Source organism: Lederbergia galactosidilytica (genome assembly GCF_017873565.1).
GTDB classification, from domain to species: domain Bacteria; phylum Bacillota; class Bacilli; order Bacillales; family Bacillaceae_C; genus Lederbergia; species Lederbergia galactosidilytica.
This window is the reverse complement of sequence record NZ_JAGGKH010000015.1, coordinates 57,672-115,342: the sequence shown is the minus strand read 5'-3', so window position 1 is coordinate 115,342 and position 57,671 is coordinate 57,672. Positions and strand designations below refer to the sequence as shown.

Genomic DNA, 57,671 nt, shown 5'->3' with positions numbered 1-57,671 from the left:
AGATCAGCTGCTAAAGTGTCCCCAATCTCTCTAAATTTTGGTTGAATTCGCTCTTGAATGGCCTCCATTCGTTCATCTAGACCATGAATTAAAAAAGTATCAAAGTCTTGCTGTTCAAACCCTTTAAATACCATGTATATGCTCCTTTCAGTGATTTCACGCTAGAAGCGTGATGGCAATATGTAACTTAGCATTTACACTATTACTAGTATACATGAACGATCTTTTATAGGAAAAGATTTCAATTGATTGTAGAACAACCTTAAGAAAGGTAAAATAAGTATTTAGAACATCGAAAGTGAGCGGAAGGCAAAATGAGAAAACTTGGATTTGATTCGGAGAAATATTTGCAAGAACAATCTTCTTACATCTTAGAACGGGTACAGCATTTTGATAAGCTGTACATGGAGTTCGGTGGAAAATTAATTGGGGACAAACATGCGAAACGTGTTTTGCCCGGATTTGATGAAGACGCAAAAATGAAATTGCTGGCTACACTAAAAGAAAAAGCGGAAATTATCATCTGTGTGTACGCTGGTGACATCGAAAGAAATAAAGTTCGCGAAGACTATGGTATTACATATGACCAAGACGTTCTGCGTTTAATCGATGAATATCGGGGGTACGGCATTTCTGTAAACAGTGTCTTAGTCACTCGTTATCGGGAACAACCGAATGCCCAAATGTTTATGGCAAAGCTCGAACGAAGTGGTATCAAAGTATACACTCACCGCGCTATTGAAGGTTATCCAACGAATGTAGAAGCGGTTATAGGTGCGGAAGGATTTGCTAAAAACCCTTATATAGAAACGACGAAGCCGATTGTAGTTGTAACCGCACCTGGTCCGGCAAGCGGAAAGCTCGCGACCTGCCTAAACCAAATGTACCATGAACATGAACGGGGAAATAAAACAGGCTATGCAAAGTTCGAAACTTTCCCTGTTTGGAATTTGCCATTAAAGCACCCTGTGAATATCGCCTATGAAGCTGCTACAGTGGATTTGAAAGACGTCAATATGATTGATAATTACCATTATGAAGCGTATGGAAAAGTAGCGGTTAATTACAATCGTGATATTGAGACATTCCCTGTTATTAAACGAATTATAGAGAAAATTACTGATAAAGAATCCATCTACAAGTCGCCAACCGATATGGGTGTCAATCGACTTAAGTCAGGAATCATCGATGATCAAGTTATCCAAGAAGCTGCTAAGCAAGAAATCATCCGGCGAATTTTCGCTGTAGAAAACGACTATAAAAAAGGACTGGCTGACAAGGAAACCTTGCGTCGTATTCAAGTGATTTTAGAGGAAAGTGATTTAAAAAAAGAGGATCGAGCTCCTGTATTACCGGCTCGCGACTACGCAAAAACGATACAAAAGAAGATTGGCAATACTAATCCGCAAGCGGTGATTGCAATCGAACTATTGAACGGCGAGATTATCACTGGACGAACTACACCTTTGATGGATGCTTCAGCAGCTGCGATTCTAAATGGTTTGAAGTCCCTAGCCAATATTGCAGATGAAATTGACCTATTAGCACCAATGATATTGAAAACTATTCAAGGTTTAAAGACAGATGGTCTAAACAGTAGAGTGCCAACATTAAGTGCCAATGAATTGCTCATTGCATTGGCAATCAGTGCTGTCACCAATCCTACTGCCCAACTGGCTTATCATCAATTGTCGAATCTAAAAGCTGCACAAGCTCATTCGACAGTTATTTTAAATAGAGAAAACGAACAGACTTTGAAAAAACTCGGTATCGATATTACGAGTGACCCGGTATATCTGACTGAGAACCTGTATTACAATTAAATAAAACCTATGTTCCAATCAAGTATTTCCTAGAGGACGGAACTAAATTGTTTTAGCAAAGAAAAGATCGAATTACCTAAGGGGGCAATAATTCGCTTTTACAACTTAACATTTTAGTTATTCCGACCTCTGGAGATAGAAGCAAGAAGAGTCTGCTAACCTAGATAATATAGTCTTGATCATTCAAGAGGTAGAACTTGCCATTTCCTTTACTGAGAGGTTGGGTTTGTGCTAATCACAGATCTTCACAGGATGCTAGGGATGGCAAGTTATTTTATATATCCCGAGTCGATTTCATAATTGCTTATTAATAATCAATGTTATTGTTAAAGGAGATTGAATTGTTAGTCAATGTATTTCCTTAACTAGTTGATTGGGGCGTAAATCAACGTTGTTCGGATTTGAATGCTAAAATCTCTACCATGAAATTGATTCATCCCATCTAATTTTTGACAAATAATGAAAGTTTAGGAGGCTAAAGATGAAACCAAAAATATTTATAAGTCAACCTGTACCAGAAAAAGTGGAGCAATACTTAAGAGAACATTGTGAAGTGAAAGAATGGCGGGGAGAGGATCGTATTCCACGGGAAACACTTTTACAGGAAATCGCAAATGTAGAAGGATTATTAACTGCCTGGCATAAAATTGATGAAGAATTATTGGCAGCTGCCCCTAATTTAAAAGTTGTAAGTAATGTTTCCGTCGGCTATAACAATTTTGATGTAGAAGCTTTACGTGGAAGAAATGTAATCGGAACCAACACTCCTTATGTATTAGACGATACGGTGGCAGATCTAACGATTGCTCTTATGCTTGCGACAGCAAGAAGAATCGCTGAACTTGACCAATATGTGAAAGCTAAGAAATGGGAACCTGTGAAAGATGAAGCTCTCTTCTTTGGAGTAGATGTCCATCATGCGACAATTGGTATTATTGGAATGGGGCGTATTGGTGAAGCGGTTGCCCAAAGAGCAAAGTTCGGCTTTAATATGGATGTTCTTTATCATAATCGCAGTCAGAAGCCTGAGGCAGAGAAAAAGTATGAAGCAGAGTATTGTGAGTTACCTGATCTTTTACGTCGAGCCGATTTTGTTGTGATGCTAACACCATTAACCGAAGAAACGCACCATTTACTCGGTGAGCAGGAGTTTAAACAAATGAAAAAGTCCGCTATTTTTGTGAACGTGTCACGGGGACAAACGGTGGATGAACTAGCACTAATAACAGCTTTACAAAATGGTGATATTTATGGGGCTGGGCTAGATGTTTTCCAAAAAGAGCCGATAGAAAAAGATAATCCGTTGTTAGAGATGAGTAATGTTGTAACTGTTCCTCATATTGGTTCGGCTACTGCACAAACACGAGAGGCGATGGCGATGCGGGCTGCCCAAAATATTGTATCCGTTTTACAAGGGAAAGGAGCTATCGATCCTGTTTATAAATAAGGGAGAGAGACGATGGAAAAACAGCCAAATATTATATGTATTTTAAGTGATGACCAAGGAGCATGGGCGTTAGGAAGCGCGGGAAATCCGGAAATTCGCACCCCTCACTTAGACCGTCTAGCAGAAGAAGGAATGCGGTTTTCCAATTTCTTTTGCACATCACCAGTCTGTTCGCCAGCGCGAGCTTCCTTATTGACTGGAAGAATCCCTTCACAACACGGCGTCCAGGACTGGATTCGAGAAGGAAATCTAGGGGAGAATGCGATTGAATATTTAGAAGGACAGACAGCTTATACTGAAATATTAGCGGAAAACGATTATGTTTGTGGAGTGAGTGGAAAATGGCATCTCGGAGATAGTATCCGACCGCAGAAAGGTTTTCATCATTGGTATGTACATCAATTTGGTGGGGGACCTTATTACGGAGCCCCGATGATTCGCGATGGAAAATTAGTTGTAGAAGATAAATATATAACGGAAGCAATTACAGACGATGCTATTGCATTTTTAGATGAGCAGGCAGGTAAGCAACCTTTCTATTTAAGTGTGCATTATACAGCACCTCATGATCCTTGGATTAATAGTCATCCCCAGGAAATCGTTGATTCATATGAGGATTGTCCGTTCTCATCCATTCCCAACGAACCAAAGCATCCTTGGCAAATTGATACGGCTCCTTGGGGAGATAATCGTAAGGAAAACTTAAAAGGTTATTTTGCCGCTGTCACTGCGATGGACCAGCAGATTGGTAGAATTATAGAAAAAATTGAAGCAATGGGTATTCGCGAAAATACGCTTATTTGTTTTCTAAGTGATAATGGCTTTAATTGTGGTCACCATGGCATCTGGGGGAAAGGCAATGGGACTTTCCCGCAAAATATGTATGATACTTCAGTAAAGGTACCAGCTATATTTTCTCAACCAGGGCATATACCTATAGGGACAGTATGTGAGGAACTAGTAAGTGGGTATGACTTTATGCCAACTTTATTAGATTATGTCGGCTTGGAAAATGATGAAGCAGACCAACTTCCAGGACAAAGCTTTTACTCCTTATTAAAGGGTAAGCAAGCGAAGCCTCATGATCATGTAGTGATTTATGATGAATATGGTCCAGTCCGAATGATTCGGACGAAGGAATGGAAATATATTCATCGCTATCCATATGGCCCGCATGAACTATACCATTTGGCAAAAGATCCAGACGAAAAGGCAAATCTAATCGAAAATCAAACTTATCAAGATATTTTAATAGAAATGAAGAGAAAGCTAGAAGATTGGTTTTTTCAATATGTAAACCCAGCAATGGATGGAACACATGAAGCTGTCAAAGGATATGGCCAACTCAATATTGTTGGACCAGCTGGAAAAGGAAAATCAGCATTTCGAGAAGAGCCATAAGCAAATCAATTTTGTAGCACGAACGATTTTGTCAAATCATTGTCATGTCAATTCATTAAAGGGTGGTGCTTGATATGAAAATCACTAATGTTGAGACGTATTTATTGGATATCCCTTTAAAACAGCGAGCCATTACTGATTCACAAACAAGATTAGAATCTGTGGAATTTGTTGCTGTACGGTTGGATACAGATGAAGGGATTAACGGTTGGGGATTTAACTGGAATTACACAAAGGGTACACGCGCTGTACAAGCGATTATCGATGATACGTATGCACCGAAACTTATTGGAAAAGATCCGCTTATGTATAAAACAGTTTTACGTGAATTGCATTATACGAATCATTTTATTGGGCAAGTAGGGATTACGCGTGTCGCTTTATGTGCAGTAGAATTAGCCTTCTGGGATATTAAGTTAAAAGTAGCTAACCTTCCTTTATGGAAGTATCTAGGTCCTATGAAAGATAAAGTGAAAGCGTATAACACAGATGGTGGTTGGCTACAAGTGACGACAGACGAACTGATCAAAGATATGACGGCATTAGTGGAGCGAGGCTATGATGCGGTGAAGATGAAGCTAGGATTACCTGATCCAAGAGAAGATTTCAAACGGGTAAAAGCCGTTCGTAAAGCTATTGGGGATGATATAAAACTAATGGTCGATGTCAATACAGTTTGGGATTTAAAAACGTCGAAGGTATGGGGCCGCAAGCTAGAAGAATTAGATGTTTATTGGTTAGAAGAGCCGATGAACCCCTTTGATAAAAAAGCTCATGCCGAATTAGCGCAATCACTAGATCTGCCGATTGCAATTGGAGAAACAATTTACACAAAATATGATTTTCGTGATTATATCGAAATGGGTGCCGTTGATATTGTGCAAGCAGATGCAACAAAACTATCAGGTATTGACGAATGGTTGGATGTGGCGGCACTGGCTCGTTGCTATAACTTAGAAGTGATCCCCCATACAAATGTACAACAGAAATTACATGCCCAATTGGCAGCCGCAACGCCGAATGTACCAATGGTCGAGCATTGCTATGAGTCGATTGCCGATATCTGGGAAGATCCGATCAAAGTTGTGAACGGCTATTACACCCTACCAGATGAACCAGGATTAGGCTGTAAACTAACAGATAAAGTTTTGACAGAATATAGAATCGGTTAAAATAAAAAACTCAGGTCAACGCCTGAGTTTTTTATTGATGAAAGTTCCTTCCGAGAATTGCAGGCAAACTAGAATGAAAAGTAGAAAGAACGAAGGGAAAGACAGCTACGATCCTATAACTCGACCGTATGGCCTCCAGTCTATACGCCTAAAACTCTCCCGTTTGAATTTTTATGTTAATCCACTGCTTTGTCCCGAGTTTTAATTAAATAATGTGCATTTAGCCAAGAGGCAATAGGAATAATTAAGGCAATGCCAATGCCAGCGCAAAAGATCGTGAGCATTTCGGCGCTAAATACTTTGGAGTTGATCATTTCTCCTATAGAGTAGGATAGATCTTTAAACCATAAAAGTAAGGCAAGATAACCACCAAAAAAGGCAAAAAATAATGTATTCGTATTGGTTCCCAAAATATCTTTCCCAATGCTTAGCCCGGAGAGAAATAGCTCTTTCCTGCTAATGGATGGATGATGAAGAAAGATTTCGCGCATTGGCGAAGTAATCGAGATCGCGACATCTGTAATCGCCCCAATCGTGCTCATAATGATGACGGAGGCTCCTATTTTGACAAAATCCACACCGATATAAAGGGAGAACATGCCCATTTCTTCCATTTCTTCTTCACTGAACCCTTGAATCATAGCTTTTTCAGCTATAATTGCAATAAAAATTAACAAAATCACGATGCTGATAACGGTGGAAATAAAGGCTGTTGTGGTCTTACTGTTCACTTCATTGATAAAAAACAAATTAATACAACTGATCACAGTACAGCCGATTAAAGTTAAAATAATTGGATTAGCATTTGGATCTGTCATAAATAAGACAATGAGAATCATTACCGCAAAGTTTAAAAATAAAGACAGAAAAGATCGTACACCTTTTGTTCCACCGATCATGATCATCAAAATACCTAAAATAATCGCTAAACAAAAAAATACATTCATAAGCTTCTCCTCTTTCGCTGAACGAAATAAATGGAAATATATAAACCGATTGGGATCGCTAATACAATGCCAATCCCCCCTGCTAAGGCGCGCGCTAGCTCCAATGAAAGGTTCATAGAAACAGAAAAGCCCAAAGGTGAAGCATTCTTTAAATATAAAATTAGCATTGGGATCGAGCCACTAATATAAGCGAAAAATAAAATATTGGTCATCGTTCCCATAATATCTTTCCCGATATCTAATCCCGAAGCTTTCAAAGCTTTTACGGAAATAGCATTATTTGTTTCATATAAAGCAAATATCGAAGCTGACATTGTAATGGCGACATCCATCACAGCGCCTAAAGAGCCTACAAACAACCCAGCCATAAAAATCATTTGGTAAGGACGGGTTAGAAATTGCATTTCTTCATAGCGTAAACCATTTTCATTCGTCAACCACAGTACTAAATAGGTGATCAGGAGAGATAGAAGTGTAGCGAATAAGGTTGCTAGAATGGCGGCATACGTTTTTTCATTAAAACCATTCACAAGTAGTAACGAAATCGCTGTAAATAAAATGGCGGCAATTCCACAGATCCATAGTAAACTGATATTAGGGTGTTGCACATATATATCCAATGCATAGGAAAGTAAAAGGGCATTAATGACTAAACTGATGATCGAAAAAAAGCCTTGTTTCTTCCCAACAATTAGTAAAATAAATATAAACACCCAAGCGACAAATAGAACGTATTGATCACGCTTTACATCTTTAATATCGCCAGTTAATGGTTTTTTATTGTCCGGATCATGGTCAACGGAAACAAACAATTCATTACCAACACGATAAGATTGATCAAAGGCACCAGAAATCGAATATTCATTGGTTAAATGAATGGACTGTCCTTTTTCCTTGCCATTTTTTAGTTCAGCGATGATATGTTGTGTGGTAAGTTTATCATGATTATTATACATATCTACCATGTCCGTGCTCTCAACCTGTTTGACTTTGATCACCTTGGCAATAGACCGTTCATACAAGAAGTGATTATGTTGGACAAATATAATGGAGGTAATAAAGCAAAGAAATAAAAGTGCATAAAACACCATTTTTTTTCGTGGAATGGCTCTCCACTTATGTACAAAGGTTCTCAAAGCATAGCCCCCAATAATTCTTCTGGAATAGTGTATAAGAAGAGCAGGATTCAACTGATACTCCAACGAAGTAATGGAGCTAGGATAACAGGGATATTTCTATTGGTCAAGTAGTGTTGAAGAAGGGAAAAATAAAGTACTTTACGGGGGATGTTCAAAAAGTCCGGTAAAAATGACACTGCGAATTTCTTCGTTGGCTTGCTTTTCCGCTGCTCATGTATCAGGAGAATGATCTTCTACTAAAACCGCCCACGTCCTGTGGGCAACGTAGAAGTCAGCACATCCTGTGCAAGTCCGCTGCTCAAAGCTGCGCCGCCTCGAACTTTCGACGTACAGGATGTACTAGTGTCGGCGTTGCTGACAGGACGTCAGCGCTTTTAGCCGACTTGGTCCTTTTTATCCTCCTTTTTGAACAAGTACTTTAAGGGGGATGGATATATGCGGAAGTTGTAGTAGAATGATTATAATATATCAAGTGTTTGACGCTATATGGAGGTAATAAAATGAGATTAGATGCCCACCAACATTATTGGCAATTAGAGAACGGGTGGACGAACTGGCCTACAAAGGATTTGAAAGCGATTTACCGAGATTTTTTACCCAATCAATTAGAGCCACATTTGCAGAGACATCAGATAGAACAAACAATTGCTGTTCAAGCAGCCCCAAAGGAAGCGGAGACACGGTTTTTGCTAGAATTAGCGGCGCAACATCCTACAATTGCAGGAGTGGTCGGTTGGCTTGATTTAGCAGATCCGTCATTCCCGGAACGATTCGAATATTATCGGCAGTACCCGAAATTTGTTGGGATCCGGCCAATGTTACAGGATCTTTCTGATGATCGCTGGATTCTTCGGCCAGATGTAAAAAGCAATTTGCAGATTTTAATGGAACATGATTTTCCAATCGATCTTCTGATTTATCCTAAACATTTGCCACATATCGTTGAACTATTATCAGAATTTCCGAGATTACGAGCCGTCATTGACCATTGTGCTAAACCGAATATTAAAGATCAATCGTGGAATGACTGGGCAGAAGGAATCGCGAGGGTGGCACAGCAGCAAGCAACTATGTGTAAAATCTCCGGTTTAATAACGGAAGCGGATCTGCAATCTTGGAAACTCACTGATATTCAGCCATATATCGAGCATGTTTGGCAGCTATTTGGTCCGGAAAGAGTGATGTTTGGGAGCGATTGGCCTGTATGTTTATTAGCTGGAACATATGATGAAGTCATAGAGATTATCGAAGAGACCATACCTAAAGATTACCAATCATTATTATTTGGAGAGAATGGAAGAGTTTTTTACAAAATACATTAGAACAGAGGCGTGACAATTGTTGTCGCGCTTCTATGCAATAAAAATCATTTTTCCTTTCAATTAAGTGAAACGGTGAACATATGCTATAATAATGACAAAATACATAAATAGGTCCTGTTATTTAACATTTCTAGTTAGAGAGGATGGACACATGTGAAAAAGAGCTTAGCTATTGTGATGCTGTTTTTATTAATAACTGCAGCATGTTCCCATCCGGCAGAAGAATCTCCAGCCGATCAAGATGTCGAAATCACAATTTCTGCTGCAGCCAGTTTGAAAGAGGCAATGGATGTAATTCAGCAATCTTATATGAAGGAACATCCTCACGTGAAATTAAGAGTGAATTATGGTGGCTCAGGTTCCTTACAACAACAAATTTCGAATGGTGCTCCTGTGGATTTATTTTTCTCAGCAGCTGAGGATAAATATAATCGATTGGTTGAAGAAGGAAAAATTGCTGAGGAAGATGGAATCGATCTTTTAAAAAATGAACTTGTTTTGGTTGTGCCGAAAGAAGGAGAAATTGCGATCCAGCAACTCGAAGATTTAGCGACAGATAAGATTCAACAACTTACTATTGGAACACCAGAATCAGTACCTGCAGGAAAATATGCGCGGGAGTCATTAGAAACGATCGGGTTGTGGGGAGAAATTGAAGCGAAAATCGTTTATGCAAAAGATGTACGACAAGTTTTATCTTACGTAGAAACAGGAAATGTGGAGGCTGGATTAGTATACAAAACAGATGCCATGATCTCCGATAAGGTAAAAATAGTGGCAACAGCCTCTTCAAATACTCATAGCCCGATTGTTTATCCAGTAGGAGTTATAAAAGATTCAAAACATTATGAAGCAGCCAAACAGTTTTATCGATATTTGCAAAGTGAAGCTGCATTAAAGGTATTTGAGGATTATGGATTCATTATGGAGTAACATAGGAGCAGACGAATTTTGGACACCCATTTGGCTATCAATAAAAATTGCTTTTATTGCAACTTGTATTGTAATTGGAACAGGTCTTTTTGTTGGACGTTGGATGGCAAGAAGGAAGTTTAAAGGAAAAACGCTGTTAGAGACAATCTTCATTCTACCCATGGTGTTACCACCGACGGTCGTAGGTTTCTTGCTTATCGTATTCTTTGGGAAGAATAGTTACCTAGGACAATGGATCGAATGGCTTTTTAAACAGCCAATTATCTTCACATGGTGGGCAGCAGTTATTGCTTCAGCGGTCGTTTCTTTCCCATTGATGTATCAAACAGCGAAGTCTGGCTTTCAAGATGTTGATTTAGATATTGAGAATGCTGCTAAGGTCGATGGAGCAAACGAATGGAAAACACTTGTCTTCATTTCCATTCCATTAGCCTTTAGGTCTCTTTTAACTGGAAGTATTCTTAGTTTTGCAAGGGCAATAGGAGAATTTGGCGCGACATTAATGTTTGCGGGTAATATTCCTGGGGAAACACAGACTATTCCAACCGCGATTTATTTGGCAATTGATTCTGGTCAGATGGAAATGGCATGGTTATGGGTAGCGACAATCATCATAATCTCTTTCTTAATGCTTTTGCTTGTTCAGCGTAAGCGGACTTAAACGATCTCTATTTTGTTTGGAGAGGCTAGAACATAATTAAAATGTTAAGCAACTAAGACGAATGCTGCATTGACATAGCGTAAGAAATACGTAGACTCTTGTAGGAGATTGGCAGTAACGGTCATGTCCTGTGATCAACGATGACACTAGAAATTCGTCGAAAAGGCATCGATGAAATCCAAGCGTGGGACTTAAGGATGTAAGGCTAAAACCGCGCCATCCCGCCGGCAGCTTCAAAGCGCAACTTCCTGTTGCTTCACCTACACTCGTACGCTTTTGTATGTCGCAACGCCTTCATGACCCACTTCCTGCTGGCCCGAAGCTCACTAGCCCCCCGCAGAAAATGAAGTATATTTCTGGAGCAGATTATATGCATTTAGTATTTCAGTTTATCTTTGGTGAAAACACTTTTGTCCCAGCCTCTTTTCATTTTAAACACCAGAATAAAGTTACTTAATCTAAGCAAATCGCCAAAAACACCGGAATAGCATTAGTTGAAGACCCATTGGCTTAAGAAGGAGAAAAGGTTAGTCGCGCCCATCTAGCAGTAGTTCATAACGCAATATCCTATTTGTTTCGTTTACAATAGTGTCGCAATACCTTATCACTTCTAAGCCTACGCTAGAAGCCTTTTTAACATTTTTGACTTTTGTGATAGCTTTAAAAAACTTGTTTAAATGGACCCTCAGTGCTTCATCTCTTAAAAACAATGCCTTATTATTTTCTTTTAAAAAGGGAGGAGGCACCTAGATGAAGTTCTGAAGGTAGAACAATCTTCCGAGGTGTAGCAGGAGCTGTGTTTTCAACCCGCTCAATTAATAATTGGGCACCGAAATAACCGAAGTTATAAGATGGTTGCTCTGCAGAGGTTAAAAAAGGTTCATTTCCAAAATAGTTAGGAATACTATCATAACAAACAACAGCGATATCTTCTGGTACTTTAACTTCATTTTCTTTTAAATACTTCACCGCATTCATGCCGATAAAGTTACTAGTTGCGAAAATGGCTGTCGGACGTTCTGTTTCAGGTAAAGCAAGCATCTTTTTGATGGTATCAGAAATATCGCTGTCTTGTAAAAAGTGACTTTGATAGATCCAATTTTCATTCATCGGTAATTCATGGAGGGCCAATGTATCAAGATAGGCATGATGCCGCTCTTTTGCTGTCGCAATATCTAAAGGGGCATTCACAATCGCTATTTTTTTGTGTCCTTGTTTAATTAAATGCTCCAACAATCTCTTTGTAGTCATCTCATTATCACTTAAAACTTGGTCACAGGCTAAATCCTCAATATATCGGTCGATCAAGACATAGGGGATTTTATATTTCGCCAGTTTTTGTAAGTTTTTCTTCGAAGAGTCATTCGCAGGAGCTGCTAAAACTCCATCAGTCCCCGTTGAGATTAACATATCGATGTATTTGGATTCCTTTTCTACATTTTCATCACTATTACAAAGCATAAGCTGGTAGCCCATTTGCATGGCTTTATCCTCTGCACCTCTGGCAATATTCGTAAAGAATGGATTGGTTATATCTGTCACCATTAAGGAGAGTATTTTACTCTTTTTAGAGGTTAAACTTCTTGCGGAGCTATTCGGAATATAGCCCAACTCCTCTATAACAGCCTCCACTTTTTTCCGCGTTTTTTGGCTAATGCTCCCAGAATTGTTTATCACACGAGAAACGGTCATTGCTGAGACATTGGCTTTTTTTGCTATATCATAAATTGTGACCAAATGATCTGATCCCCCTTTGAGCCTTTAAAAGCATGTATTATTTTTATTATACGGTAAATCTTTACCTTTTTCAGTATGGATTCTTTTTAAAAGCTCTATTTTTCAAAAATGCAAGAAAATTAACGTACAAGAATAAATTGACAAAATAAACAGAATGTTATATATTGTTACCGAAAAACCAATTTTTACCATTTTTTTAGAAGGGAGGTCCGTACTTCAAAGCGTGCTAAAGGGAATGTAAGCGTTTTACTAAACTTTAGGGGGAATCCGATGAATTTACAAAGATATCTTATTTTCACCATCATATTTTGGGGCCTATTATCCTTATTGGTAGCCTGCTCGCAGGCAGAAACGAATGAGAAAGCTGAAACATCCAATGTATCAGAGAAAGATAAAAATATAAGTGTAAAGGAATTTTCTAATGAGGAGGTCACCTTAAAAATTGCTACTCCTTGGGGACAAGATTACTTTATGACACGTGTCGGAGATTATGTGGAAGAACATCTTCCTCATATGACATTAGAACATATTGATTGGGATGGTTCGGTAGAGGGATTAGAGGAATTGTATGCATCTAACACAGTACCGGACGTTTTATTAGCTTTTACCGGGCAACAGCCGCTTGAAGAACTGGATTCGGTTTTTCCGTTGGAGGATATTTTAGAAGAATATGGTGTTGATTTAAGTTATCTTGACCCATTAACATTAGATGAAATTCGTTCAAGGGACAAAGAGAGAAGACTTGTAGGAATTCCACAAGAGGTCGGGGCGATCGGTCTTTATTATAATAAAGAGGTGTTCGATCTTTTTGGACACGAATATCCTAATCCTGATGAAAGCATGACATGGGATGAAGCATTGGAGCTTGCGACTAATTTGACGGGAAGTCGAAATGGAACTGATTTTTGTGGTCTTGAGATGCTAGATATGGAACAAACTCCTTTATGGGAGCTATCAGCCAATATGACAGATCCGGAAACAGGAGAAGTATTATTAGTAACAGATAGTAAATTCACAAAGTATATGGAATTGATGGAACGTTATTATCATAATCAAGAAAATCAGAGTGAAGAGTGTAGCTTCGCCAATAAAACAACGGCAATGAAAGTTGGCTGGCATGGTTTTCTCGCTCAATGGGGCGGAGAGGATGCGGAAAAGGAGAAAGAGTACTTGAAAAATATTGATATCGCTCCTGTTCCAACATGGTCAGAGATGCCTGGAATTGGCCCATCACCGCGAGGAATTCAACCATGGGTCATTAATCAGCATAGTGAACAAAAGGAGGCAGCCCTTCAATTTATTTTGGAAGGGGTATCGAAAGAGTATCAATTAACTCTATCTCGAATTGGCACACCTTCAGCAGTAAAGGCAGATGAGATTGTCGACCAATTTGGTGCTGAAAACGAGCTGTTGGTTGATAAAAATACGAAAGCGTTATTTCAGAATATACCAGCAGACCCACCTGAAATAAAAAGTACTTGGGACCAATATGTGCTTTTTGATCTTGAGGAATACAGCGAAAGTGGAATAGATATTCAAGAGTTTTTAAGAGTGACGGCTGAAGAAGCGGAGATTCGTATTGAAGAAGCTAAAGGAAAGTAAAGCGATTAAAAAGTAGAAAATACAGTTTATCTTTGAGTTAGCAAAAGAATCGTCTTGCTAGCTCTTTTTGGTGGAAAAGGCGTGGAGCTACACTAGAGAGTTTCTATTCGTAATATAATGAGTAAAAAGAATGGAATGTCCACTACAGTCATGAAAGTGAATGGCTCGCTCAACACCTCTTATTACAAGGAACATTGCTTCATACTTTTCCTTACTTAGTTGTGAGATTCTTCTCACAATTTTTTTGTTCTATTTTAGAGATGAATAGAAACTTGTCGAACGGAAACTTCGGAAATAGATTGACAGTTATAATCAGTGGTGTTAGTTTAATATTATCGGTAACAAAATCAACAGTGACCCGTTGTAAGCCCTTTCTAAAATAATACCAGAAGAGGTGACTAATTTGAACGATCGGGATCAAAGAACAAAATGGTTTTTAGAGGACCGCTTTGGTTTATTTATTCATTGGGGTCTGTATGCGATTCCAGCTCGAGGAGAGTGGGTGCGCAGTTTTGAAAAGATAAGTAACCAAGAATATCAACCATATTTTGAAGAATTCAATCCCACGCATTACAACCCAAAAGACTGGGCAAAGGTGGCGAAAGCAGCTGGCCAGAAATATGCAGTTTTAACAACGAAGCATCATGATGGCTTTTGCTTGTTTGATAGTCAACTTACAGACTACAAAGCTACCAATACATTGGCGAAAAGAGACTTAGTGAAAGAGTATGTGGAGGCATTTCGGGAAGAGGGGCTAAAGGTTGGATTCTACTTTTCCATCATTGATTGGTATCACAATGATTATCCAGCATTTGGTGACCGCCAACATCCCATGAGAGACCAAAGCGATTTTAAGGATAAAGAGATTGATTTTGATAAGTATCTTGACTATATGCATGGACAGGTTAAGGAATTATTAACACGCTATGGGAAAATCGATATTATGTGGTTTGATTTTTCTTATGATGATATGACAGGGGAAAAGTGGAAAGCAACGGAATTAGTGAAAATGGTCCGTGAATTACAACCCGACATTATCATTGATAATCGTCTAGGGGGGAATATAAAATCAGCCCAACCTGAAATATATGCTGGCGATTTTTATTCACCTGAGCAAATCATCCCACCACAAGGTATTCTTAATGAAGTGGGGGAGCAGGTTCCTTGGGAAGCCTGTATTACATTAAATGATCATTGGGGTTATCATGCAAAAGATCAAAATTATAAATCGGCGAAACAAGTTATCCGTACACTTGTCGAATGTGTCAGCAAAAATGGAAATTTACTTTTGAATGTAGGTCCAGATGCGAAAGGGATTATTCCGGAAGAATCGATTGAGATTTTAGCAGAAGTAGGAAAATGGATGGATCGAAATGGCGAGAGCATCTATGGGTGTAAAGCAGCTGATTTACCGAAACCAGAATGGGGACGCTATACGCAAAAGGGAAATACATTATATGCTCATGTTTATGATCGAGGAATCGGACCGATTTATTTTGCCGGTCTAAAAGATAGAATTAAAAAAGCGAGATTACTAGCTGATGGATCGGAATTACATGTATTTACTCCTTGGATGGCAGCGGATTATTCTGATGCGGAAAGTGGAGCTTTTATTACACTTTCAGGGGCTAGATTACCAGATGAAAAAGATACTGTCATTGAGCTAGAACTATTTAATTAGTAAGGGAGAGAGAAAAAGATGAAAATCGGTTTAAGTACATACAGCTTATTAAAAGCGATTAAAGCGGGAGAAATGGATGTGCTCGATGTTGTTCAATGGATTGCAGATAATGGTGGCAAGCATATGGAGATTGTTCCTTATGGATTTACACTTGTCGATAATCTTGAATTAGCGGATGCCGTCCGAGATAAAGCAAAGGAAGTTGGAATTGAATTATCCAATTACTCGATGCCAGCTAATTTTGTCCAAGAAACGGAAGAAGAGTTTGAACAAGAAGTAGCAAGAATCAAGGAGCATGTGGATTTGCTACATCGGATGGGCATTAAGCATATGCGTCATGACGTCACAGCCTTTACTTTACCACCAGAAAAAATTACGATTGAATGGTTTGAGAAGAATTTACATCTTATGGTAGAAGGTAGTAGGCAAATTGCCGATTATGCAGCACAATATGGGATTACAACGACAATTGAGAACCATGGCCAATGTGTACAACATAGTGATCGCGTGCAACGAGTATTATTAGAAGTCGATCGCCCTAATTTCAAAACAACGCTTGATATCGGAAACTTTCTCTGTGTTGATGAAGATCCAATTGTAGGAGTAAAGAAAAATTTACCTTTTGCTTCACTTGTCCATTTTAAGGACTTCTATATCCGTCCTTTTGATGAACATCCAGGTGGTGGCGAGTGGTTTACTTCGGCAAATGGCAATTATTTAAGAGGCTCGATTGTTGGGCAAGGTGATGTCAACATCCGTCAAATCGTGAAGCTTATTAAGGATTCTGGCTACGATGGGAATATCACCCTTGAATTTGAAGGTATGGAAGAATGTAGAGAAGCTTCCAAAATTGGTATGGAGAATATCCGCAGACTTTGGGATGAGGCTTAAGCAATCTGAGAAACTATTTTATGGCAGAAATAAATTGCATTCAAGGCTGGGACATAATTAAATTGTTTAGCTCTATAAACGAACAATATATTACTTTAGCGTAGGAAATATAGGTAGACCCCTGCGAAAGGTAAGACATCGGTGAGATCTCGGAGTGCGACTTAAGGATGGAAAGCTAAAACCGCGGCACCCTGACGGCAGGCTCAAAGCGCAACTTCCTGTTGGCCCGAAGCTCACTAGCCGCCAGCGGAAAGCGAAGTATATTTCCGATGCGGATTAGTTGCACCTTGGTAGTTCGTTTTTTCTATAGTGAAAACACTTTTGTTCCAGCCTTCTTTTTTTATGTTTGAATGCGCTTTCTTAAATAAGTAAGATATTTTGCAGGTAAATCCCATTTGGGATTAAAAGGAGGAGATACACTGTGAAAAATTCCCTACTGTTGGAAAAAACAAAGGGGCAAATCACTCCTAAGATACGGCAAAAGACATCCCCCATTCGAAAAATGAAAAATAGTTGGCAATTGTATGTTCTATTTTCTCTCCCACTCCTTTACATCATCGTCTTTCATTATGTTCCAATGTACGGCGCAACCATTGCTTTTAAAAATTTTAATCCGGTCCAAGGTATTTTAGGAAGCGATTGGATTGGTTTGGATCATTTTGAGCGATTTTTTAAATCACATGAATTTTTACGGGTGATAAAAAACACGCTTATCTTGAGTTTTTATCAATTAATTGCCGGCTTTCCTTTCCCGATCTTACTCGCACTGAGTTTAAATTATGTAAGCAAGAAACGATTTAAAAAGACCGTTCAAATGGTTTCCTATGCACCACATTTTATTTCAGTTGTGGTTATGGTCGGAATTATCCTTGTCTTTCTTGAACCTAGGGGACCGATTAATAGCTTGCTAACCTTAATTGGTATGGAACCAATCCATTTTATGGGAAATGCTAGTTATTTTAAATCAATCTATGTATGGTCAGGTATTTGGCAAAGTGTCGGTTTTGGCTGCATTATTTATTTAGCTGCCCTCTCCAGTGTAAGTCCAGCTCTTCATGAGGCTGCCATTATTGATGGGGCATCAAAATTACAAAGAATCTGGCATATTGATATACCTGGGATATTACCGATAACAATCATTTTACTTATATTAGATATGGGGAACATTTTAAATATTGGTTTTGAAAAAGCCTTATTATTACAAAATCCGCTTAACCTTAGAAGCTCTGAAATCATTGATACGTATGTATACAAGGTTGGCCTTGTTTCAGCTGTTCCCAATTATTCGTATGCCGCAGCAATTGGGTTATTTAAATCAATTATTGGCTTAATTTTGATCTACTCTGTCAATCGTTTCTCTAAAAAAATTGGTCAAGAAAGTCTATGGTAATCAATAAGAGAAAGAGGTGATTTGATTTGAACCCAAATGGCATAAATGACACAAAAATTGACAAAATATTCGCAACTATAAATCATATCGTCTTAACTATTCTTCTTATCGTGTTTCTTTATCCATTAATTTATATTGTAAGTTCCTCCTTTAGCTCCGCAGATGCAGTAACGGCAGGGGAAGTATGGTTATGGCCGGTTGATTTTAGTTTGGAAGGCTATAAAGCTGTTTTTGCCTATAAACAGATTTGGACTGGATACGGTAATTCATTATTTTATATGATTGTTGGCACCTTCATCAATATTACTTTAACGATATTAGCTGCTTATCCTCTATCTAGAAAAGACTTTTACGGGCGAAACTTTTTTATGCTTCTCTTTTTATTCACAATGCTATTTAGTGGGGGGCTCATACCTAACTACTTATTGGTAAAGGAGCTAGGGATGTTGAATACTCGCTGGGCGATGATCATCCCCAATGCCATGTCTGTATTTAATGTCATCATTACGAGGACCTATTTTAAAATGACCATTCCAGATGAACTGCATGAAGCAGCTAAAATGGATGGTTGTAGTGACTTCCGCTTTTTGGCGAAGGTTGTACTTCCTCTATCAGGACCGATTATTGCTGTAATGGGCTTGTTTTATGCAGTAGGACATTGGAATGCATTTTTTAATGCATTAATTTATTTACGTGATCAAGATTATTATCCATTGCAATTAGTTTTAAATAATATTCTTGTCCAAAATGAAGTAGATCCTGAAATGTTTATAGATGTTGAATCACAAGCAGCCATTGCAGGCTTGAGGGAACTTTTAAAATACTCCCTCATCGTTGTAGCCTCGATCCCAGTTCTCGTTATTTATCCATTTGTACAAAAACATTTTGTAAAAGGTGTGATGATTGGCTCTTTAAAGGAATAGCCTTCCCCAAGTGAACGCGGCTTTTCTGAAGGGAGGGAGAATGGAAGAACGTGCTCTAGCTCAAGCGTCCAGTTACTTGTACAATTTCGTTTCTACTGGCGTAATCATTGACTCGTATTTCAAGTTTGTGGTTTTAAATAATTATGATCACAAAGGGGGTATTCAATTGCTTAAAAAGGCGAGCTTTACTTGTATATTGTTCATAGGATTGACCTTATTATTATTGACAGGTTGTAATAATGGAGATGAAAAAACAGCGGGATCTTCTAAGGGGGAAGAGGATATTGAGTTGACAAAGCCAGGAACATTTCCGATTACAAAAGAAAAGGTGACTTTGAAAGTATTAGTACCTGCCCACCCTCTAGTTGAGGATTATAAAACAAATGTATTTACGAAATGGTATGAAGAAAAAACAAACGTGCATATTGAATGGGAAGTTATCCCAACTCAGAATGCGGAGGAAAAGTTGAATTTAATTTTATCGAGTGATGATTTACCAGATGTGATCATGAATAGTCCTGTCACCCTTTCGCAATTGATGATATATGGGAGTCAAGGGATGTTCTTACCATTGAATGATCTAATTGAGGATACTGGAACAGATGTAAAGAAATTCCTGGACGAAAGACCAGATGTATTAGATTCGATCACAGCTCCTGACGGGAATATTTATTCGATGCCATATATTAATGAATGTTACCACTGTACATTGGCACAAAAACTATGGATCTATCAACCTTGGTTAGAGGAACTAGGGCTCGAGATGCCAGAGACGACAGAGGAATTCTATCAAGTTTTAAAAGCGTTCAAAGAAAAAGATCCGAATGGAAACGGAAAACAGGATGAAATCCCCCTTGCAGGCAATAAAGATTTATGGCCTTTTCCAGGATTTCTTATGGATCCATTTATTTACAATGCAATGTATGTAGAGAATGGAAAAATCCAAGTTCCTTATACAAAGCCTGAATGGAAGGAAGGCCTACAATACATTCATCAATTATATAAGGAGGGGTTAATCGCAAAAGAGTCTTTAACACAGGATCAAGATCAGCTGAAACGATTAGGAAATTCTAAGGAAACTATATTGGGTATGGCTATGGGATATTGGCAAGGTGATATGATGACAGCCGGTGGAAATAGTGGAAAGTGGCTTGATTATGTAGCCGTTCCACCTCTGGAAGGACCAAACGGCAATCGGGTAGCTTGGTATCAGCCACCAGTACCGGGAAGGGCTTCCTTTATTATTACGAATCAAGCGAAACACCCAGAAGTAGCTTTACGTTGGGCTGAAGGATTTTATGATGAAGAAGTTACATTACGGGCTGAAGCTGGGGAAATGGATAAGGATTGGCGTTGGGCCGAGGATGGAGAAATAGGAATCAACGGGGAACCTGCAAAGTGGGTACGACTAGACGCTTATGGAGAGGTACAAAATACACATTGGGCGCAACAAGGACCATTAATTCGTACGGATGAATTTAGATTAAGTGAAATGACAACAGATGAACAACCCCTTGAAGCTCTTCTCTATGAAGAAACAAAGGGAAAATATGAACCTTATAAACCAGATGAAGACATGGTTGTTCCACCGCTTTATTTCAATGAGGAGCAATCCGCCGAACTAGCTGAAATAGAAGCAACGATCCAAAACTTCGTAGACGAATCGAATGCGCGTTTTATTTCAGGAGATGATGATATTGAGAAAGGGTGGGAATCATTTCTACAAAATTTGGAAGCGATGAATTTGGATCGTTATATTGAAATCTATCAAGAAGCCTATGATGCCAAATATAAATAAGTTAGAGGAGTGGAAGAAGATGTTGAAAAATACGAGTGCTACCGTACAAAGGAAAAATTGGCCAAGTCGCTATGGGAATCCAGAATGGTTTATTCATGATCGTTTCGGATTATTTATTCATTGGGGATTATATTCTAATGCTGCCAGACATGAATGGGTAATGAATCGAGAAAAAATCCATCCTGACACATACAATAAATATTTCAAATTCTTTAATCCAGATTTATTTGATCCGAAAAAATGGGCACGTATAGCTAAAAGCGCTGGTATGAAATATTTTGTTATTACGACAAAACATCATGAAGGTTTTGCACTTTGGGATTCGAAGCTAACAAATTATAAAGTGACGAATACACCTATACAACGTGATCTCTTACTGGAAATGGTCAATGCATTTAGAGAAGAAGGATTGAAGGTGGGTTTCTATCATTCCTTGATTGATTGGCATCATCCGGAGTTTCCAATCGATGGCTTGCATCCGCAACGTGATGATGATGAATTTAAAAAAGAAGCTGAAAATCGTAAAATGGCAAATTATGTTGAGTATTTGCATGGTCAGGTGCGAGAGCTTTTAACAAATTATGGGAAAATTGATTATCTCTGGTTTGATTTCTCCTATCCGCATATGAAATGGGATGGGGTTGAGGGAAAAGGTGCTGATGATTGGAAATCAGAAGAATTGGAAAATATGATTTTTGAATTACAGCCAGACATCATCTTGAATGATCGACTAGATTTAGGGCGTGGGGTGAGGACACCCGAACAATATCAGCCAAGTGGAGCATTACTCGAAAATAATGAACCGATTATTTGGGAAGCTTGTCAAACACTTAATGGAAGTTGGGGCTATGATCGAGATAATTTGGATTGGAAGCCAACTGAAATGCTGATTAAAATGCTAGTTGATAGTGTTTCAAAAGGTGGGAATTTGCTTCTAAACGTCGGACCAAATGGACGGGGCGAGTTTGATCAAAGATCGATTGAGCGATTAAATGAAATTGGTGATTGGATGAGGGTGAATGCACGATCGATATATGGCGCAGATAGAAGTGAATGGGAAGCACCTGTAGATTGTCGTTATACACAAAAAGGAGATCGTCTATATGTACATGTTTTTTCTTGGCCATTCAAACATATTCATTTAGAGGGCTTGGCGGGCAAAATTGAATATGCACAATTGCTACATGACGCATCTGAAATTCACTTTAAAGAACATAATCCAAATGAAAATCTCTCTCATGTATCAACAAGAGTTACCCCTGGATCGGTGACACTAGAATTACCAATTCAAAAGCCAAACATATTGGTCCCGGTAATAGAGGTCTTTTTAAAAAGTGAATCATGATTGTTTCCTATGGACACGGTAGATTCATCCCCGTGTTCATAGGATTTATACATAATCCAAATGAATTTTTCATAAAATAAACTCGATGAGTTGTACTATTTTTCTGTTAATAGAGTCCATTTCATCATTGCTTATTAATGATCAATACACGAACGTTATTGTTAAAGGAGATGAATTGCAAGTCAATGTATTTCCTTAACTTAGTTGATTGGAGCGGAAGGTGGCGACACCTGGGGGATTAGCGTGACAGGTGAGTTCCCGCAGGAGCAAGCTTACCGCACGCCCCCTCGGAAAGCGTCCACCTGAAGCGTAAATCAACGTTGTTCAGATTTGAAGGCTAAAAATTGATTCAATAGTGAAAGAAAATAGGATATAGGAGAAATCGTATTTTTACCTGCTCTTCTTAAAGAACCTATTAAAGGGGAAAGATAAAAGGTTTGCGGCTTGCGGTGGATAGGTAATTAATACTGATATTTTAGAATTCGAAACAATTGCTGGGAAGAAGTATTATTTTAGTTTCCTAGATAAGGATTGACACTGAAACAGCTAGTTGTTAAAATTATGATACCGATAACATTGAAGACTTAGCTTTATCATTAGATGGGAGGTTGTTTGTTTATGGAGAAAACATTTCATTCCGGCATTTCTTGTATTGTCATGGATGATAAAGATAATGTTGCCACCCTTTTAAAAGATATGAAAAAAGGCGAAATATTATCTTACATTCAGAAGGAGAAAGAGCAGCAAATCGAGTTAAAAAACGATGTGGATTTCGGTCATAAAGTAGCCATTTTGCCGATTGCTAAGGGGCAAGAGGTGATAAAATATGGGGAAGTCATTGGTGCAGCAACCCTTTCAATACCAGTGGGTGAACATGTGCACGTCCATAATATAGAAGGAATTAGGGGCCGGGGAGATAAAAGAGTTGGAGAGGAGCAAGAACATGCAAACGTTTAAAGGCTATCGGCGTGAAAATGGAAAAGTGGGAATCCGCAACCATCTCTTAATTTTACCTACTGTAGTTTGTGCGAACCAAGTGTGTGCCAGAATCCAACAACAAGTTCCGGATTCAGTCGCAATTCCGCACCAGCACGGCTGTAGTCAGGTTGGAGATGATAAAGAAAGAACGCATAAGGTTTTGGTGGGAATGGGGAAAAATCCCAATGTTGGAGCTGTTTTAATTGTAAGTCTTGGTTGTGAGGTTATTGATGCAAGGGAAGTCAAAGCTGAAATTGAAGAAACAGGGAAGCCTGTTATTTGGATTGATATTCAAACTGAAGGCGGTTCCATTAAAACCATTCAAAAAGGAATCTTGGAAGCGAAAAAGTTGAGTAATGCGCTCCAGAATATTCCAGTACAAGATGTGCCTATGTCTGAATTGATCGTTGGCGTAAAATGTGGTGGCTCTGATTTTACCTCAGGATTATGTAGTAATCCAGCATTAGGTAAAACATCTGATCTTCTTTTAGCTAATGGTGGAACCGTCATCATGGGCGAAACGACTGAAATTATTGGAGCTGAACATCTTGTCGCAGCAAAAGCCGTGAGTGAAGAAGTAAAAGCCAAGCTTTACAAGGCGATTAAGGGATTTGAAGATGAAATCGAACGTATGGGTGTTGATATGCGTGGGGGGAATCCGAGCCCTGGGAATATTGCGGGTGGCTTATCCTCGATTGAGGAAAAATCTCTTGGATGTATTAGCAAGGCAGGAAACGCGCCATTAAAGGATGTTCTTCCATTTGCTGATGAAATCCCTGGCAATGGTTATTATTTTATGGATTCTCCTGGAAATGATATCGAATGTGTTACAGGAATGGCAGCTGCTGGGGTTCATGTGGTTGTGTTTACAACAGGAAGAGGAACACCGACAGGCAATCCAGTTATACCAGTTATCAAAGTAACGGGAAATGAACTTACTGCAAAACGAATGGCTGATAATATCGATGTTGATACCAGTCCCGTTTTACAAGGGAAAGAGACATTAGATGAAGCCGGAAAAACCATCTATGATTTTATCTTTGAGGTTGCGAATGGTGAGCAAACAAAGGCAGAAATATTAGGTCATGCCGAATTTAGTATCAGTCGGATTGGAATTAGTTTATAAAAAGGACCATCAAAAAGGGGTAAAGAGATGAAAAGACTAGAAAATCGTGTAGCACTCGTAACAGGTGGGAGTAGTGGAATCGGCGCGGCTATCGTGCATAGATTAGCGGAAGAGGGAGCCCATGTAGCGATTAATTATAAGGCGGATGAAAACCGTCAACAAGCAGAAAATTTGAAAAGCCAATTGGAAGAAAAATATAGTGGAAAGTTCATCGTTGTTCAAGCGAATGTCGGCCATAAGCAAGAGGTTGATCGCATGGTGGATGAAGTGGAAGACGCTTTAGGAGCTGTGGAGGTACTTGTCAATAATGCTGGGATTGCTCCATTTCAACCATTTCTCAATGTTACAGAGGAGCTATGGGATGAAACGTATCAAACAAATGTAAAATCGATTTTTTTAACATCCCAACGTGCTGCTAAGAAGATGATAGAAAATCAGTATGGCAAAATCATCAATATAGCTTCAACAGCAAGTGTGCTTGTGACAAGTCCCGTTGTCCCCCATTATATTTCTTCGAAAGCGGCGGCCAACCAGCTGACTAAAGCTTTGGCAATCGAATTGGGGAGGTATAATATCAATGTAAATGCAGTCGGGCCTAGTACGGTGGATACAGATATGTGCCGGGACTATTTAGCAAATCCAGAGATTCGTGAGCAAGAAGTCCAAGCGAACCCGATGAAACGCTTAGGTACTGAAAAGCAAATTGGTGATGCCGTTGTCTTCTTAGCTTCAGATGAAGCGATGCAAATTAACGGCCATTTATTAATGGTGGACGGTGGTTTGACTGTAAAAGCCGCCCAGCCAGAGGATCATATGCAAGAAGAACGGGAGGCGATACAGTGAGACTAGCAAATAAAGTGGCGATCATTACAGGGTCCGGCAGTGGAATTGGGAAGGCAACTGCTCTTCGTTTCGGTGAAGAAGGAGCTCATGTGATTGTCAATGATGTTAACCCTGAACAAGGTCAGCAAACTGTACAGGAAATAAGGGGGAAAGGGGGAAGTGCCACCTTTTTTGAAGCAGATGTGACAATTCCAGAATCTGTGCAAGCTCTAGCCGATTATGTAATGAAAGAACATAAAAAGATTGATATCCTTTTTAATAATGCTGGGATTAGCAATGTTGGACGCGTAGATGAAGTAGAGCCAAATACATGGGATCAAGTAATGAATGTCAATGTAAAGGGAGTTTATTTAGGTTGTAAGTATATTGTTCCCCATATGATGGAGCAAAAGAGTGGCTGTATTATTAATATGTCCTCCTGTGTAGCGGAAATAGGTCTTGCAAAAAGGGCTTTATATGCAGCATCTAAAGGAGCGGTATTATCTTTAACAAAGTCCATGCAAGTGGATTATGCACCATTTAATATTCGTGTCAATGCTTTACTTCCAGGGACGATTTATACACCATTTGTTGAGAATTATTTGAAAACCTCTTATGATGATCCTGAAGAAGCGATTAATAATATTAAAAAAAGACAATTAAGTGGTGATCTTGGAAAACCGGAAGATGTTGCTGATGCTGCCTTGTTTTTAGCTTCAGATGAAGCGAAGTTTATGATGGGCTCGCCATTATATATAGATGGCGGTGTGGTATTTGGTAAAAATGCATAACAAATAGAAAAGGAGATACAAGTCAATGAAACTACTAACATATGAAGCTCAAGGGTTACATAAAATGGGGATACAAACGGAAAAAGGCATTGTCGATGTTCAGGCAACTGCTGAAAAAACAGGTGTTACTAATGTAGAAACAGATATTATGTCTGTTATTGCAGGAGGAGAGCAAGCTACTAATCAATTGTCAAAATTACTGAAACAAGCAGAGGAGACAGAGACAACTGTCTACGTTGATTCTGAGAACCTCGTATGGGGTCCAAGTGTTACAAAACCGCATAAAATTATCTGTGTTGGCTTAAATTATCGTAAACATGCAGATGAAACGAATGCCCCATATCCAGAAGTTCCGATTCTATTTAATAAATTCGATAATACTCTAACTGGTCATAATAGTGAGATTCCGGTTCCAAAAGTAACAGAAAAGCTGGATTATGAGGTAGAACTTGCGATCGTCATCGGGAAAAAAGCCAAATATGTGAGTGAAGCAGATGCGCTTGATTATGTATTTGGTTATAGCACAGCCAATGATCTTTCTGCCCGCGACCTGCAAATGAGAACACCACAATGGATGCTTGGAAAAATTGGCGATAAATTTAGCCCAATGGGGCCTTATCTTGTGACAGCAGATGAGGTGGATAATCCTAATAACCTCAATCTAAAAACAACTGTAAACGGAGAAGTCAAACAAAATTCCAATACATCAGACATGATTTTTAATTGCTCTGAGATTGTCAGTTATATCTCTCAATATCTTACACTTGAGCCAGGCGATATTATCTTGACCGGGACCCCAGAGGGCGTAGTATTAGGACTACCAGAAGATCAACAACGTTATGTCCAGCCAGGTGATGTGATTACCTGTGAGATTGAAAAATTGGGCGCTTTAACTAATTATTATGTAGAGGAAAAGTAAAGATTGGGTGTGGAGCATGATGTTAAAAGGAATACCTTCTATTATCTCACCAGACCTCATGAAAGTTTTATTAGAGATGGGGCATGGCGATGAAATTGTTTTGGCGGACGGGAATTTCCCGTCTGCTAGCCATGCGAGACAGCTGATTCGCTGTGATGGTCATGGGATACCGAAATTATTAGAAGCAATCTTAAAATTTTTACCGCTTGATACATATGTAGAGAAGCCAGTTACCTTTATGGGCGTTGTACCAGGAGATCCTATTAAACCAACGATTTGGAATGACTATGAAAAAATCATACTTGCGAAACATGGTCCAATGTCTTTTCATTATGTACAACGTTTCGAATTTTATGAGCAAGCAAAAAAAGCATATGCGATCGTTGCGACTGGTGAGGGTGCTCAATATGCAAATATAATTTTGAAAAAAGGTGTAGTTTAGAAAAAAGAGATCATAAGCTAGAATTCTTCCGCTGATTTTAATTAACCTATGAAGGATTACCAAGGGTCTCTTGGACATACCGAATAGGAATTGAGTGTCCAATTTTATGGGTTCAGTGCAACAACCCGATAGGGAGTTAAGGAGGGGTCATTCACTTCTAGGGAGGACTTGTAACCTAAGTTTCCATGGGTTTTTGCGGTTATTCCTGTCTTCAATCTATTTACATAAACATGTCTAGCGGAATCTGAGAATGGCATGGACAGATATAACACAAGTGTTCATGTTATGGTTTTATCACTTAACTAGAATATGACCGTGGAGTTATCCTAGTATCACTTTAATATACATATTAAATATTAATTTACTTTTCAATTGATTGTAATTCGAACTTTTTTTAGATATAAAACCCTTTACCATACTAGCTATTGAACCATTTTGAAAGGGGGGGAGTAAAGATGTCTAACAGTATTGTAGCGCAAGAATATCGAAATAATACATTAGAAAATACGCATGAAGGAATTATTTGCGTTGTTAATGATAAAAAAGAAATAATCTACCAAAAAGGAAACCCAAACCAATATGTTTACTACCGTTCGGCAATGAAACCAATTCAAGCAATACCCATTTTTACAACATCTGTTTTTGAAAAATATCATCTTACTAATCGCGAGGCAGCATTATTTACTGCTTCACAACGAGGAGAAAAATATCATCAAGAAGCATTACAAAGTTTGCTAGAAAAATTACAACTAACAGAAGAACAGCTAGTATGTAGTTCAAGTTACCCACTTAACGAAGAGCCTAAAGAAATGTATATTCGGAGTCAAAAATCTAAACGTAAACTATTTCATAATTGCGCAGGTAAACATTTAGGTATTATGGCGTATGCGAGAAAAAAAGGGTTTGCAGTGAGTGGATATGAAAGAGAAGATCATCCTGTACAACGGGAAATTCTAGGTTATCTCTCAGAACTCTCTGAAACAACTATTGATAAAATTAAGTTAGGAACGGACGGGTGTGGGCTTCCAATAGCTAGTGTTCCTATAAAAAACATGGCCATTTCTTATTTGAAATTTGCTGCACCGGATTTGATTGATAACGAGAAAACGGCCAATGCAGTTAAAAAAATCAGTGATGTTATGAATGAATTTCCTGAAATTGTTGCCTCACATAATTTTATCTGTACAGCATTATTAGAAGACCCTAATATAGTCGCAAAAGGCGGAGCACAAGGAGTTTATTGCTTAGCACTGAAAGAAGAAAGGATAAGTATAGCCCTAAAAGTTTTAAGTGGAACGGAACTCTTGTGGCCTATTCTCGTTAAGAGTTTGCTAGAAAAATTCAATTATAAAAATAAAGAGACACTTAATCGGTTGCAAGATATTTATTCTGGTGTCATTCATAACGACGGTGGCAAGGTTGTCGGACACACTGAAATTATATTATAAAAATGCATGTCAAAAAGAGAGTGAAAAAACGACTAAGTTGGCTATAAGCACTAACATGAATCGTAAACGTCTAGTACTGGTTTGTCCTGTAAAAGCAAGCGAACAAAAAAATGGGTTGTTGTTTTTATCGGACTTTGAGCAAAATTTGGTCATGCAAGGTTTAGCTCCTGGCACATCGAGGTTGTGCGAGAACGGCGTATTTTTATTCGAATTTCCATGATAACCATGGAAGGTAAAAAACTGGTAAAGAAGATAGATTTACTTATCGCCAGAAGGTAGCGCTTTGTGATTTTCTTAACTATCGAAAAAAGATTCATGAAGTTAAATTATAAAGAGTTTGCTAGAGTATAAATTCTAATGAACAAAATGGAAGGTGAAATGATTGCAAAATAATAAAAGGATTGCTGGTGAGTTTGTGTTAGATAGGAATAACCAACTAACAACTTGGCAAGAACTCCAGTTTGGCATGTTTATACATTTAGGCATATATTCACAACTTGGTGGTGTGTGGAATGGCGAACCGATTAAACGTGGCTATAGTGAACAAATTCAAATGTGGGCTAATATTTCTAGGGATGATTATGCAGAAGTAGCAAGTCAATTAACATTAGAGAATTTTGACCCTCAAGCTATATGTTCTTTAGCTAAAGAGTCAGGGATGAAGTATATTGTGATTACAAGTAAACATCATGACGGATTTTGTATGTTTGATACAAAAACAACGGATTATAATGTTGTAAAATCCACACCTTTTGCTCAAGATGTACTGAAACTGCTTTCAGAAGAATGCAGGAAACAAGGATTGAAGTTTGGTGTTTACTTTTCCTTAGTTGATTGGTATCAGGGACATAAATTTGATTGGAATAATAACAATGAAATTCCAAAATCAATGGAACCAATTATTGAAGAGCAATTGCAAGAATTAATGACAAATTATGGATCAATCGCAGAAGTATGGTTTGACATGTCGAGCCCTACTGCGGAACAGAGCGCGAAGTTTGCTAATATCGTTCATCAGTTTCAACCTGAAGCAGCTGTAAATGGGAGAATTTGGAATAATCAAGGTGATTTTCGAACTTTGGATGATAATCAGATCCCGCTGATTAACTTAGATGGTGCTTGGCAGACACCTGCATCCATTTATCATGAAACATGGGGATATAGGAGCTGGCAACAAAGAGATGATGTAAGTGGAAAAGTACGCGATTTATTAAAAAGTTTAATCTCGATACGTTCCCGTGGTGGTAATTACTTATTAAATATTGGTCCACGTGGGGATGGTTCAGTTGTTGAGTTTGAAGCTGAAGTCCTACAGGAAATTGGGAAATGGATAATGAGACATCCAGATGCACTACTTGGGACAAACCCTACTGGCTTTAAGCGACAATCATGGGGTGAGGTAACGGCTAACGGAGAAAACCTTTTTTTACACGTAACAGAGTGGCCAAAAAATGGAAAGATAACAATACCCGGAGTAATGACTACTGTAAAGAACGTAGTTGAAGATGGCTTTAATAGAGCACTTAATTGGAATAAAAAGGATTTAAATCTTGAAATTACACTTCCTAAGATTCCAAAAGACGAACTTCTAACCACTATAAGGGTGGAATTGGCTAATGAATTATATATAGTTCCCAATACTATTACGATAGATTCAGATAATATATGGAAAATAAAATTATCAGATATTGAAAAAAGCTATAATTTTGCAGATGATGGTAATTATACAAGCCTTGTACAGACCAATATTAGACAATCTGCATATCTCTCTAATCATCAAGACGGTAAAGCATTTGTTCAAGTATACTGTAAAGCTAATCCAGAACTTAACTATGCTATTAATCTGGGGACTGAAATCGAAGTTGTAAAAGGTAAGGATTTGATGGATGGAATGGTAGGTCCTTTTATACTTAACTCTGAGGTTGAAATATTACCTTTTAATATTAAATTGTACAAACCAATCCACAGAAACAAGGACTTAGAACTAGACGTAGAGTCGATCGTAATAAAGTTAGTAGAAGCTAAATAATAAACGGATTGTTCATAAAAATGGCCTTGAAGCTTGGGGGAGACTAGTAGGCTAAGGAAGAAATGAACAACAATGTCCTTCTATTATTTTATCAGACTTCATGATGGCTTTATTGGAGATAGGCATTGTTTTGATGGACGAGAGTTTTCCATCTGCTAGTCTCTTCCTCCGACCTGCAATTTTCCTAATGAAGGCCGGGAGAACCGAGCTTGGTAGTTTGGCAAGATTATAAATCTTTGCTTACTAAAGTCATGGAGACAAAATTAAGACAGTTGAAATGGAACGGTTTAGTTTTTGAAAGAACGAAAAGTTTACACTGTTATGATGCAAATATCTTATAAAAATAAGGTGTGCGTTTTTAAGACCTGGAATATTCGAACGATGATGTTGAGCTATGTTTTTGCTAATTACAGAAGTAATAGCGAAAGTATAGCTTTTTTCCTTGTTTTCTTTAGACAAATATTTTAGAGGATTCCCACTTTTTACAATTACTTGTCAAATGCTGTTGACAACAGTAATATCCTAAGTTATTATTTTGATATCGGTAACAAAATAATAACAAGTTTTTAAAAAGGGCCCAAAAGCTTGTTTGATTGAAGATATTGAAAGCGCACTCATTATTAATGGTGATTCTAGTAACCTAACATCAATACGGACAAACTATGTAGATGAAAAAGGATTTGAATTAAAAGGAGGATAAAATTAGAGTATGAACATATCGAATACTGCATCTCCACAATCGAAAATTTCAGCGGATATTAAGTTAAGTAAAAAGAAGTCACTTTTGAAAGACCTGAAAAAAGATTGGCAATTGTATGTGATTTTTGCCTTACCTCTTCTTTATATTTTAATCTTTAAATACTATCCAATGTATGGAGCAATCATAGCTTTTAAGAATTATGATCCTTTATTAGGAATTTTAAATAGCCCTTGGGTAGGATTCGAACATTTTAGCAAATTTATTCATTCCTATGAATTTATAAGAGTATTAAAAAATACGATCGTTTTAGGAATTTATCAGATTATTGCTGGATTTCCATTCCCAATTATTCTGGCGTTAAGTTTGAATTACGTATACTCAAAAAGATTTAAAAAGGCGACCCAAATGATTACCTACGCACCACATTTTATTTCTGTAGTGGTGATGGTTGGCCTGATTTTTATGGTGTTGGCACCAAACGGTCCAGTAAATAAATTGTTAGCGATATTTGGCATAACAGGACTCAATTATATGGGAGAAGCATCATTATTTAAATCTATCTTTGTTTGGTCAGACATTTGGCAGAATATTGGATACGGTTGCATTATTTATTTAGCCGCTTTATCGGGGATTAGTCCAGCACATCATGAAGCCGCAATTATGGATGGGGCTTCGAAATGGCAAAGAATTTGGCATATCGATATCCCAGGCATTTTACCGACGATGATTATTTTATTGATTTTGAATATGGGGAACTTTTTAAGCGTTAGTTTTGAAAAGGTTTTATTAATGCAAAACTCTTTGAATCTTTCAGCCTCCGAAGTCATCGATACATATGTTTATAAAGTAGGGTTACTATCTGCTTTTCCGCAATATTCGTATGCGACGGCAATCGGATTATTTAAGTCAGTTGTTGCCCTAGTTCTAATCTTAGGAACAAATAAGATTGCGAAAAAACTGGGACAAGAAAGTTTATGGTAAATCAAATGAATAAAGGAAGTGACGAAGATGCTCTCAGCAATAAGTGAGTCTAAAAGTGATCGAATATTTACCGTTTTAAATTACACATTTCTAGTACTCTTGCTAATAATCATCCTATACCCTTTAATTTTTATCGTCAGTGCTTCTATTAGTTCAGCGCAGGCAGTAACAAGTGGAAAGGTATGGCTATGGCCGGTAGATTTTAGTGTCGAAGGATATAAGGCAGTATTTAATCATAGTAAAATTTGGTCGGGATATGCCAATTCGTTGTTTTATATGGTGGTAGGAACATTAATTAATGTTGCCTTAACTATTTTGGCCGCATATCCCTTATCAAGAAAAGGATTCCGAGGCAGAAATATATTTATGTTCCTTTTTGTGTTCACGATGATTTTTGATGGTGGCTTAATTCCCACATATCTTTTGGTTAATGATTTAGGGATGGTCAATACAAGATGGGCTTTATTAATCCCTGGTGCTTTAGCAGTATTTAATGTGATTATTACGATTACTTTTTTTAGAACAACGATTCCTGGAGAGTTATTAGAGTCAGCACAATTAGATGGTTGCAATGATTTTAAATTTTTATGGAAAATCGTTCTTCCACTTTCTGCACCGATCATTGCCGTTATTTCTCTATTTTATGCTGTCGGACATTGGAATCAATATTTTGATGCATTGATTTATTTGCGAAATGAAAACTTGTTTCCATTACAAATTATTTTGCGTGAAATCTTAATCCAAAGTGAGGTCACATCGGAGATGATTGGCTATGCAACAGAATTTGAGGCACAGACGGGATTACGTGAGCTAATAAAATATGCGGTGATCATTGTTGCATCCCTTCCAGTTCTGATTATTTATCCATTTGTGCAAAAGCATTTTGTAAAGGGTGTCATGATTGGTTCGCTTAAAGAATAAATGTCAGGATCTTAGAGAGGAGTGGTGCAGAGAAAATGAGGCCGAAGAAATTCTAAAAGCGATTTTGAAATTAGATAAATTAATAGGAGGTAGAACATGAAAAAAGCTAAAAATGCATTATTTATTCTGTTTGTTTCTTCAATATTAATGTTTGTTTCAGCATGTGGCAATGATAAGGCAGAACAATCGAGTGGTCAAAGTAATTCTGAACCGATTGTGACAGCGGCAGGTACATTTCCAATCGTAGAGGAAGAAGTAACCTTAGATGTGATGATTCCATCCAATAGTTTAGTGAAAGACTTTGATAAAAATGAATTTACAAAATGGTATGAGGAAAAAACTGGTGTACATATCAATTGGGAGATTGTTCCTGCTGAAGGTGCAAAGGAGAAGTTAAATCTGATGCTAACCAGTGGTGATTTACCAGATGTGATCATGGATTTTACATTAACTCCTTCACAGTTAATGATTTACGGGCAAAAAGGTGTATTTTTAAATCTTAATGATCTTATTGACAATTACGGTGTAGAAACGAAGAAAATGTTTGAAGAGTTTCCGGCCGTAAAAGATGCGGTCACAACTCCAGATGGTGATATTTATGCATTACCGCAGGTGAATGATTGTTACCATTGTTCCATGCCACAAAAAATGTGGGTTTATCAACCTTGGTTAGATGAGCTAGGATTAGAGATGCCAACAACAACGGAGGAATTCTATACTGTCCTGAAAGCTTTCAAGGAAGAAGACCCGAATGGGAATGGCAAAGCAGATGAAATTCCGTTTTCTGGATCAAAAGATGAAACAACTGGAGAAATTGCTGGCTTTTTAATGAACGCTTTCATTTATAATGATATGCATGTAAAAGAGGGAAACATTACTGCACCATGGGATAAGGATGAGTGGAAAGAAGGATTGAAGTATTTAAACAAATTGTATAAGGAAGGTTTAATTTATTCAGGGTCTTTCACCCAAGATGCAGACCAAAATAAAACATTAGGTGATAACCCCGATGTTCCTATTTTAGGTGCCTCTGTTGGACTGAATTCAGGTAGCTTTGCTGATTTAGAAAATGGAAGGGGCAGAGATTTTGAAGTTGTTCCACCTTTAAAAGGACCAGATGGAGAACAAGTAACTTTATATACCCCATCCCCTGTAACAAAGCCGACTGAATTTATTATTACGAAAAATGCGAAACATCCTGATGTCGCCATGCGTTGGGCTGATGCAATGTATTCAGAAGAAATAACCATGCGTTCTACCTTGGGACCACCTGATGAAGGATGGAAGGAAGCTGAAGAGGGAGAAAAAGGTTTGGATGGCGAACAAGCGAAGTTTAAGGAAATTCAAATTGATTGGTCTTCACAAAATATTAATTGGTCCCAGACCGGGCCATCATTACGATCCCATGATTATAGAGCAAGTTTTGCTTATGATAAAACAGAGAATGGGGATAACCAGGAAGTGCTGTTATGGAATGCGACAGAAAAATATGAGCCTTATATTTCAACAACTGTTGAGTCGGTACCCGATCTATTCTTTACTCAAGAACAAGCTAGTGAATTGGTGAATCTAGAATCTACTATTGAGGATTTCGTGGATGAAAAAACAGCTCAATTCATTACAGGGAAAGCAGATATCGACAAGAGTTGGGACAATTATATTAGCGAATTAGAAAATATTGGTTTAGGGAAATATATTGATATTTATCAACAAGCATATGACGCAAAATATAAATAAAGTCTATTAACTGAATCAATTTCATAATAGAGATTTTAACATTCAAATCTGAACAACGTTGAATTACGCTTCAGGTGGACGCTTTCCGGGGGGGGGGGCGTGCGGTGAGCTTCCTCGTCGCTATATTGCTCCTGCGGGATCTCACCTGTCACGCTATCCCCAGGAGTCGCCACCTTCTGCTCCAATCAACTAAATTAATGAAATGCACGGACTAACAATTCAATCTCCTTTAACAAAAATGTTCGTGTATTGATCATTTATAAGCAATTATGAAATTGACTCAACTTATTGGAATAAAATAGGCTTCTTTGCTTGAAGGGCAAATATAATTCCGTGAGGAGCCTTAAAAATAGTTTTACGACTGGAATATTACCTGATAACATTTCGACTTGGGGTTTCAACTGTTTGTCCTCATATACGCTCGATGATTATGAGAATAGGGGTAAGGGGATAAATCATCTAATTTTTTTAGTTAGAAAGAATTAAATATAAGAGTGGGTTTTCGGTATTGACTCAAGTTTCGATTACAATAAATCAGTCTAAATTAAAGATTTCGCTATACATATGATGGCATGGGAAGTTTTTTTCTATACTATGAGACAACTTTAAAGCAATGCAAGCAAAGAAAAAAGATATTATGAACTATTCGCAAGGATGCTCGTTGTAACAGGTACTTCAAAATTCTTTCGATTCACACATGCACAGCCGAAAAATGAAGGAGGCACTTACACGATGACACTGAAGACATTGAATGAGACAGAGATGACAAGTAGTGAATTACTTAATATTGGGTTTGGTGGAGCATTTTCGACTGATACCGTCTACACAAATGCTACAGGAGAAACAATGGATGGTACCCTTTTGCGACGTACGGGAAATGAGGAAATCGATGTGAAGCGGGGAGTAATTCTAACCGGAGATTTAACTGGTATTGAATTTCATCCACGTGCCTCGCTAGGTGATGAAACGATCGACCAGGCTTTATTGATTGAAACTACATTCAAACCAGAACCTAATCAGAAATCATTTAATACGGTAATCTCAGTTGGTGGGGCTTTGTATGTAAGGTACACTTCACCAGCAAATCTAGAGTATGGATTTGCTGTCAACCAAAATGGCAACTGGACTGCAAGTAAAAAAAGCATAAAAGCTCCAATGGCTAATGAGGATCATACAATCGCCCTTATATATGAACCTATTGAAAATGGTGCTAAATTGCGCATGTTTTTAAATGATTTGGAGCTACCCTCTGTTATTTCTAATAATGGAAAAGCAGGTATAGTCGAAAATACGATTGGCTTTGGAAATGATGTACATGAAGCAGGTCTTGGCCGTGGGGTGAAAGGTTCTATCTCCGGGATAGCTGCCAGAGTGTTTAAAGGATCAATTGCCTCGATATCCCGAATTAATAGAAGCTTGTTATCATTTTGGGGAGGTAGTTTGAAGAATGGAAACTATTTACCTGTGGAAGATGAACTCGTTCAAGGGAAGTTGGAAATACATGGTGGCAGAATTTCCGATTTCAGCATCAATTTGGATGGTCATAAATCTTACATGGAATACACACCTAATATACCAATTGTTGATAATGGGGAGATTACGGGAAATTATATCGCAGAAATTGTTGTCGCTTCATCCACTCTCAAAGAAGGCACAGTGCTTATCAATTTGGCCGGAGTTGTCATACTACGGAGATCGATAGTGGCTGAAGCGGTGGATGTCATCATTAACAACCAAATACAATCGACGATCGATATAACTGGAAAACTTGCTGATGAATATATCCACCTAACGCTTTTGTATCAAAATGTTGGAGATCATCAAGTAGATATTCGTTTAAGGTGGGGAGAAGAACAACTAGGAGAAACAATTACTTTAGAGACAAGGCCAAAGACAGATCATACGACGGTTGTTTTTGCTGGCGCTAACATGAATATAACAGGGGAGAGCCTAGCCGGGAAGGTATACGGGATCGCATTTGCTAGTTTGGAGGGAGATTTCCAAGTTAAATATCTTGGATTACGTGGTAGTCCTTCAGTTATTCTGACGAATCTTAAGCCAGGCTATCGTATTCCCATTCAAGCAAATGAGCGTTCTGCATCACTGGCAGCTAAAGCTTCACTCGTACGTCCACAACCTAAGCAGATTACCTGGCAACAATATGAGCAAACAGCATTTTTTCATTATGGAATTAACACATATTATGGGGTGGAGTGGGGCAATTTTAATGAAGACCCTAATATGTTCCAACCGACAGATCTTGATACAGATCAATGGGCACGTACATTAAGAGATAGTGGGTTCAAACTAGCGATTCTCACGGTTAAGCATCATGATGGATTTGTCTTATATCCAACTCGTTATACCGATTTCAGTGTTGCAAGCAGCACTTGGCGAGAAGGAAAGGGCAATGTATTACGTGAGTTCGTTGACTCGATGCGTAAATATGGAATAAAAATTGGTGTATACCTTTCTCCAGCTGATCATGGGGCATATACGGCTGGCGTATTTGCGAATGGAAGTCCACGTAATGAAAGAGCAATTCCGACATTCGTAGCAGGGGATGACCGTGCAGAAGATTCAAGTTTAGCGAAATTTATGTTACAGGCAACTGATTATGGAGAAATGCTATTAAATCAATTATATGAAGTATTAACCGAGTATGGTCAAATTGACGAAGTATGGTTTGATGGTGCCCAAGGACATATCCCTGGTGATAAGAAAGAAAATTATGATTGGGATAGTTACTATGAATTGATCTATGCTCTTCAACCACAAGCAGTTGTAGCGATAACAGGGCATGATGTTCGTTGGGTTGGGAACGAATCTGGTTGGGCGAGAGAAGATGAATGGAGCGTTCTAGCTACTGATATTATAGATGATGGAAGTCAGATTTATTATCCGGAATTCAATTCATCAGACCTTGGTAGTCGGAAAGCATTAGCATCAGCCGCTAGAGAAGGGATGAAGGAATTGACATGGTGGCCAGCAGAAGTTGATGTTAGTATTCGTCAAGGCTGGTTTTATCATGAGAATCAACAACCAAAATCTGTCGAAGAATTAAGAAATATTTATTATCAATCTGTTGCAAAAAATTCAGTACTACTTCTAAATATTCCGCCTGATAAGCGTGGAAAACTGGCTGATGTAGATGTTGAAAGATTGAAAGAATGGCATCAAAGTATTCAGCGTGATTTTGCGATTAATCATGCTGTTAATGCGGTGATCAGAGCGGATGGTGGAGCGGAAGGGGCTAATCCATATGTGTTACTAGATGGGATATACGAAAATTCGTGGCAGTCTTCTTCTACAGCTCCAAGTAGCATCACCTTTACTATGGAACAAGCTGTGACCATTGATAAAGTTGTCTTACAAGAGAACATCCATCACGGACAACAAGTTGAATCATTTGTAATCGAGATTCGGAATGCGGATGGAGATTGGGAAGAAATAATGACAGCCGGAGTAATTGGCTACAAAAGAATTGTCGTGCTTCCGAATGAAGTGACGGGTAAGGAATTTCGTGTTCGTTTCTTACAATCTCGAGGACCGATCCATCTATCTAACATTGGCCTTTATCAAACGAGGTTGGATTGATGGGATAGCTGTTGAAGATAGTCAATTTTATCTTTTTTTTCGGGGGTTGGTTTTAGGATAATTATATTTAGCTTGGGCACTTCAATAAGTCCCTAAAATGAAGCAAGTGGGAAAAGTAAGTTTTTTCCACTTGCTTTTTCGGTGCGCCTGGCTTAGGCCGTATATGGAGGCGAGTAATTAATAATGGATAGTCCTCTAATTGCCTTTCACAATAACACGGACGATAAGGGAACGGCGGTCATGCTCTAGGAAAAACACTGTTTGCAATCCCAAGAGCCTATCGATAAAATAAAGAAGAATAGTCAACCTTCATTACCTTTATGAAAGAAAGGGATCTGTCGGTGTTTAGCGATCGCGAAAAAGTCCATGTATTTAGAAGATTTTTATTTTCATATATGTTAATATTGGCACTTCCTTTATTATCTAGTTATTTTATTTATCATGTGAGTATTAAAAAAATTGAGCAACAAGCATCTGAGACAAGTAACAAAATGTTAGCAGAAGCTAGAAATCTTATCGATCAAAAAAGTGAGCAAGTGGAATCTTTTGTTTATCAATTGACAAAAAATAATGATGTTCAACAATTAATGGACAAAGATCCTGCAGAGCGAGACCGAACTTATGAAACATATAAAGTGGTAAAAAGTATTGAACCATATGGATTGACGAACCCTGTTTTTAAGAATGCCTACATCTATTTCCATAATCTTGACCTAATTGTTTCACCTGAATCGGCTTTTATTCGTTCAAGTGATTATTATAAAGCCAAATTATTGAAAGGGCTCACATTAGAAGAGTGGAATAAAAGATTTCATCAACAATATCAATCAGGATTTTATCAAACAGACTTTCCCCTGACGATTGGTAAGAAGCAGGAGCCCATTATTCCTTATATTCAATCCATCCCTCTCGGTACAAAGCAAAATCCGCAAGCTTCCATTGTCGTATTAATTGATGAAAAGGAAATTACGACTCTGCTTGATCAAGTGGCTACTCAATATGATGGCTCTTCTTTTGTCTATGATCAAGAAGGAAATATAATTTTTGGTGAGCAGATCAATAAAAAAATGCTCGTCTACAATAAAAAAGTGGGAGAATATCAACTCTCAGCTGATCAAGATCAATTTATCTTAATTGAGACAAAGTCTAATACAAATAAATGGACTTATGCTGCAGTTATTTCAAAGAAACAGTTATCAAAAGATGTTCAACATATCCGCACACTCCATTTGCTTGTGGCGATCATGACCCTTCTTATCGGAATCGCGATTTCATTAATCTTTTCTTATCGAAATAGTTTGCCTTTAAAGAAGTTGTTAGGGATCATTTCATGGACAGAAGCTACAAAATTAAAAAACCCTTATGATTTTTTGCACAGCAATATTACAGAAATGATCCAAAATAATAATCGGTTGAAAGAACAGGTTCAAAAACAAATGCCGATTCTACAAGATTCTGTTTTTAGGAGATTAATAGGGGGAGAAATATCCTCTGTAAAGGAAGCTTATACATTAATTGAACAAGCGGAAGTTCCATTAAAAGGTTCTTATGGATTTGTAGGGATCATTCAAATTGTTCATTTTATAAAGGAATTTAACCGAGAAATGTTGGATGAAATGAGTGTTGCACAGTTAGTGATTCAGGCTGAATTACAAGAAATATTTCAAGGCCATATTTTTTGTGGAAATATAAAGGCAGATCAAGTCGCTTTTTTATTAACGTATCAGCAGAAAACTTCAGATGAAGAAGAGAAACAAATCGAACAAAGCTTAAAAACTTTTGTAAGAAAGCTTGAGGAGAAAAATGCCTTAAAGGTAAATGGTGGCTTAGGAAAACAATTCAAAAATATATTGGACATTCATCAGTCCTATGAACAAGCTAGAGTAAGTTTACCGTTTGTTCATTCCATTGACCAAAAACCATCCTTTCAAAAATATAACGTGATCATGATGGAGGGGAGGTTGGAATACCAATTCTCGATTGAGGTCGAACTTCGTCTGATCACAGCTGTATCCAATGGGGAAGTAGCAGATGTGAAAGAAATCTTGGCGCAAATTTATGATGATAACCAAGACAAGCAATATTTGCTACAACAAATAGGCACACAAATTCTTTCGTCTTTGAAGGGTACGATTATCCGCATTATCTCGAAAAATATTCAACTCAATCAAGGATTAGTGGATGATATTTTTAGTCGCCTAGAGGAAATGTCGCAAAAAAGGAATGAGTTTTATCATGACTTTCAGCAGTTACGGAAAATGATATTAGAATTAACTCAAAATTTTTATGAAAATAAACGTGTCGGTGGACTAGCAACAATTCAAAGAATAAAGGACTGTATTAACCGAGATTTTTCTGATTCAAATTTAACCCTCCAACATATTGCTGAGGTAGTGAATATGTCACAGAAAATGCTTCCGATCATGTTTAAAGAACATACAGGCGTTAATATTTCTGATTATATAGAAGATGTGCGGATGAACTATGCTAAAAAACAATTGCTTGAAACGGATGACGCTATAGAGAAAATTGCAATAGCGTCAGGGTATAATAGTGGACATTCATTTAGAAGAGCATTCAAGCGGAATACTGGAACTTCCCCTTCCGATTATCGAAAAATGCTCAAAACTTTGGAATGAATTTACTTAATAAGATGACGTGTGGAAAACTGCATTGATTGGTCATCCTGTAAAATATTTACAATGATTTTGTTACTCAAGATAGAAAAAAGAAAGCAAAAGGAAGAAATGTACGCTTGGATTTTAATGTACGTTTTAGTAGTTTTACTAAGCGGAACCCTTGATATAAAAGGGTTCCGTCTTTGTTTTTGTAAAATAAAATGAATCTTTAACTATTTCACTAAATTCTTTATGATAACGCTAACAATCAATAATCAATTTTTTAAAAACAAAATCAAAAGTAAAAAGGGGAGGTAGTATGAGAGGAAATCTTGCTCAAACAGAAACATTACAAAGAGCAACACCTTCAGTTCGTGTGCGTAAGACATCACCATGGAAAAAAATGAAGAAGCATTGGCAATTGTATTTTTTAATTCTTCTTCCATTAGCTTTTTTAATTTCTTTTAAATATGTTCCAATGGCTGGAATTGTAATCGCTTTTAAAGATTACAGTGTAACAAAAGGAATTATGGGAAGTGACTGGGTTGGGCTGAAATATTTCAAGTATTTTTTTGAAGGACCAAACTTCGTGCTTTTAATGAAAAATACGTTGGAATTAAGTATTTATGGTTTAATTGTTGGGTTTATTTGTCCGATCATTCTTGCTTTAGCTTTAAATGAGGTGAAAAATGCTCGGTTTAAAAAGTTGGTTCAAACAGTTACCTATGCGCCTTATTTTATCTCCACTGTAATTATGGTTTCGATTATTATTTTGTTTTTATCGCCACAATCAGGTTTAGTCAATAATATTCTTGGCGTGTTTGGAATGAAATCGATTAATTTTATGGGAATTCCTGCTTATTTTAAATCTATTTTTGTTTGGTCAGATGTGTGGCAAAATACGGGATATGCAACGATTATTTATTTAGCAGCTTTATCAGGGGTCGATACTCAATTATACGAAGCTGCAAAGGTGGACGGTGCTACACGCATTCAAAAGATTATCCATGTCGATATTCCGGGGATTATGCCAGTGATTATTGTGTTGCTAATATTGAATATCGGAAATATCATGGCGCTTGGTTTTGAAAAAATATATCTGCTACAAAACTCCTTAAATATTAGTTCGTCTGAAGTGATTGCTACTTATGTGTATAAAGTTGGGTTACTAGGGGCTAATTTTAGTTTTGCGGCAGCTGTAGGCTTATTTAACTCGATTATCAATCTGATCTTAATTGTTTCAGCCAATACGATCTCCAAAAAATTCTCATCATCAAGCTTATGGTAGGTGATCCAATATGAATAAAAAAACAATTAGAATAAAAGAATCCTTGGGAGATCGAATTTTTATAACAGCCATATATATATTTCTTATAGCCGTACTTGTCATTGTCCTCTATCCACTAATTTATATTGTCAGTGCATCTTTCAGTAGTACATCTGCTGTGATTTCAGGCCGTGTATGGTTGTGGCCAGTGGAACCAACTCTATTAGGATATAAAACTGTTTTTCAAAATCCACAAATCTTACAAGGATTTTCAAATTCATTATTTTATACAGTAGTTGGAACCTTTATTAGCGTAAGTATGACAATTATGTTGGCTTATCCCTTATCAAGAAAAACTTTTTATGGACGCAATTTCATTATGGTCTTACTCGTTTTTACGATGATATTTGATGGAGGGTTAATCCCGCTTTATCTCGTTGTAAAAAATCTGCAAATGATTGATACAATCTGGTCGATTTTATTACCACAAGCTCTTGTTGTCTTTCAGGTGATCATTGCTAGAACCTTTTTCCAGTCAACGATTCCGGATGAGTTAGTGGAAGCAAGCGAAATGGATGGTTGTAGTGATATCGGATTTATTTGGAAGGTTGTATTACCATTATCAAAACCAATTATTGCGGTATTGGTTTTGATGTACGCCGTGATGAAATGGAATATGTATTTTGATGCGATGATTTATTTAAAATCGGAAGAACTTTTCCCGTTACAACTGATCTTAAGAAGTATTCTAATCTTGAATCAAGAGTCAAGCTCTGGAAATATCGAACAGATGTTGAAATTACAGGGACTAAAGGAATTGATGAAGTATTCACTTATTGTCATTTCTAGTGTGCCTGTGTTAATCCTTTATCCATTTGTACAAAAACATTTTGTTAAAGGAGTCATGATTGGTTCTGTAAAGGGGTGATGTCCACTATTAGAGTGAACAAGCAAAATAAAATAAAAAAGGGTGAGTAACTTGAAGAAACTGACATTTTTAAGTGTAATTGCTTTATTGGTTTTTAGTTTAATTTTATCAGGATGTGTGCCAACTAAAAATAAATCATCGAACAATAATAGTTCTGGTAATGAAGATGGGGATGGTCCAATCGAGGTAACCATTTTCACACCAAAACTTGGTTCTGATGATGATTTTAGTCATAATGAATTTACAAAAGAGATGGAAGAGAAGTTAAATATTAAGATTAAATGGGAGTATGCGAACCAAGACGCGGCCCAAGAGAAAAGATCTCTATCACTAGCAAGTGGAGATTACCCAGACGCTTTCTGGTTAGTTACTTGGATTGATCCCATTACGAAAGTAGAGGCCCAAAAATATGGTAAGGAAGGAGTTCTCCTTCCATTAAATGATCTGATTAAAGAACATGCGCCAAATATTCAAAAGGCGATGGAAGATGTGTCTTATTTGGAAGCAGGTATCACAGCACCTGATGGAAATATTTATGGATTGCCATTGCTTGGAGAATGTTATCACTGTGCAAAATATGGAAAAATGTGGCTTAATACAGATTGGTTAGATAAGCTAGGGTTAGAAATGCCTACCACAACGGAGGAGTTTGCGGATGTATTACGAGCATTTAAAAATGAAGATCCTAATGGCAATGGGAAAGCAGATGAAGTTCCTCTTAGTGGAGAAAGCAAATCTTTTGAAAACGATGTAATGACATTTTTAATGAATCCATTTTTGCCGAATAATGGGAAAGACTTTATTAATGTAAAAGATGGTAAGCTTACATTAGCCGCTATGCAACCTGAATGGAAAGACGGACTGGAGTATATGCATTCTTTGTATGAGGAAGGGTTACTTGATCAAGGGGCGTTTACTCAAAATGCGGAAGCCTATAAACAATTAGGAACACCTGATGGGGAGCAAATCCTTGGGGCGGGAGCGGCGTTACATCCAGCTGTTTTTGCTGATTTGCAATCTGAATACTCAAAGAGTTATGAGGTTGTCCCACCATTAGAAGGACCAGATGGAGAGCAATTCACACCAACAAACTATGGCTATGTTAATAATTTTGCGTTTGCGATTACAGATAAGGCTAAAGGGAAGAAAGCAGAAGCCCTTATTAAATTGGCTGATTATTTTTATACAGAAGAAGGAGCCTTAACAGCAACCTATGGTAAGGAAGGGGTCAATTGGAAAGAAGGTGGCTCCGATGATATCGATTTGACAGGTGAGCAAGCCAAATATGTTCCAATTAGGCATGATGAGGACGAAGATGTGGAGCAATATGGTTGGGGAGAAAGAGGACCGCTTTTACAAACGAGGGAATTTAGAGATTCGATTGGAACATCGACTGAGGAACTTTCTCCTGAAGGCTATGAGCGCAGACTTTATAATGCAACTTTAAAATATGATGGTTTTGAGCCGAAGGAATCATTTAATGCAGAAGCAGCCTGGGTAAGTCCTGAAGAAGCTGAAGAATTAAACTTGATCCAGTTGAACATCATTAATTATGTGAAGGAAAACTCAGTCCAATTTATTACAGGTTCTAAAGATATTGAGAAGGAATGGGATAACTATATTAAAGGGTTTGACCCGTTGCAAGTAGATCGTTATTTAGAAATCTATCAAAAAGCATATGACATTGATAAAGAATAGAAAGAGAAAAGCGAATATACGATGAATCTCTTTCGTGTATTCGCTCTCCTTTTTCACAAAAATCATATCTTTTCAATTGGAAAACGCTTATAATATTGTTAGCGAAAACATTAGATGGGGGATATGGAAAATGCATCTTTTATCTTATAAAAAACCAGGTGTAGCTTGGACAGAAGCTTTACCACTTGGGAATGGGCGAATGGGAGCCATGCATTTTGGGGGGATAGAGGTTGATCGTTTTCAATTAAATGAAGACACGCTCTGGTCAGGACCTCCAGAAAGAAGGCGTTACCAAGATCAGGAATCATTACAAAAAGTTAGAGAGTATATTGACCAAGGTAATTATGAGGCTGCAACAGATGAGACGAAAAATATGTTTGGCCCTTACACTCAGGCTTATATGCCATTAGGAGATTTGAAATTACAATACTTCCATGGAGGAATTGCCCAAGCTTATCATCGTTCTTTAGATATTCAACAGGCGCTTTCTACCATAACTTATTCAATTGGGGAAATTGATTACATCAGGGAGGCATTCATCTCCTTTCCACATCAAGTGCTAGCGATTCGTTTGGCTGCATCCAAGGAAAAAAGTTTACAACTTCAAGTGAGTTTTGATAGTTTGCTGAAAAACCGTTTGCAAACTGAAGAAGAGAAGATCGCTTTACAAGGTGTTTGCCCAGAGTATTGTGCACCAAATTATGTTCATAATGATAATCATCCAATTGTTTACGGTGAATTCGAAGAAACGAAAGCGATTCATTTTGAAGGTAGATTAGGGATTGTTACTAAGGACGGCCATCTAGAAAGTTCGAATGGTCAAGTACTGATTCAAGATGCTTCAGAGGTGTTTCTCTATCTGTCAGTTGCGACATCCTTTAATGGATTTGATCAGTTACCTGGGAAGGATTATACGATATTAACGGCCAAAAATGAAGAGATCCTTGCAGAGGCAATGAAGATTCCTTATGAAGAACTAAAAGAAAAACATATTCAAGATTATCAGAAACTATACAATCGAGTAGAATTTAGATTAGAAGATTCGTCCAAAAGAGAATTTCTAGATACTGATGAACGGATTAGAGAACATGGACCAAATGATTTGGAAATGGCTATGTTACTGTTTCACTATGGCCGTTATTTAATGATTTCCTCTTCACGACCAGGCACACAACCTGCCAATTTACAGGGGATTTGGAATCATCATTTGCGAGCACCTTGGTCATCCAATTACACATTAAATATAAATACAGAAATGAATTATTGGCCGGCAGAGATTACAAATCTAGCTGAATGTCATTTGCCACTTTTGCAGATGGTGAAGGAGTTATCGGTAACAGGAAATAAAGTTGTCCATGAACGGTATGGAATGAATGGATGGACTGCTCATCATAACACCGATTTATGGAGACAAGCTGACCCAGTCGGGGGAGAACGACATGGAGATCCGATTTGGGCGTTTTGGCCAATGTCAGGTCCATGGTTATCTCGTCATTTATGGGAGCATTATCAATATTCAGGAGATCAAAATTACTTAGCCGAGGTTCTTCCAGTTTTAAAAGGTTCTGTTCAATTTTGTTTGGAGTGGTTAATCGAAGATGATGGATATCTCATTACATCTCCCTCCACATCTCCAGAACATCTATTTTATACAGCAGATGGAAAAATAGGTTCGGTCACCAAAGCAGCGACAATGGATCTACAAATCATCTGGGATGTATTTACAAATTATTTAGAGGCTGTTGCGATTTTAGGAAGCGAAGATCCGCTAATTGAACAAGTGCGCCAAGCCAAAGAACGGCTTCATCCACTCCAAATCGGAAAGTATGGACAGCTTCAAGAATGGCTGAATGATTATGAAGATGCGGAACCGCATCATCGGCATGTTTCCCATTTGTATGGGGTATTTCCGGGGACTCAGATTACAGATGGTCCTCACTTAGAGGCAGTCCGGCAAACTTTAAATAGACGGGGGGATGCGGGAACTGGCTGGAGTTTAGGCTGGAAAATGTGTCTATGGGCTCGCTTGAAAGATGGGGAGAGAGTTCAAGCATTATTACACCAATTGTTCCGTATTGTTACCGAGAATAATGAAGTTTTTGAGGGTGGAGGACTTTATCCTAATCTATTTGGTGCACATCCACCATTCCAAATTGATGGGAATTTTAGTTATACAGCGGGTGTTGCTGAAATGCTGATCCAATCGCATCAAGATTATATAGATGTACTGCCGGCACTGCCATCAACGTGGGTGAAAGGTTCGATCACTGGTCTGCGAATTCGTGGTGGATTTCAAGTCTCATTAATTTGGGATAGAATGCAAATGGTGCAATTGGAAGTCCAAACGTTAAAAGATCAGCACTTAAAATTGAAATCGTCGCAATCGGTTTTTGTTCGCTCTGAAGGAGAAGCAACGCAAGAGATCGAATCTGTAAATGGCCTTGTGGTTGTGGAAATGAAAGCAGGCCAAACTTACGTATTATCATATCGGTAGAGGGAGAACATTAACCAGCCACATAGGTATAAAAAATTGCAAGCTTTTATAAAGACAATATAATCTGCTTATCAACAGGAAATGGCCGAAAACAGGGACGGCTAGCGTTGTGGCCGCCCCTGAAATCTGGGGAAAGTCTGAAACCTGGAACAGCCACCGGCACGGCCATCTCTGAATTTAGGAAAAGTCCTAAAAAAGGGACACCCAGCAGTAGCGTTTTCCTGACTAATTAGATAAATAAGAACAGCTGCATATGGATGCAACCAATTGAATGGATTTTTTAGTAAGTCACTAGTTTGAACAGATAGATCGATAGAAAGGATGGTGCAATTGTCAATGTCAACAGCAGAGAAGTTGGCTCAATGCCAACATATAATCGATGTAACTCAATTTGGCGCTGATCCAACTGGTCATTATGACAGTACCACATCAATATGGCAAGCACTTGAATTTGCAAAAAAAATGTCAGGTCAGATTATGATCGATTTTCCAAAAGGAACATACCAATTGCAAAAGGCAACTGCCCAAGCAAGAGTCTTTCATACATCCAATACGGATAGTATTCAATTTCCAGAAAAACAAATTGCACTGTTATTAGAAGATCAACAGGATATTATTCTTAATGGCAATGATTCTCTGTTTATTGTGCATGGAGATTGTATGGCTCTAGCAGTGATACGCTCGAAAAACGTGCACTTATACAATTTTTCCTGGGATTATGCCATACCAACAGTGATTGAAATGTGCGTAACAGCAATCGGAGAAATAGACGGGGAACAATATACTGATTTTTCAATACCAGATTGTTTTCCATTTAACGTAGGAGAAGACGGAAAAAAAGTCCATTGGTATAGTGAGCGAAACCCTGAAACAGGTGAATACTATTGGACCTATGAAAATCATACAAACGCACCAACGATTGTCGCCTATCATCCTGACCGCAATATTAGCAGACGTTATGATCTTGGTTTAGGCCCTTTTTCAGATAGGAGAACAAAAATTACTCGTTTAAGTGATCGGGAAATTCGAGTTTTTTACGGAAAGAGACGTCCAGCTTTACATCAGAAAGATTTACTCTTTGAATTTTGTTCGATCCCAATGAGACAGACAGCAGGTGCATTAATCTGGGAAAGTTCAGATACGGTGATTGAAAAAATAACTCCACATTATCTACATGGTTTTGGCTGGTTAACGCAAATGTCGCATAATATTACTTATCGCGATTGCGCTTTTCGAGCGAGAGGAGGAAGTGGTAGGCAAACAACTAGTTTTGCTGATCTTATACATGTCTCAGGAGCAAGTGGTCATATTCATATAGAAGGGTGTGAGTTTTATCATCCTCATGATGATCCGATCAACATCCACGGAACCTTTACAAGGGTGGAAGAAAAAGTTGATGAGCATACAATGAAGCTTCGTTATGTGCATAGACAGCAAGGTGGCTTTCCGCAATTCTATCCAGGAAATGAAGTGGCTTTTTATTACCGAGATACATTAGGAGCTGTGGATGGGGAAGAAAAACGTTATATTGTCAAAACCGTTCAGGACCCAGGAGTAGCTGGGAATGATTTACGGACGATGACAGTCACATTTGAGCAAAGTTTACCAGCTGAATTATTCCGATTAGATGATGGAGAACCGCTCGTTGTAGCGGAGAATACTACTTATACACCATCGGTTCATATTGAGAATAATCATTTTGAAACCGTTCCGACAAGAGGCATTCTCTGCACAACAGGAAAAAAAGTATTGATTGAAAACAATACTTTTCGCCATATGGCAATGGATGCCATTTTTATTTCCAATGATTCCCAAGATTGGTATGAGTCTGGCCCTGTTCGCGATGTGACGATCCAGTCAAATACGTTCTATGTTGCAAAGGTAGGAAATCCAGGCTGGCGAACCGCTGGAATACGAGTTCACCCGGTTACAAAAGGGTCTCAATACCCTGCACCTGAACAAGCAATCCATCAGAATATCAAAATTAAACACAATAAATTCTATATGGAACATGAGTCTGTTCTTTCTATAGGTAGTGTGAATAATTTGCTTTTTAAGAATAACATGATTGAACGATATCAACCGGAGTTGAATGCATCTTATTATCCAACCTTAATGCGAAAGGAAGAAAGGACTTATCCGACTTTTGAATGGAATGCTTGTAAAAATGTTCAGGTAGAAAATAATCGCTTTGGAGAAGGAATAGAGCGAACAGAATTGGTTATGAACATGTCTAACATAAAAACTCCGAAGTAAATAAACAATATCGTAATTTAAAAGAGGTGAAGAAATGAGACAACTTAGAATAGGTATTATCGGGGGCGGGGGTAGAAGCACTATCGTAGAGTATTGGCATAAACCGAATGGTAACTCGGTCGTTGTTGGTGCTGCTGATGTTTCAGAAGAGGCACTTCAACAATTTAAAGAAAGCATCAACCCGGAAGCTTTTATCACAAACGATTACCATGAATTATTGGCAAGAGAAGATATTGAAGCGGTAGCCATCCTTACACCGGACCATATGCATGAAGAACATGTTACAGCTGCCTTTCGTGCTGGGAAACATGTCTACTGTGAGAAGCCTCTAGCGATTACATCGGAAAGTTGTGATCGAATTTTGGATGAATGGGAAAAGTCAGGAAAGCACTTAATGATCGGCTTTAATATGCGTTATATGCCGATGTATCAAACGATGAAAGGCATTATCGATTCAGGAGAAATCGGTGAAATAAAAGCCGTATGGGTTCGCCATTTTGTTGGTTTTGGTGGTTGGTTTTATTACCATGATTGGCATGGGAAAAGAGCGAATACTACGTCTTTACTTTTACAGAAAGCTTCACATGATTTTGATGTAATACATTGGCTAACTGGAAAGTATACGAAAAAAGTAGCGGCTTTTGGTAGTTTGGATTATTACGGTGGAAGCATGCCCAATGATCTGCATTGTCCGGATTGTGAATTGAAAGAGACTTGTCCAGAAGCAAGCTTTGATCGCTTAAATCAATGCGCCTTTCGTCAGGAAATCGATGTAGAAGATAATAATATGGTGATGATGGAATTAGAAGGGGGGATCAAGGCTTCTTATCTGCAATGTCATTTTACACCAGATTATTCTCGTAATTACACATTTATCGGTACAAAAGGTCGCCTTGAAAATGACGATATAAATAATAAAGTATATGTAAAAACGAGAAAAACAGGTTCATGGAATGAATGGAGTGATCAGACTTATGATATCAAGGAGATGGAAGGAACCCATGGTGGGGCAGATCCACGCATATGTGAGGATTTCGTGAATCTTGTTTTATATAATCAACAACCATTAACAACTCCTTTTGCTGGACGAATGAGTGTAGCAGTTGGCTGTGCCGCAGCAGAATCAATCCGCACTGGAAGTGGCGTTATCCTGATAGACCAAGGTAGACATGGCAAAATAAAAGAAACTGTATAGGACTAGCAAAAAGGGATTAAGGTCTTGTCTTTTCCCTCTACATCTAGTTTTTGATACTAACATTCTCGTAATCATGTAAAAGAGAAGGTGTGTAAATGAACCCATCGATTGAAATTAGAACGATTCAAACTGAAAAAGAATTAGAACAAGCCCTAGATTTATGGGAGCAAGTTTTTCCAGAGAATCGCCAGTTTTTTGAAAAACGATTAAAATTAGAACCGCAATATAATAAGCAAACGACTTGGATTGCCAAAGTGGATGGTGAACTAGCAGCATCTGTCCAACTCTTTCCTTATTATACCTATTTAGAACAGACACTGGTAAAGGTTGGTGGAATCGGAAATGTCGCCACATTGCCTGCCTTTCGTGGACTTGGACTCACACATACTATTTTAAACAGGCAAACAGAATGGATGAAACAAAATGGCTTTGACTTATCATTGCTCTCTACGGATATCAATCCATTTTATGAAAAGGTAGGCTGGCATACTTTTCCTGAGACTCCTCTGAGGCTGAAGGAAATTCCGAGGATACCCTCGACCTCCTATACCGTTAAGGAGTTTTCTGTTCAAGATTTTGAGGCAGTGAAATCTTTATATAATAATTTTTCATTAAACCTTGTTGGTCCCAGAGTTCGAACATCTTCCTATTGGCAACGATTAAGAAAAGAATTACTTCAATGGTCGAAGGAAATCTTGCTAGTTAAGGATGGGAAAGAAACGGTTGCTTATTTAATCTACAATGGAGATAAAGTAGTAAATCTCGAAGAATGTGTATATCAAGCCGGGGATGAAGAGGCTATCCTTGCCTTACTAGGAGATATTAAAGCTCGTAAGCATAATATAGAAAGCATTTGTTTTAATGGGGCATGTTCCCATGCTTTGTACAAACTTTTACTAGGTTGGAAGGCGGAAAAGACACAAATAACCACGAATATGTGGAAGATCATCGATAAAAAGAGCCTGTTATTAAAACTTCGGGATGTGTTCACTCAAAGAATGGCAAGATATGGTGCCCATATCGGTGAGAATCATACGATATTTTTGCAATGTGGAGAAATGGATTTACTAATTAAAAATTATGATGGGATTGTAGACATAGGGCAACCGAGTCATGATATTTATTATAATGAACAAGTAAAATGCTCAGAGGCTGAATTAATTAAGTGGCTCTTAAATGGAGGTGCAGCAAAAGAAATAGAGGCGAAAAGTCATTTATTCCAAGCGCTGTTCGGAAATAGCCATTATCAATTTTGGTCAATGGATTCTTTTTAGATTAAAGAAATAAGTGATATATCCACTGACAACTAGTCGGTGAACAAAAGTATTTTGCAATAATAGATGTTTATTGTAGTTGTAAATGATTATAATGTAAGAAGGTAGATCGTAGTCTTTTTTATTCGGAAAGGCAAGCGCTTTATTTTAAGGGATTACAATCTATTAAGATAAGAATTAGAAAATGAAGATACATAATGTGAAATACTGCTAGATGAATAAGCCATTAGGTAGTTTTGGAATCCCATAAATAATAAATATTAACTATGCTGGTCATTATGACACTACGATAAATTAAAGAATATTAAGAGATAATAAAAGAGGTGTAAATCATGCCCAAATTAACATATAATGAAAAAACCTTTTTACTGGATGGCAAGGAAATACAACTATTAAGTGGTGCGATGCATTATTTCAGAACAGTACCAGAATATTGGGAAGATCGCTTACGTAAATTAAAAGCAGCTGGCCTTAATACTGTTGAAACCTATGTGGCTTGGAATATTCACGAACCTGAAGAAGGGCAATTTCAATTTGAAGGGATCGCAGATATTGTCAAGTTTGTCAAAACAGCAGAAAAAGTAGGTTTGCATGTGATTGTCAGACCTGGACCATATATTTGTGCAGAATGGGAATTTGGTGGTTTTCCTTACTGGTTAATGACTGTTCCTAATATTAAATTGCGCTGTTTCAATCAGCCGTATCTTGATAAAGTTGATCGCTATTTTGATGTTTTATTTGAAAAATTGAATCCATTATTGTCAGCAAACGGTGGCCCGATCATTGCATTGCAAATTGAAAACGAATACGGAAGCTTTGGGAATGATAAACAGTATTTAGAATATATGCGCGATGGTTTAAAGAAAAGAGCAGGCGACATGTTCTTATTTACATCAGATGGTCCGACCCATAGTATGTTTTCTGGTGGAATGATTGATGGGGTGTTTGAAACGGCGAATTTTGGCTCGCGTGGTTATGATGCTTTTAATATTTTAAAAGAATACCAGCCAAAAGGACCCGGAATGTGTATGGAATTTTGGCATGGCTGGTTTGATCATTGGGGGGAGGAGCACCATACAAGATCAGCTGCAAGTGTCGTTGAATCTTTGGAAGAAATTCTTGAACAAAATGGCTCTGTCAATTTTTACATGGGTCATGGTGGAACAAATTTTGCCTTTTACAATGGTGCCAATCATAATGAAGAAATTTATCAACCAACGATTACAAGCTATGATTATGATGCACTTCTCACGGAATCAGGAGAAGTGACAGAGAAATTATATCAGGTGAGAAAAGCATTTGAGAAATATGTCGATCTCCCGGAGATGGTTTTACCCGATCCATTGCCAAAAAAAGCATACGGAAAAGTGGTATTAAATGAAAAGGCAGAATTACTAGCTTCCTTAGAGCAACTGTCACAACCACAATACAGTGCAGCGCCTTTAACGATGGAAGAATATGGACAAGGCTACGGATTTATCGTCTATGAAACTACGATAAAAGGAGCATATGGCAAACAAAACCTAACTGTCCAAGATGTGCATGATCGCGGGCAAGTATATCTAAACGGCGAATTTGTTGGCCTAGTTGATCGAATTAGCGGAAAGTCAACATTAGAAGTGGATATTACGGAAAAAGAAACGAAAGTCCAAATTATAGTAGAAAATATGGGCAGAATTAATTACGGTCCATTTCTTGTTGATTTTAAAGGGGTTACAGAGGGTGTTCGGTTAGGAAATCAATTTTTATTTGATTGGACTGTCTATCCTTTACCGTTAACAGATTTAAGTAAACTGAGCTTTTCAAATCAAACAGCGAAAGAGGAACACCCTTATTTTCATCGAGGAACATTGCATATAGAGGAAGTGGCAGATACATTTATCGATGTTTCGGAGTGGAAGAAAGGCGTTGTTTTTGTAAACGGCCATAATCTTGGGCGTTATTGGGAAATTGGGCCGCAGCAAACATTGTATGTGCCTGCCCCATTTTTACAAGAAGGAGAAAATGAGATCATTCTCTTAGAGTTACATCATCATGAAAAAGAAGTTATCTTTAAAGATACGCCAAATCTAGGATAATGGGGTGAACAGGCAGGAAGAAATGCTCTTCCTGCTTATGTTCACTAACTACGAGGAAAGAAGTGAAAAACATGAGGAAATTTGGGATTGGGATCTTGGTTGTTTGTCTTTATAGTTTTCCTTATGTCTACTTTTCAATGTACCAAGACTTCGCCCAACATTTAATGCTTGGCTATCTCATTATGATTATCGTCACCTCATTACTTGCTTTTTTTAGTATATTCTTTTGTAATATTATTCCTATTCTTATTGGGAATATCGTATCTGCTATTCTTTCCTATACTTTCATTGCAGGAATGGATGGGGTGGAAAATTGGGACACTTTTTTTAAGCCGCTAACACCTAACGAATTATTCCTATTTGTCAGCTTTTTTAATTTGCTGCCGCAACTGATCGCGATAGCTTTAGCCCATCGTCACTTAAAAAAGAATAATAGACATAACTAAGCGAATATAAAATTCCAATACGGGGTTAAAACAATTTGGATGGCATTTAGAAAAAACGCTTCTATTATTGAAAGTTTTTCTCCAATGGTGCATATAATGAAAGGAATTTATCTGAATCCATTTGTGGAGTTTGGGAGTTATATTTGGTATGCAATGAGCCATTTGAAATTGGAATTATTTCTGCTGGTTTATTGCATACTTTTATTTAAAATGTGTGAGAATATTTGGTTATGAATATATTATTTCTTCCGTTTGTGTTGGAATGTGTTGCTTTATGAGGTAGAATAGAATAAGAGGTTTTAAGAAAGGGATGAGAAAGATGAGGGTAGCCCTTTTTGCCACATGTCTTGTTGATATGTTTAACAGCAATGTGGGGAAGGCGACAGTTGAGTTACTAGAACACTTAGGCTGTGAAGTGGATTTTCCCGAGTCGCAAGTTTGCTGTGGACAACCCGCCTATAATAGTGGGTATGTGAAGGAATCGAAAGAAGCGATGAAAAAAATGATTGATACCTTTGCAGATGCGGAATATGTTGTCTGTCCTTCCGGGTCTTGCGCCTATATGTTTCATGAATATCAACATCTTTTCAAAGATGATCCAAAATGGGGACCAAAAGCTAAGGAACTGGCAAGCAAAACATATGAATTAACCCAATTTATCGTTGATGTTTTAAAAATTGAAGATGTAGGAGCTACGTTTGCTGGCAAGGTGACACTTCATACATCATGTCATATGACGAGACTGCTTGGTGTAAAGGAAGCGCCAATGAAACTTCTCAATCATGTAAAAGGTCTTCAATTTACTGAACTACCAGGAAAGCATAATTGTTGCGGATTTGGTGGGACTTTTTCTGTAAAGATGACAGCGATTTCAGAACAAATGGTAGATGAGAAGGTACAGCATGCGGAAGAAACGGATGCTGATGTGTTGATTGGAGCAGATTGTGGCTGTTTAATGAATATCGGCGGGCGAATCGATCGGAAAGAGAAGCCGATGAAAGTTTTGCATATTGCCGAAGTTTTAAACTGTAGGCAAGGAGTGTGATGAATCGATGCCAATGAAAATAGGGACGGAGGACTTTTCCCAGCGAGTTGATAAGGGGATTCAAGATCCATTCATGCGCAATGCTGTATCTGGGGCACAAGAAAGATTGCGAACAAGAAGACTTGATGCAGCCGAAGAATTGGGAAATTGGGAAGATTGGCGTTCCCATGGCGAGGAAATCCGGCAACATGTTTTAGAGAATCTTGATTATTATTTATATCAATTAAGTGAGAAGGTTTCAGAGCGAGGTGGGCATGTCTATTTCGCCCAAACCCCTGAAGAAGCCAATCAATATATAAAAGCAGTTGCTCAAAAGAAAAATGCTCGAAAAATTGTTAAGTCAAAGTCAATGGTAACGGAAGAAATAAATATGAATGCTTGTTTGGAAGAAGCTGGTTGTGAAGTAATTGAGACCGACCTTGGCGAGTATATTTTGCAAGTGGATGATCATGATCCACCTTCCCATATTGTTGCACCTGCTTTACATAAAAATAAGGAGCAAATTCGCGATGTATTTACAGAGAAACTCCATTACCAAAATACGGAGAAACCGGAGGAATTAGCCACACATGCACGTGAAATGCTGCGACATGAATATATGACGGCAGATATTGGTATTACCGGTTGTAACTTTGCGGTTGCTGAGACAGGTTCTATCTGTCTTGTCACAAATGAAGGAAATGCTGATCTTGTGGCAGCATTACCGAAAACGCAAATTACGGTTATGGGAATGGAAAGATTAGTTCCTTCTTTTGAAGAATTGGAAGTGTTAGTTAGCCTGTTAACAAGAAGTGCTGTTGGGCAAAAACTAACTAGCTATATCACGACCTTGACGGGAACAAAGGATGAAGGTGATGTTGATGGGCCAGATGAATTCCATCTTGTGATCGTTGATAATGGCCGCTCTGATATTCTCGGGGGAGAATTCCAATCAATTCTGCAATGTATCCGCTGTGCTGCTTGTGTCAATGTCTGCCCAGTCTATCGACATGTTGGTGGTCATTCCTATGGTTCGATCTATTCTGGTCCAGTTGGAGCGGTTTTGTCTCCTTTATTAGGAGGATATGATGATTATAAGGAACTTCCATATGCTTCTACTTTATGTGGAGCTTGTACAGAAGCCTGTCCAGTCAAAATTCCTCTCCATGAATTACTGCACAAGCATCGACAGGTGATTGTAGAAAAGGAAGGAAGGGCTCCAGTCTCTGAAAAATTATTAATGAAAGCATTCGGACTTGGTGCAGCTTCTCCTGTTTTATATAAAATGGGCTCTAGGATGGCCCCTACGGCTCTTAATCCCCTTACAAAAGAGGGGAAAATTACAAAAGGGGTTGGTCCCCTTAAGGCCTGGACAGAAATTCGCGATTTTCCAGCTCCAGGGAAACAACGATTTAGAGACTGGTTTAAGGAGCATAAAAAGGAGGGAGATCCGTCATGAGTGGAACGATTCAAAACCGCGATCACTTCCTGCAAAAAATAGCCAATCAACTTGGACGTGAGGCCATTCTTGCCAAACCGGAGATACCGAAATGGAAGTATCAACCACAGGCGACTGTACTCCAAGGTAAAAGCCTAGATGAATTAGTTGGAGTTTTAAAAGATCAATGTCTTCATATTCATACCGATTTTATTAAAACAACACGGTTGAATTTGGAAAAAACATTAAAGG

43 protein-coding genes (2 of these 43 cut by a window edge) are annotated in these 57,671 nt (G+C 38.0%); 39 read left to right on the top strand and 4 right to left on the bottom strand.

Annotated features, from left to right (window positions below; genetic code table 11):
- Positions 1 to 134, bottom strand: partial view of a YktB family protein gene (locus J2Z23_RS15725; protein WP_057983401.1) — the 5' portion only. It extends 484 nt beyond the left edge of the window; the window shows 134 of its 618 coding nt (coding positions 1-134); the start codon lies at positions 132 to 134; its stop codon lies off the left edge, out of view.
- A 180-nt stretch (positions 135 to 314) separates the two neighbouring features.
- Here J2Z23_RS15725 and J2Z23_RS15720 point away from each other — a divergent pair, with 180 nt between their 5' ends.
- From J2Z23_RS15720 to J2Z23_RS15705, 4 genes are all read left to right on the top strand, one after another.
- Positions 315 to 1,823: a DUF1846 domain-containing protein gene (locus J2Z23_RS15720; protein WP_057983398.1), complete on the top strand. Its 1,509-nt coding sequence runs from the start codon at positions 315 to 317 to the stop codon at positions 1,821 to 1,823.
- 481 nt (positions 1,824 to 2,304) lie between these two features.
- Positions 2,305 to 3,270, top strand: a complete 966-nt coding sequence (locus J2Z23_RS15715) for a 2-hydroxyacid dehydrogenase (RefSeq protein ID WP_057983396.1) — start codon at positions 2,305 to 2,307, stop codon at positions 3,268 to 3,270.
- A 12-nt stretch (positions 3,271 to 3,282) separates the two neighbouring features.
- Complete coding sequence (locus tag J2Z23_RS15710) at positions 3,283 to 4,671, top strand: sulfatase family protein (protein WP_057983394.1); 1,389 nt, start codon at positions 3,283 to 3,285, stop codon at positions 4,669 to 4,671.
- A 74-nt stretch (positions 4,672 to 4,745) separates the two neighbouring features.
- Positions 4,746 to 5,843 carry a mandelate racemase/muconate lactonizing enzyme family protein gene (locus tag J2Z23_RS15705; protein WP_057983392.1) on the top strand — a complete coding sequence of 366 codons (1,098 nt, stop codon included), beginning with the start codon at positions 4,746 to 4,748 and terminating at the stop codon, positions 5,841 to 5,843.
- Between the two features lie 176 nt (positions 5,844 to 6,019).
- Here the strand turns inward: J2Z23_RS15705 and J2Z23_RS15700 are convergent, their stop codons facing one another.
- Positions 6,020 to 6,790 carry a YibE/F family protein gene (locus J2Z23_RS15700; RefSeq protein WP_057983390.1) on the bottom strand — a complete coding sequence of 257 codons (771 nt, stop codon included), beginning with the start codon at positions 6,788 to 6,790 and terminating at the stop codon, positions 6,020 to 6,022.
- Positions 6,787 to 7,881, bottom strand: a complete 1,095-nt coding sequence (locus J2Z23_RS15695; protein ID WP_209974520.1) for a YibE/F family protein — start codon at positions 7,879 to 7,881, stop codon at positions 6,787 to 6,789. Before J2Z23_RS15695 ends, J2Z23_RS15700 begins: the two co-directional genes overlap by 4 nt.
- 548 nt (positions 7,882 to 8,429) lie before the next feature.
- Between J2Z23_RS15695 and J2Z23_RS15690 the strand changes: the two genes are divergently transcribed.
- The 3 genes from J2Z23_RS15690 (at position 8,430) to modB (ending at position 10,845) form a co-directional block, all read left to right on the top strand.
- Entirely contained in the window at positions 8,430 to 9,251 is an 822-nt protein-coding gene (locus J2Z23_RS15690) for an amidohydrolase family protein (protein ID WP_064468429.1), read from the top strand.
- A 177-nt stretch (positions 9,252 to 9,428) separates the two neighbouring features.
- Entirely contained in the window at positions 9,429 to 10,184 is a 756-nt protein-coding gene (gene modA / locus J2Z23_RS15685; RefSeq protein WP_057983468.1) for a molybdate ABC transporter substrate-binding protein, read from the top strand.
- Positions 10,165 to 10,845 (top strand): molybdate ABC transporter permease subunit, encoded by a 681-nt coding sequence (modB, locus tag J2Z23_RS15680; RefSeq protein WP_057995013.1) that lies wholly within the window; start codon positions 10,165 to 10,167, stop codon positions 10,843 to 10,845. Before modA ends, modB begins: the two co-directional genes overlap by 20 nt.
- A 717-nt stretch (positions 10,846 to 11,562) precedes the next feature.
- Here modB and J2Z23_RS15675 read toward each other — a convergent pair.
- Positions 11,563 to 12,582 (bottom strand): LacI family DNA-binding transcriptional regulator, encoded by a 1,020-nt coding sequence (locus tag J2Z23_RS15675; protein WP_057983371.1) that lies wholly within the window; start codon positions 12,580 to 12,582, stop codon positions 11,563 to 11,565.
- A gap of 270 nt (positions 12,583 to 12,852) precedes the next feature.
- Here J2Z23_RS15675 and J2Z23_RS15670 point away from each other — a divergent pair, with 270 nt between their 5' ends.
- From J2Z23_RS15670 to J2Z23_RS15515, 32 genes are all read left to right on the top strand, one after another.
- Positions 12,853 to 14,184 (top strand): extracellular solute-binding protein, encoded by a 1,332-nt coding sequence (locus J2Z23_RS15670; protein ID WP_057983369.1) that lies wholly within the window; start codon positions 12,853 to 12,855, stop codon positions 14,182 to 14,184.
- A gap of 403 nt (positions 14,185 to 14,587) precedes the next feature.
- A complete protein-coding gene (locus J2Z23_RS15665; protein ID WP_083492329.1) occupies positions 14,588 to 15,865 on the top strand; it encodes an alpha-L-fucosidase in 1,278 nt (425 codons plus the stop codon).
- 18 nt (positions 15,866 to 15,883) lie between these two features.
- Positions 15,884 to 16,756 (top strand): sugar phosphate isomerase/epimerase family protein, encoded by an 873-nt coding sequence (locus tag J2Z23_RS15660; protein WP_057983365.1) that lies wholly within the window; start codon positions 15,884 to 15,886, stop codon positions 16,754 to 16,756.
- 502 nt (positions 16,757 to 17,258) lie between these two features.
- Positions 17,259 to 18,146, top strand: coding sequence for an ABC transporter permease (locus J2Z23_RS15655; RefSeq protein ID WP_165589580.1), 888 nt, complete (start codon positions 17,259 to 17,261; stop codon positions 18,144 to 18,146).
- A 26-nt stretch (positions 18,147 to 18,172) separates the two neighbouring features.
- The gene (locus J2Z23_RS15650; protein ID WP_057983363.1) at positions 18,173 to 19,069 is read left to right on the top strand and encodes a carbohydrate ABC transporter permease; all 897 of its coding nucleotides are present in this window, start codon (positions 18,173 to 18,175) and stop codon (positions 19,067 to 19,069) included.
- Between the two features lie 166 nt (positions 19,070 to 19,235).
- A complete protein-coding gene (locus J2Z23_RS15645) occupies positions 19,236 to 20,867 on the top strand; it encodes an ABC transporter substrate-binding protein (RefSeq protein WP_238482801.1) in 1,632 nt (543 codons plus the stop codon).
- 19 nt (positions 20,868 to 20,886) lie between these two features.
- On the top strand, positions 20,887 to 22,212 hold the full coding sequence (locus tag J2Z23_RS15640; protein ID WP_057983462.1) for an alpha-L-fucosidase: 1,326 nt from the start codon (positions 20,887 to 20,889) through the stop codon (positions 22,210 to 22,212).
- A gap of 618 nt (positions 22,213 to 22,830) precedes the next feature.
- Positions 22,831 to 23,169, top strand: a complete 339-nt coding sequence (locus J2Z23_RS15635) for a UxaA family hydrolase (protein ID WP_057983360.1) — start codon at positions 22,831 to 22,833, stop codon at positions 23,167 to 23,169.
- Positions 23,156 to 24,316 carry a UxaA family hydrolase gene (locus J2Z23_RS15630; protein ID WP_057983359.1) on the top strand — a complete coding sequence of 387 codons (1,161 nt, stop codon included), beginning with the start codon at positions 23,156 to 23,158 and terminating at the stop codon, positions 24,314 to 24,316. The genes J2Z23_RS15635 and J2Z23_RS15630 overlap by 14 nt, the downstream gene beginning before the upstream one ends.
- Positions 24,317 to 24,343: 27 nt before the next feature.
- Positions 24,344 to 25,159 carry an SDR family NAD(P)-dependent oxidoreductase gene (locus J2Z23_RS15625; RefSeq protein WP_064467838.1) on the top strand — a complete coding sequence of 272 codons (816 nt, stop codon included), beginning with the start codon at positions 24,344 to 24,346 and terminating at the stop codon, positions 25,157 to 25,159.
- Complete coding sequence (locus tag J2Z23_RS15620; protein ID WP_057983354.1) at positions 25,156 to 25,929, top strand: SDR family NAD(P)-dependent oxidoreductase; 774 nt, start codon at positions 25,156 to 25,158, stop codon at positions 25,927 to 25,929. Before J2Z23_RS15625 ends, J2Z23_RS15620 begins: the two co-directional genes overlap by 4 nt.
- 25 nt (positions 25,930 to 25,954) lie before the next feature.
- The gene (locus J2Z23_RS15615; protein WP_209974496.1) at positions 25,955 to 26,848 is read left to right on the top strand and encodes a fumarylacetoacetate hydrolase family protein; all 894 of its coding nucleotides are present in this window, start codon (positions 25,955 to 25,957) and stop codon (positions 26,846 to 26,848) included.
- Positions 26,849 to 26,867: 19 nt separating this feature from the next.
- A complete protein-coding gene (locus J2Z23_RS15610) occupies positions 26,868 to 27,290 on the top strand; it encodes an RbsD/FucU family protein (RefSeq protein WP_057983352.1) in 423 nt (140 codons plus the stop codon).
- A gap of 455 nt (positions 27,291 to 27,745) precedes the next feature.
- On the top strand, positions 27,746 to 28,738 hold the full coding sequence (locus tag J2Z23_RS15605; RefSeq protein WP_209974494.1) for an asparaginase: 993 nt from the start codon (positions 27,746 to 27,748) through the stop codon (positions 28,736 to 28,738).
- Between the two features lie 382 nt (positions 28,739 to 29,120).
- Positions 29,121 to 30,767 (top strand): alpha-L-fucosidase, encoded by a 1,647-nt coding sequence (locus tag J2Z23_RS15600; RefSeq protein ID WP_209974492.1) that lies wholly within the window; start codon positions 29,121 to 29,123, stop codon positions 30,765 to 30,767.
- A gap of 709 nt (positions 30,768 to 31,476) precedes the next feature.
- Positions 31,477 to 32,448 carry an ABC transporter permease gene (locus J2Z23_RS15595; protein ID WP_082881160.1) on the top strand — a complete coding sequence of 324 codons (972 nt, stop codon included), beginning with the start codon at positions 31,477 to 31,479 and terminating at the stop codon, positions 32,446 to 32,448.
- A 27-nt stretch (positions 32,449 to 32,475) separates the two neighbouring features.
- Positions 32,476 to 33,369: a carbohydrate ABC transporter permease gene (locus J2Z23_RS15590; RefSeq protein ID WP_209974518.1), complete on the top strand. Its 894-nt coding sequence runs from the start codon at positions 32,476 to 32,478 to the stop codon at positions 33,367 to 33,369.
- Positions 33,370 to 33,465: 96 nt separating this feature from the next.
- Positions 33,466 to 35,106, top strand: coding sequence for an ABC transporter substrate-binding protein (locus J2Z23_RS15585; RefSeq protein WP_057983342.1), 1,641 nt, complete (start codon positions 33,466 to 33,468; stop codon positions 35,104 to 35,106).
- A 732-nt stretch (positions 35,107 to 35,838) separates the two neighbouring features.
- Complete coding sequence (locus tag J2Z23_RS15580; RefSeq protein WP_205634408.1) at positions 35,839 to 38,703, top strand: alpha-L-fucosidase; 2,865 nt, start codon at positions 35,839 to 35,841, stop codon at positions 38,701 to 38,703.
- A 320-nt stretch (positions 38,704 to 39,023) separates the two neighbouring features.
- Positions 39,024 to 41,342: an AraC family transcriptional regulator gene (locus J2Z23_RS15575; protein WP_082881159.1), complete on the top strand. Its 2,319-nt coding sequence runs from the start codon at positions 39,024 to 39,026 to the stop codon at positions 41,340 to 41,342.
- A gap of 298 nt (positions 41,343 to 41,640) precedes the next feature.
- Positions 41,641 to 42,609 (top strand): ABC transporter permease, encoded by a 969-nt coding sequence (locus tag J2Z23_RS15570; protein WP_209974490.1) that lies wholly within the window; start codon positions 41,641 to 41,643, stop codon positions 42,607 to 42,609.
- Between the two features lie 10 nt (positions 42,610 to 42,619).
- Entirely contained in the window at positions 42,620 to 43,516 is an 897-nt protein-coding gene (locus J2Z23_RS15565; RefSeq protein ID WP_057983336.1) for a carbohydrate ABC transporter permease, read from the top strand.
- A gap of 51 nt (positions 43,517 to 43,567) precedes the next feature.
- Positions 43,568 to 45,214, top strand: a complete 1,647-nt coding sequence (locus tag J2Z23_RS15560) for an extracellular solute-binding protein (protein ID WP_209974487.1) — start codon at positions 43,568 to 43,570, stop codon at positions 45,212 to 45,214.
- Between the two features lie 130 nt (positions 45,215 to 45,344).
- Positions 45,345 to 47,708, top strand: a complete 2,364-nt coding sequence (locus J2Z23_RS15555) for a glycoside hydrolase family 95 protein (RefSeq protein WP_209974485.1) — start codon at positions 45,345 to 45,347, stop codon at positions 47,706 to 47,708.
- A 336-nt stretch (positions 47,709 to 48,044) separates the two neighbouring features.
- Positions 48,045 to 49,964 carry a right-handed parallel beta-helix repeat-containing protein gene (locus tag J2Z23_RS15550; protein WP_209974483.1) on the top strand — a complete coding sequence of 640 codons (1,920 nt, stop codon included), beginning with the start codon at positions 48,045 to 48,047 and terminating at the stop codon, positions 49,962 to 49,964.
- Between the two features lie 34 nt (positions 49,965 to 49,998).
- A complete protein-coding gene (locus J2Z23_RS15545) occupies positions 49,999 to 51,159 on the top strand; it encodes a Gfo/Idh/MocA family protein (protein ID WP_057995035.1) in 1,161 nt (386 codons plus the stop codon).
- 95 nt (positions 51,160 to 51,254) lie between these two features.
- Positions 51,255 to 52,433 (top strand): GNAT family N-acetyltransferase, encoded by a 1,179-nt coding sequence (locus J2Z23_RS15540; protein ID WP_209974481.1) that lies wholly within the window; start codon positions 51,255 to 51,257, stop codon positions 52,431 to 52,433.
- A gap of 332 nt (positions 52,434 to 52,765) precedes the next feature.
- Positions 52,766 to 54,511, top strand: coding sequence for a glycoside hydrolase family 35 protein (locus tag J2Z23_RS15535; protein WP_209974479.1), 1,746 nt, complete (start codon positions 52,766 to 52,768; stop codon positions 54,509 to 54,511).
- Between the two features lie 71 nt (positions 54,512 to 54,582).
- The gene (locus tag J2Z23_RS15530; protein ID WP_064467448.1) at positions 54,583 to 54,957 is read left to right on the top strand and encodes a hypothetical protein; all 375 of its coding nucleotides are present in this window, start codon (positions 54,583 to 54,585) and stop codon (positions 54,955 to 54,957) included.
- Between the two features lie 319 nt (positions 54,958 to 55,276).
- On the top strand, positions 55,277 to 56,002 hold the full coding sequence (locus J2Z23_RS15525) for a (Fe-S)-binding protein (RefSeq protein ID WP_064467447.1): 726 nt from the start codon (positions 55,277 to 55,279) through the stop codon (positions 56,000 to 56,002).
- A gap of 7 nt (positions 56,003 to 56,009) precedes the next feature.
- On the top strand, positions 56,010 to 57,440 hold the full coding sequence (locus J2Z23_RS15520; RefSeq protein ID WP_064467446.1) for a LutB/LldF family L-lactate oxidation iron-sulfur protein: 1,431 nt from the start codon (positions 56,010 to 56,012) through the stop codon (positions 57,438 to 57,440).
- Positions 57,437 to 57,671 carry the 5' end (the start) of a LutC/YkgG family protein gene (locus J2Z23_RS15515; protein ID WP_057983311.1) on the top strand. The gene runs 485 nt beyond the window's last position, so only the first 235 of its 720 coding nucleotides appear in the window; its start codon is at positions 57,437 to 57,439; its stop codon lies off the right edge, out of view. The genes J2Z23_RS15520 and J2Z23_RS15515 overlap by 4 nt, the downstream gene beginning before the upstream one ends.

Bases quoted from the DNA above. Each gene is read 5' to 3' on its own strand.
- J2Z23_RS15585 (WP_057983342.1), top strand. From the start codon at position 33,466: ATGAAAAAAGCTAAAAATGCATTATTTATTCTGTTTGTTTCTTCAATA.
- J2Z23_RS15640 (WP_057983462.1), top strand. From the start codon at position 20,887: ATGTTGAAAAATACGAGTGCTACCGTACAAAGGAAAAATTGGCCAAGT.
- J2Z23_RS15535 (WP_209974479.1), top strand. From the start codon at position 52,766: ATGCCCAAATTAACATATAATGAAAAAACCTTTTTACTGGATGGCAAG.
- J2Z23_RS15570 (WP_209974490.1), top strand. From the start codon at position 41,641: ATGAGAGGAAATCTTGCTCAAACAGAAACATTACAAAGAGCAACACCT.
- J2Z23_RS15700 (WP_057983390.1), bottom strand. From the start codon at position 6,790: ATGAATGTATTTTTTTGTTTAGCGATTATTTTAGGTATTTTGATGATC.
- J2Z23_RS15670 (WP_057983369.1), top strand. From the start codon at position 12,853: ATGAATTTACAAAGATATCTTATTTTCACCATCATATTTTGGGGCCTA.
- J2Z23_RS15715 (WP_057983396.1), top strand. From the start codon at position 2,305: ATGAAACCAAAAATATTTATAAGTCAACCTGTACCAGAAAAAGTGGAG.
- J2Z23_RS15635 (WP_057983360.1), top strand. From the start codon at position 22,831: ATGGAGAAAACATTTCATTCCGGCATTTCTTGTATTGTCATGGATGAT.
- J2Z23_RS15625 (WP_064467838.1), top strand. From the start codon at position 24,344: ATGAAAAGACTAGAAAATCGTGTAGCACTCGTAACAGGTGGGAGTAGT.
- J2Z23_RS15525 (WP_064467447.1), top strand. From the start codon at position 55,277: ATGAGGGTAGCCCTTTTTGCCACATGTCTTGTTGATATGTTTAACAGC.
- J2Z23_RS15705 (WP_057983392.1), top strand. From the start codon at position 4,746: ATGAAAATCACTAATGTTGAGACGTATTTATTGGATATCCCTTTAAAA.
- J2Z23_RS15545 (WP_057995035.1), top strand. From the start codon at position 49,999: ATGAGACAACTTAGAATAGGTATTATCGGGGGCGGGGGTAGAAGCACT.
- J2Z23_RS15565 (WP_057983336.1), top strand. From the start codon at position 42,620: ATGAATAAAAAAACAATTAGAATAAAAGAATCCTTGGGAGATCGAATT.
- J2Z23_RS15575 (WP_082881159.1), top strand. From the start codon at position 39,024: ATGAAAGAAAGGGATCTGTCGGTGTTTAGCGATCGCGAAAAAGTCCAT.
- J2Z23_RS15580 (WP_205634408.1), top strand. From the start codon at position 35,839: ATGACACTGAAGACATTGAATGAGACAGAGATGACAAGTAGTGAATTA.
- J2Z23_RS15660 (WP_057983365.1), top strand. From the start codon at position 15,884: ATGAAAATCGGTTTAAGTACATACAGCTTATTAAAAGCGATTAAAGCG.
- modB (WP_057995013.1), top strand. From the start codon at position 10,165: ATGGATTCATTATGGAGTAACATAGGAGCAGACGAATTTTGGACACCC.
- J2Z23_RS15530 (WP_064467448.1), top strand. From the start codon at position 54,583: ATGAGGAAATTTGGGATTGGGATCTTGGTTGTTTGTCTTTATAGTTTT.
- J2Z23_RS15720 (WP_057983398.1), top strand. From the start codon at position 315: ATGAGAAAACTTGGATTTGATTCGGAGAAATATTTGCAAGAACAATCT.
- J2Z23_RS15540 (WP_209974481.1), top strand. From the start codon at position 51,255: ATGAACCCATCGATTGAAATTAGAACGATTCAAACTGAAAAAGAATTA.
- J2Z23_RS15555 (WP_209974485.1), top strand. From the start codon at position 45,345: ATGCATCTTTTATCTTATAAAAAACCAGGTGTAGCTTGGACAGAAGCT.
- J2Z23_RS15590 (WP_209974518.1), top strand. From the start codon at position 32,476: ATGCTCTCAGCAATAAGTGAGTCTAAAAGTGATCGAATATTTACCGTT.
- J2Z23_RS15690 (WP_064468429.1), top strand. From the start codon at position 8,430: ATGAGATTAGATGCCCACCAACATTATTGGCAATTAGAGAACGGGTGG.
- J2Z23_RS15550 (WP_209974483.1), top strand. From the start codon at position 48,045: ATGTCAACAGCAGAGAAGTTGGCTCAATGCCAACATATAATCGATGTA.
- J2Z23_RS15520 (WP_064467446.1), top strand. From the start codon at position 56,010: ATGCCAATGAAAATAGGGACGGAGGACTTTTCCCAGCGAGTTGATAAG.
- J2Z23_RS15695 (WP_209974520.1), bottom strand. From the start codon at position 7,881: ATGGTGTTTTATGCACTTTTATTTCTTTGCTTTATTACCTCCATTATA.
- J2Z23_RS15615 (WP_209974496.1), top strand. From the start codon at position 25,955: ATGAAACTACTAACATATGAAGCTCAAGGGTTACATAAAATGGGGATA.
- J2Z23_RS15605 (WP_209974494.1), top strand. From the start codon at position 27,746: ATGTCTAACAGTATTGTAGCGCAAGAATATCGAAATAATACATTAGAA.
- J2Z23_RS15630 (WP_057983359.1), top strand. From the start codon at position 23,156: ATGCAAACGTTTAAAGGCTATCGGCGTGAAAATGGAAAAGTGGGAATC.
- J2Z23_RS15595 (WP_082881160.1), top strand. From the start codon at position 31,477: ATGAACATATCGAATACTGCATCTCCACAATCGAAAATTTCAGCGGAT.
- J2Z23_RS15655 (WP_165589580.1), top strand. From the start codon at position 17,259: ATGAAAAATAGTTGGCAATTGTATGTTCTATTTTCTCTCCCACTCCTT.
- J2Z23_RS15710 (WP_057983394.1), top strand. From the start codon at position 3,283: ATGGAAAAACAGCCAAATATTATATGTATTTTAAGTGATGACCAAGGA.
- J2Z23_RS15610 (WP_057983352.1), top strand. From the start codon at position 26,868: ATGTTAAAAGGAATACCTTCTATTATCTCACCAGACCTCATGAAAGTT.
- modA (WP_057983468.1), top strand. From the start codon at position 9,429: ATGCTGTTTTTATTAATAACTGCAGCATGTTCCCATCCGGCAGAAGAA.